Raw genomic sequence first — 57,671 nt, forward strand, 5'->3', positions numbered from 1 at the left:
CTTGACACCCAGTCCAGAACGCTAACTACGCGGCCTTGGGCTTCGCCCAGAGGGCGCTCCACCTTGACCCGCTTCGCTGTGACGGCGGTGGGCGACTGTCGGGAAACGGGGGAGGTGTGGTCGGGTGGTGGACGGGGCCCTTCGGGCCCTGAAAGGGGCCCAAAGGGCCCACCTACCTCGGCCTTCGGCCGGTGCCCTCCCCACCCCGGTGCCCAGCGCTTGAACGTGTCGCGGCCGGTCATTCGTGCCATCGGAAAAGCGGCAGCGAGGGCGGCAGGACCCCAGCCCGGCGCGGACCGGTGCTCGTGTCGCGGCCGGTCATTCCCGGCAACGGAACAGCGGCAGCGAAGGAAGTAGCGCGCCGGGCCGCGTGTCGTGGCGGTGGGGCGGAAGCCGCCCGAGCCCCTGTGGCGGAGCCACCCAGGGCGGTGCTGGCGGGCCCAACGGGGGCACGGGCTGCCTCCCCCGAGTGAGAGCAGGCAGGGTCAGCGGGGCCGGTTTTCAGCGCCGGGGCGTGGCGCCCGAAACCCGCGCCTGGGGCTGTCCGCTGCTTCCGAAACCCCCTCATCCCCGGTGATCTTGCTACCAGGAGCAAGTTCGGCGCTGATTTCGCTTCTGGTAGCAAGATCATCTTCGAACAGAGGGCCGAAACAGGCGTCCGGCCTCAGACAGCACCACTGCCCTCGCGAACGCTGCCCCCGCCACCGCTGTTTGCTTTTGGGCATGCCAAGGCGGGCGGAAACGAAGCTTCCCCCGGTATAAGGAGACACCAGGCCCCGCCCGTGTGGCTACTAGGGGCGGGCGGGGCTGTGGATAACTGCTCGGCCTGGGCTCCGGAACCTCAGGGACCCGAATCTGACCTACGGGCTCAGGGCCCAGAGTTTCCGCTTCGGTCTTCAGCCCTCAGTGCTCAGCCTGGGCATCAGCCTTCAGCCGGCGGCGTGCCCCTGTTCCGGGGGTGCTTCGCCGGGGTAGTAGCCCCAGCCGTAGACGCCGGGGCGGGTGTGCCAGGGGCGGGGACCATCCAGAGGGCGGTACTCGACCCCCGCCGCGTCCAAGCGGCCGAGGTGGTGCTTCAGGCGGGGCTCGAATTCGGTGAAGTCACGCTCGCCCTCGGACCAGACCTTCTCGGCAAAAGCGGTCAGGCGGGGGAAGACCATGTAGTCCAGCTTGCGTTGGGAGTCGATGTGCTCGCTCCACAGGTTGACCTGGGCGCCGAGGACGTGCTGGGACTCCTCCTCAGTGAGGTCGGCGGGGACCGGCTCGCTCTCGTAGACGTCCTCGACCCGCAGCAGAGTACCGACAGGGACCGGTTCGTCCGGGCTGTTGGACTGCTTGTAGTCCAGGTAGGAACTGGCTGTGGGGGCCATGACCACGTCGTGCCCGGCGCGGGCGGCCGCGATGCCGCCCTCCTCGCCGCGCCACGACATCACGGTGGCTCCCGGGGCGAGCCCCCCTTCCAGGATCTCGTCCCAGCCCAGCAGACGGCGGCCGCGCTTGGTGAGGTGGTCGTCCAGCTGTCGGATGAACCAGCTCTGCAGCTCGTCCTCGTCGGCTAGCCCTTCCTCTCTGATTCTTTGTTGGGCGGAGGCGCTGTTCTTCCACTGGGTTTTGGGGCACTCGTCCCCGCCCACGTGGATGTACGTGCTGGGGAACAGCTCGATCAGCTCGTCGAAGACGTTCTTGTAGAACTCCAGGACGTTGTCGGTGACCGCGAGCACCTCGTCGAAGATGCCCCACTGGGTGCCGACCGGGATCTCGCCGACCTCACCCAACTCCGGGTACGCGTGGATGGCCGCCTGCGAGTGGCCGGGAACGTCGATCTCCGGGACCACCGCCACGTGTCGGGCATCCGCGTAGGCCACGATCTCGCGGATGTCGTCCTGGGTGAGGAACCCGCCGTGCGGGCGCCCGTCGAAGGCCGGCGGCTTACTGGTCCCCACCTGGCTCTCGGTGCGCCAGGAGGCGACCTCGGTCAGCTTCGGATAGCGGCGGATCTCGACCCGCCACCCCTGGTCGTCGGTCAGGTGCAGGTGCAGCACGTTGAGCTTGTGCAGCGCGAGCAGGTCGATGAAGCGCAGGATCTCGCGCTTGGGCTGGAAGTGCCGGGCGATGTCCAGCATGGCGCCGCGCCATCGGAAGCGCGGGGCGTCGGTGATGCTCACCGCGGGCAGCCGCCACTGCGCACCGCCCAGGGGGGTACTGCGGTAGGCGTCGGCGGGCAGTAGCTGGCGCAGGGTCTGTACCCCGTAGAACACCCCGGCGGGCTCGTTGCCGACCACGATCGCGCCTGCGGAGTCGATGATCAGGCGGTAGCCCTCCCGGCCGAGTCCGGCCCCGGGGTCGACGCTCAGCCGGATCTGGGCGTCCTCCTCGTCGCCGGTGGCCAGCGGCAGCCCGGTGGCGGCGCCGAGTTCACGCTGGAGCCAGGCGAGGGTGCCCTGCGCCTCGCGGTCGGCGGAGACCCGGGTGGCGGCGGTCAGCGTCAGGCCGCCAGGGCCGTCGGTCGTCACCTCCAAGGGGCGGGGAACCAGGGAGAGGGGGTCGGGGTGGGGTTTCTCAGGCACGGGTAACTGCTCCTATCCGGTCTAGACCAATCTCGGACATAGTGCCATGTCCAGGAACGCCAGGCACAGACCCGAGGAGCAATCGGTCTCACTGTCTCCCCCCATTCAGGGCCACCCGATACTCACTCTTGACCCTGGAAGGCTCTTAGCGCACCGGCTTTCGAAGTAGTCGTAGGAACAGAGGACGGATTCCCAGGGCGCCGAAACCGGGGGTGCACAGCGCCTGCACCGGGTGCGTGCCCAACCTTCGAGGTAGTGGAAGCGCTACGGGTAAGACGGGGGTGGCGTTATCGCCGGAGCCGCACTTCCCGTCCATACTGTTTTGCCCATACCGGTTCCGGAGCGAACGCGGGCGAGGACCGAGTGTCAGGGGAAATGGCGATGCGGGGATCAGAGGAGAGCGCTTCAGCGGTGACGGATCGGGGTCTTTGATGCTGTTGTCCGTGCTCATCGCCGTGGCGGGAGCCTTCACCCTGGCGCTCGGTTCGGCCCTGCAGGAGCGCGACGCGGTACGCGCCCCCGGCCGACAGGTGGCGCGGGCGGGTTTCCTCCTCCACCTGCTGCGGCAGCTCCGGTGGCTGATCGGGAGCGGCGCCGCCGTGCTGGGGCCTGCCTCCACCTGATCGCCCTGAGCGGCGCCCCGCTCACCATCATCCAGCCGATCGGCGTCACCGGGCTGCTGTTCGCGATCGTGCTGTCCGCCGCCTTCAACCGGCAACGGGTCCGTGTCTCGCAGATCCTGGCCGACCGGCTGCTGACCGTGCTGGGTCCGCCGCGGATCCGCGAGCAGCTGGGGCGGGCGAGCCGGGAGATCGCGCTGGAACACGACCACCACCGTTCGCTGGAGCGGTTCGAGGCGGTCTACACCCGGGTCCGGGGGCGAGGCACGGTTCGCCCGGCGGTCGAACGGGTCATGGTCGCTTAGGGACTTGTTGTAAAAAGTCCCTTTTGGCCACTTTCCGTATTCTTTGCGTAGCGATCGGTGATGTTGGGGCGCTTCGGGAAAGACCAGAGACTGTGTGGTTCGAAGGCATCAGCGGACAAGCCGGCGTCGGCCGGATCGCCCGGGGCGGAAACGCCACCGAGGGCCTCACGGATCGGCTGGTCAGTGCCGAACGTGAGGCGGGGTTCCATGAGCGTGACATGTCGTCGTTCGAACGTGAACGCATCGACCTGGAGCACCGGGTGACCCGGATGGAGGCCGAGCTCGAGTCCCTGCGCAAAAGAAGACTGGAAGCCTACGCGCGCTGGTGGAACGCCCGCGACGACCGCGACCGAGCTCGCCATGTCTGTCGCAAGCTCCGCCGCAAGATCGACAAGGTGCGCCGACGGAGAAACGACACGTGACCGGTACCGCCCAAGGCCGCCGGAAACACCCGACCGAACACCCGATGTGGCCCGCTCCGACCGGAGGCGGGCCACAGCTTTTTCCTGCTCTCTCCTTCTCCGGTTCCTCCTGCCCCGCTATCTCGGCCCCTGGACACGCGGAGAAATGGGGCTGAGCTCCTCCTCCACACTGCGCGCGGCGTCGCGCAGGGCCGACAGAGTCACCTGCACAGCCGGGCGCCGTAGTGAGGCCGGGCGCAGTACCGCGTAGATGTGCCGCTCCGGTGAGGAGGGCAGCGGCCGGTACACCAGTCCCGCCGGGGCGCCCACCATGGCCAGGGCCGGGACCGCCGCGATCCCGATGCCCCGGGACACCAGGCTCAGGATCGTGCCCAGACCCTCGAACTCCCACGCGGCTGCGGGCAGCCCGCCCACCTCAGCGAACAGCTTCTCCGTGCCGTAACGCGAGCGCTCGCCCTCCGGCGCCACGATCCACGACTCTCCCAGCAGCTGGTCTAGCACCAGCGGCACGTTCCCGTCGGCCAGCCGGTGCTCCTCCGGAACCGCCAGCACCATGGGGTCCCGCAGCAGGTGCACGTGCCGCAGGCCGCTGTCTGGCCCCCGACCCGGGTGCTGGCCGGTCCAGTCGTCGACCAGCGCGATGTCCACCTCCCGGGAGCGCACCTTCTGGGTGCCGGTCGCCAGCAGAGTCTGCCGCAGTACCAGCTGCATGCCCTCGTGGCTGCGCAGGGGAGGGGCCAGCAGCGGGGCGAAGGCCACCGCCGCCGTGGGGAAGGCCGTGACGGTCACCACGCCCAGGGCGATGTTCGACTGCTCGGCGAGTACCGACTCGGCCGCCTCCACCAGCGCCAGGATCTCCTCGGCCTGGTTCACCAGCAACTGGCCGGCATCGGTCAGCTCGGCCCCCCGCGGTGAGCGGTCCAGGAGCGCGACCCCCGTCTCTCGTTCGAGCGTGGCTAGCTGCTGAGAGACGGCCGAAGGCGTGTAGCCCAGGGCGTTCGCGGTCGCGACGATGGTGCCGCGAGCACTGAACTCACGGAGGAGCTGAAGGCGGCGAAGATCGAGCATAAGGACATCTTATGCTCAGCATCGAAAAGACTCGCTTGTACTGATGGAAGATCATGGGCAGGGTGGTGGGTGAAAGGTCACCAGCTGGACACGACTCCAGCTCAACCGGTGGCCAGCGCCCAACGAAGAGCCGGAGATGAGTCATCCATGACCGTCACTGTGTCCGCCACCCTCGCTGTTAACGAAGCCCTCGAAGCCAAGCGCCGCCAAGGGGTGCGCGTGCTGCCGCTCGGGTTCGGTGAGGCCGGTCTGCCGGTGCACCCGGTCATGCGGGACCAGCTCACGGCGGGCAACGGGGCCAACGCCTACGGGCCCGTCGCCGGTTCGATCGACCTGCGCGAGGCGGCCGCCGGGTACTGGAGCCGACGGGGCCTACCCACCGACCCCGACACGGTCATAGCCGGCCCCGGCAGCAAGCCCCTTCTTTACAGCCTTCTTCTCGAGATCGGCGGCGACACCGCCATTGCCGCGCCCAGCTGGGTCAGCTACGCCGCGCAGAGCCGCCTGGTGGGCCAGCGCCCGGTCATGGTGCCGACCGCCACCGGCCAGGGCGGCGTACCCCAGCCGGACCTGCTGCACGCCGCCGTCACCGCCGCCCGCGAGCAGGGCCGTACCGTCAACGCCGTGGTCGTCACCGTCCCGGACAACCCGACCGGGACCGTCGCCGAAGCCGAGACCGTGCGCCGCCTGGCCGAGGTCGCCCGCGAGCTCGACCTGCTCATCATCTCCGACGAGATCTACCGCGACCTCGTCCACGTGGACGCCCGCGGCGCGGACCGCGCCGTCGTGCACAGCCCCGCCGAGTACGCACCCGAGCGCACCGTCATCTCCACCGGCCTGAGCAAGAACCTCGCCCTGGGCGGCTGGCGGATCGGTGTCCTGCGCCTGCCCGACTCCGAGATCGGCCGGCGCCTGCGCGGCGGTCTGCTCGGCGTGGCCAGCGAGATTTGGTCCAGCCCGGCCGCGCCGGTCCAGCAGGCGGCCGCGCACGCCTTCACCGAACCCGCCGAGCTGCGCGACCACATCGACCGCAGCCGCCGCCTGCACGGCATCGTCGCCTCAGCCGTCGCCGGCGTCTTCTCCCGGGCCGGGGCCGCCGTCGCCGCCCCGAGCGCGGCCTTCTACCTCTACCCGGACTTCGAGCCGGTCCGCGAGCGCCTGGCCGCCCTGCACGGGGTGACCACCGGACCGGAGCTCACCGGGCTCCTACTGGAGCGGTACGGCATGGGTGTGCTGCCCGCCGTGGAGTTCGGCGAGAGCTCCGCCGCCCTGCGCATGCGGGTGGCCACCAGCCTCCTGTACGGGGACACCGAGGACAAGCGGTACGCGGCGCTGTCCGCCGAGGACCCGCTGGCTCTGCCGTGGATCCGCGCTCACCTGGACCGGCTCACCGAGGTTCTGGGATCGCTGCTCTCCGAGGCGCCCAGCACGGTGATCCCAGCCCCGAAGGCGGTCGCCCAGCCGGTGCACTGACCGAGCTACCCCACATACGTGCCCGTCTCTCGAATACGGGGTGAGGCGGTCACCATCGACGGGACCCTCCCTATCTCTCCCAGGGAGGGTCCCGTTATACGTTCCCCACCCGCTCCCGGCGCGCCGCCAGCTCGTGGCTGGGAGCGATCACCGCGCGGTAGTGCTCCACCAGCTCCGAGTTGACCGAGTCCCAGGTCCGGTGCGCCACCGATGACCGGGCCTGACCCGCCATCCGCGCACGCACCTCGCCGTTGTGCGCGAGCCGGCCGACCGCCACCCGCAGCTCCCGGACCGAGTCCGGCGCGTACAGCAGCCCGTTGTGTCCGTCGTTGACCAGGTCCATCGGGCCGCCCGCCGCCGGGGCCACCACGGGCACCCCCGAGGCCAGCGCCTCCTGTACGGCCTGGCAGAAGGTCTCGTCCGCGCCGGTGTGCACGAACACGTCCAGGGCGGCGTACAGGCGCGACAGGTCCGCCCCGGTGCGCTGGCCGGTGAAGACGGCGTCGGGCACCAGTCGGCGCAGCCGGGCCCGGTCCGGACCGTCCCCGACCACCACCAGGCGGATGTTGCGCAGTTTGGCCACCTGGGCGAGCAGGTCCACACGCTTGTCCCGGGACAGGCGGCCCACGTAGCCCACGATCGCCTCACCGTCCGGGGCCAACCTACGGCGCAGCTCCTCGGAACGGTGGTCGGGGGAGAAGCGCACGGTGTCCACGCCGCGCCGCCACAGGTCGAGCCGGGGGAACCCCCGGTCGGATAGGGCCTCCATGGTGGCGGAGGAGGGCACCAGGGTGCGGTCCACGGCAGAGTGGATCCGGTGCAGCAGGGACCAGAGCGCCTCGGAGCCGGGCAGGCCGTAGCGCCCGACGAAGCCCGGCAGGTCGGTCTGGAAGGCCGCCACGGTCGGCAGCGCCCACCTGCGCGCCACGTCCACCGCCGTCGCGCCGAAGAGCGCGGGGGAGGCCAGGTGGAGCACGTCGGGGGCGAAGGCGCGGATCGCCGCGGTCATCGTCCGCCGGGCGGGCAGGCCCATGGCGAAGTCGCGGTAGACGGGCAGGGGGAGTGCGGGCATCCGTAGAACGGGGAAGCCCGCGTACGAGGAAGGGCCGTGACCGGGGGCCAGGACGAGGGCCTGGTGGCCTTTGGCGGCGAGGTGTTCCAGGATTCGGCAAACGGAGTTGGTGACTCCGTTGACCTGAGGGAGGAAGGACTCGGTCACGATCGCCACGCGCAGCGGCGGGCGGTGGAGGGTGAGCGGGGATGCGGGGGACATGCGAGGGCTCCCAACGCCGAGGTCTTGCTGCCTCTGACGCTAGGGTCGGGGAATGAACCCGGATCGCCGTGCGGGAGAACCGCGCCCGAAGGGCTGACGCGGGTTGGTCGATCAGGTGGTGACACCGCCGCACGGCCAACTGACCGCCGGGTGACTCCGGGATGGCTATGATCGCTTTATGTAATCAAATGCGCACCCTAAGGAGTCACCTGGTGACCCTCGTGGAATGGTCCGAGCTGGTCCGCGCCGAGTTGGAGCTCGCCGGAACCGACCCGCTCCAAAAGCCCGACGTCGACCGCATCCTCGATCTGGCCCGCGATGCCGCGCACTCCGTGGCCAGGCCCGCGGCGCCGCTCACCACCTACCTGCTCGGGGTGGCGGTGGGGCAGGGCGCCGACCCGCAGGCCGCCGCCGCGGCGCTCAGCAGACTCGCACTGGCCCAGGGGGAGAAACCGCCCCAGGGGCAGGAGAACTGACCGGTTCAGGGCGCCCTGAAGAAAACATTGCATGACGCAACGTTCATGTGGATCACATGTGATTCATTCGTTACGCACCAGTGTCATTCTTTGCCGATATCGCGCGGCGTTTACCAGTGCCAACGTCATTCCGAGGACGTTGGTTCCCCTGTTTCTCCAACGACTTCCTCGGCCCCACATACTCATCGAAAGGGAGATCCCCTGTGGACCAACTCCTGGAGATGGCTGACATCCTCAACGGAATCATCTGGGGACCCTTCGTCCTCATTCCGTTGCTGCTCGGTGTCGGCGTCTACCTCACCATTCGTCTCAGGCTCCTCCAGCTGTTCCGCCTGCCGCACGCGCTGTGGCTGGCTCTGGTCCGCCGCAAGGAGGACCCGTCCGTCGAGGGCGACATCTCGCACTACCAGGCACTGAGCACCGCACTCGCGGCCACCGTCGGTGTCGGTAACATCGCGGGCGCCGCGCTGGCCATCGGTATCGGCGGCCCCGGTGCGCTGTTCTGGATGTGGGTCATCGGCATCTTCGGCATGGCCACCAAGTACAGCGAGGCCCTGCTGGGCGTGAAGTACCGCCGCACTGACGCCAAGGGCGAGCAGAGCGGCGGTCCGATGTACTACCTGAAGTACGGGATCAAGGGGGGCCTCGGGACCTTCCTCGGTGTCTCCTTCGCGATCTTCGGTGCCATCGCCGCCTTCGGTATCGGCAATGGCACCCAGGCCAACACCGTCGCTCAGCAGGTGAACAGTGTCACCGGCGTCGCCCCGTGGATCATCGGCCTGATCCTGATGGTGCTGGCCGGGGCCGTCATCCTCGGTGGCATCAAGAGCATCGGTCGGGTCACCTCGGCCCTGGTGCCGATCATGATCGTCGGTTACGTCAGCATCTGTCTGATCGTGCTCGCCGCCAACTGGGCCGCGCTGCTTCCCGCCTTCCAGCTGGTCTTCGCGTCCGCCTTCACCGGAACCTCGGCCACCGGCGGTTTCGTGGGCGCGGGTGTCATGCTCGCCATCCAGATGGGCTTCGCCCGAGGTATCTTCTCCAACGAGTCCGGCCTGGGCACCGGCGGTATCGCGGCCGCCGCGGCCAAGACCACCCAGCCGGTCCGTCAGGCCATGGTCTCGATGACCCAGACCTTCATCGACACCATCATCGTGGTCAGCATGACCTGCCTGGTCATCATCACCACCGGGGTGTGGCAGGTGGAGGAACCCGAGGACGGTTCGCTGCTCACCTCGCAGGCCATGACCGAGGGGTTGGGCGCGATCAGCCCCGGGCTCGGTACGGCCGGGGCCTACATCGTGGCGTTGTCCGTTGCGGTGTTCGCCTTCAGCACCCTGCTCGGCTGGGCCTACTACGGCGAGCGGTGTGTGGAGTTCCTGGGCGGCCGCACCTTCGTGCTGCCCTACCGGCTGGTGTTCATCGGCGTCATCTTCGTCGGCTCGGTGGCCACTCTGGACTCGGTCTGGCTGTTCAGCGACATCGCCAACGGTCTGATGGCTCTGCCGAACCTGATCGGCCTGATCCTGCTGGCTCCGATCATCTCCGCCGAGACCCGGAAGTTCTTCGCTCATCCGGACTGGCGGAACCCGGACGTCATGATGGACGACGTACGAGGTTAAGCCACACGTCTGTCCGTTCACGGGGTGGATGAGGAGGGGGACCGGCCGGTCGGGCCGGTCCCCTTTCTCTGCCCCTATCCCCGGTGATCTTGCTACCAGAAGCCCGGAGCCACTGGAACCCAAGGCGCCGAAATCGCCCCTGGTAGCAAGATCACGGCTGAAAGGGGTGTTGCGACAACCAGTTGAATCCGCCTTACCACCAAAGGTGGAAATGGTGAACAGGGCCCTGGCCGCCGCCCGCGTCGATGTCGTCCGCGCGGCGCAGGGCCTCGGTGAGGTAGGCCTTGGCGTCCGCCACCGCGGTGACCGTGTCCGGTCGCTGTGGGAGCAGAGCGGCGATCGATGAGGACAGGGTGCAGCCGGTGCCGTGGGTGTTGCGGGTGTCCACCCGCCCGGCGCGGAACTCCACCGGCTCCGACTCCCCGTCCACCAGCAGGTCCACGCTCTCCTCGCCCGGCAGGTGCCCGCCCTTCAACAGGACCCGGCGCGGGCCCAGTTCCAGGAGGCGTTCGGCCTGGTCGCGCATCTCCTTGAGGCTGGTGGCCTCGGCCGTGCCGAGCAGGTCGGCGGCCTCGGGCAGGTTCGGGGTGATCAGGTCCGCGCGCGGCACCAGCTCGGTGCGCAGGGCCTCAATCGCTGAGCTCTGTAGCAGCCGGTCGCCGCTCTTGGCCACCATCACCGGGTCCACGACCACGTTCGGCAGCTCGTAGCGGTCCACGGCGGCCGCGACCGCCTCGGTGACCTCGGAGGTGGACAGCATCCCCACCTTGACCGCGTGCACGGTCGCGTCGGTGAACAGGGTGTCCATCTGGTCGGTGACGAACGAGGCGGGAACCCCGTGCACCCCGGTGACCCCGCGGGTGGACTGGGCGGTCAACGCCGTCACCACGGTCATCCCGAAGACCCCGTGCGCGGAGAACGACTTCAGGTCGGCCTGGATGCCGGCGCCCCCGCTGGGGTCGCTGCCGGCGATGGACACGACGTTGTACGCGCTCATTGGCGTTCCTTCGCTAGTACGAACTAGGGCAGGTTCGACGGGTGTGCTCTCAGCCGGGAGAACTCTCTCCGGCACCCCGCGCCGCCGGGGCCTCACGGCCCCGGCCTCGGTGTTCGTTTGTGGTGTTTTCGACTGTAACGGACGGTCTTCCGGGTCGCAGCGTCCTCCCTAGACGGAGGTGCTGTGCGGCACGGCCGCGTCCTCGCTCTGGAGCCGCTTGCGTCGCTCCCACACGATCGCGGCGACGACGACGGCGAAGCCGACCACCATCAGGGTCACCGTCACCGGTACGTCGGTGGGCGCGAGGATTTCCCGCTCCTCGTTCTGCCAGGGCCACAGGGCACGCAGGGACCCCGCCATCAGTCCGGTGAGGACCACCAGGGTCATGTGGTGGAAGTTCTCCAGCAGGTACTGGAGGATCTTCACGAAGACGGCCAGGCCCGTGATCATGCCGAGGGCGAAGGTGCCCAGGTAGACGAAGTCCAGGCTCGCTACCGCGTCCTTGGTCGGCGTGTACAGGCCGACGGTCAGCAGGATGAAGGAACCCGACATGCCAGGCAGGACCAGGGCGCAGATGGCCACCGAGGCCACCAGGAAGACCACTGCCGGGTGGGTGGGCAGGTCGGCGCCGGGAAGGCCGGTGAGGAAGAAGGTCAGGGCGGCGAAGGCCAGGGCCAGCAGGTAGTGTCCCGCGCGCCAGGTGCGCCCCGCACCGGTGTAGGGGATCCACAGGCAGGCGAGTACGAGGCCGAAGAAGACGGCGTAGGCGTACTGGGTGTACTCCTCGACCAGCGGAGCGATGAGCAGGAGCGCCATCACCAGGGCCACGGCCATACCGATGAGCGCGGGGACCAGAACCGGCCAGTCCACCTGGCGGAACTGCTCCATGGCCCGGTCCTTGCCGCGACCCCGTGGTACGTCGGTGACGTAGCGCTTGATCCCGCTGACCACGTGGCCCGCGCCGCCGATGAGCTTGTCGTAGAGGCCGACGATCAGAGCGACCGTGCCGCCGCTGATACCGGGCAGCGCCTCGGAGGTGCCGACGGCCCCGCCGCGCACCGCGTTGAAGATGTAGGAGCCTACTGACTTGGCCATGTTGTCGGGCGCGGCCCCGGGGGAGCCCCGGGAGAGGGCGCCGTCCTCCGTCCTGATGGGGCCGCCGGTCCCGTTTCCACGGCTGGCCGGCGGTCAAAGGGGTGCTGTTGTGCGCGGGTCGCCAGGACGACCGTCATCCGGTCCGATGCCCGGGCCCGCGCCGATGTTCGCCGCCCGGGCCGCGTGGAGGGGGAGGAGAGCCGTCAGGCCCCGGGCCGGGCAGCGCCAAGTCTAGCGTCGCTCGACGAAGCTAAACGCGTTTGAGCACCCCAAAAAACAGGGTTTCGGTCAGGTATGGGTGGGTCAGGTCTTTGGTCCGAAAAAGAAACCCGGCCGGAGGCCTCAGCTTCGGACGGAACCGGACAGCGGGGAGGCCGGGGACCCCGGGGTCTCACCGGCCACCGACGCGGCCCACCGGTAGTCCTGTTTGCCCACAGCGGTGCGCCGCACCCGGTCCACGAAGTGCACGGTCCGGGGCACCTTGAACCCGGCCAGGCGGATCCGGCAGTGCGCCCGCAGCGCGTCCTCGTCTGGGGCGGCCTCCGGGGCCAGCGACACCAGCGCCGTCACCCGCTGGCCGAGCGTCTCGTCCGGCGAGGGCACCACGATCACGTCCTCGACCGACGGGTGGGCCTTGAGGACGGCCTCCACCTCCTCGGGGTACACCTTCTCCCCGGCGGTGTTGATCACCACGCTGCCCCGGCCGAGCAGCACGATCGAGCCGTCCGCGGCCCGCGTGCCGTAGTCGCCGGACAGCGCCCAGCGCCGCCCCTCGGGATCGGTGGGGAAGGTGCGCGCGGTGGCGATCGGGTCGTTGTAGTAGCCCAGCGGGATCCGCCCGGTGCGCGCGATCCGGCCGACCTCGGCCGAACCCGGCGGCAGCGGCCGCAGCGAGCCATCGAGCACGGAGATGCTGCCGCCCATGGTGAAGCTGCGCCGGTCGGCGGAGGGGGTGACGGGCTCCTCGGCGGCGCTGTCCTTCGCGTCCGGGGCGGTGGCCGAACCGCACACGCCCGTCTCCGAACCCCCGTAGGCGTCGGCCAGGGCGACGTCCTCGCGCCAGGCCCGCCACAGCCCGCGCACCGCCGGGGTGAGCGGGGTGCCGCCCGAGCGCACTGAGGTGAGTTCGGGGCACAGGTCGGGCTCGGTGAGCAGGTGCCGGGCCAACGGGCGCGCCATCGCATCACCCACCAGCTGCACCGCGTGCACACCCTCCCGGTGCACCAGTTCCAACACCCGGTCCGGGCGGAAACTGCGGTCCGTGGACAGCACGATGCGCTTGCCGCACAGCAGCATGCTCAGCGCGTTCCACTGCCCGGCCGCGTGCATCAGCGGGCCGAGCACCAGCATCCGCTGCGGGAAGCAGGCGGCGGCACGGTCGGCCACCTCCTGCGGGTTCCGGGCGCGCGGGGTGCCCGGGGCACGCCGCTCCACGGCGGCGCGGAAGATGTCCGCCTGACGCCACAGCACACCCTTCGGGTAGCCCGTGGTGCCGCCGGTGTAGAGCAGGTAGTGGTCCTCGCCGCTGGTCTCGGGGAGCCGCACCGGTTCCTCGACTCCGTCGGAGCCCAGACCATCCGTGTCCTGCGCAGCGAGCGCCTCTTCGTAGTCCGCACCGCCGAGCGAGGCGTCGCGCTCCGAACCATCCTCCAACAGCAGCACGTGCCGCAGCCGGGGCAGATCGGGCAGGACCGCCGTCACCGTCGTGGCCAGGGAGTCCTCGGCGATCAGGGCCACCGCGTGCGAGTCCGAGAGCACATGCCGCAGTTCGCCCGCCACGTACCGGTAGTTGACGTTCACCGGTACCGCGCCCGCGCGCAGCACACCCAGGAACGACTCCACCCACTCGGCGCGGTTGAACGACAGGATCGCCACGTTCTCACCGGGGCGCACACCGGCCGAGACCAGGTGCCGGGCCAGCCGGGTAGAACGGTCGTTCAGGGCGCGGTAGGTGAGCCGCCGGGGACCGGCGACCAGCGCGATCCGCTCCGGGACGGCGTCGGTCACCGCCGCCATGAGGTTGGCGAGGGAGAAGGGGGTGTCCGGGGACGCGTGAGGATGCACGTCTGATGACCTCCCTGACGATGGTGAACGGCCGTCCTCGGCGCATCGAGCTCGCGGCGGCTGTAGCTGGTTAGGAGCGAACGTACCCCTCAGGGACGACCTCGATCGCCGCAGGGGCTGTGTACCGCGTCACCTGCGTAACCGTCCCCCGTCACCCCCTGCCGCGGACCGGCCGAACAGTGCCCGCTCAGCGCGGGTGCGGGTCGGGGTGACGCGTGGATTTCGGGCCCGGGCGCCGAGCGGTGATCTCTGCCACCCCTTGTGTGCTCACCGGATCATCTGCTCAACTCTTGGGGATCCCGCCGCGGGGGCTCTACCGGGCTCCACGGTGGGTATCTACTGTCTGACATCGGTCAATGGTGATCGGAGCGGCTAGATGACCACCCAGAATCTGGGACAGCAGGACTCCGTCGGAAACCCCGGCGGACAGGGACTCTCCAGCGCGGACCACATCGAACTCGCACAGTCGAGGTCCGCCCACAACTACTCACCCCTGCCCGTGGTGATTGCCGAGGGCCGTGGCGCCTGGGTGACCGACGTGGAGGGAAAGAAGTACCTCGACTGTCTGGCCGGGTACTCGGCCATGAACTTCGGCCACCACAACCCGGACCTCCTCGCAGCCGCGCACGCCCAGCTCGACCGGGTGACGCTGACCAGCCGGGCCTTCTACAACGACCAGTTCGGCCCGTGGGTGAGCGCCCTCGCCGACATGGTCGGCAAACAGAAGGTCCTGCCGATGAACACCGGCGCCGAGGCGGTGGAGACCGGCATCAAGGTGGCCCGTAAGTGGGGCTACGAGGTCAAGGGCGTCGAGGAGAACCAGGCGACCATCGTCGTGGCCGGGGCCAACTTCCACGGCCGCACCACCACGATCATCTCCTTCTCCTCGGACACCGAGGCGAAGACAGGTTTCGGTCCCTACACGCCAGGCTTCCGCTCGGTGGCCTACGGGGACGCGAAGGCCATCGAGGAGGCCATCGACCACACCACGGTGGCCGTGCTCATCGAACCGGTGCAGGGCGAGGCGGGCGTGATCGTGCCGCCCGAGGACTATCTGCCCCGGGTCCGCGAGATCTGCGACGCCAACCGGGTGCTGTTCATCGCCGACGAGGTGCAGTCGGGCCTGGGACGCACGGGCACGATCCGGGCCTGCGAGCACACCGGTGTCGTTCCGGACGCCTACCTGTTCGGCAAGGCGCTGGGCGGCGGCATCCTGCCGGTCTCGGCGATGGTGGCGGACGAGGACATCCTCGGCGTCATCCAGCCCGGCCAGCACGGCAGCACCTTCGGCGGCAACCCGCTCGCCGGGGCGGTGGGTTCGACGGTCGTCCGGATGCTGACCGAGGGCCCTTACCTGGAGAACGCCCGCAAGCTGGGCGAGGTGCTCCGGCGCAGGCTGGACCAGTTCGTCGGTGACGGGGTGGTGTCGGCGCGCAGCATCGGTCTGTGGGCGGGGGTGGACGTGGACCCCGAACTTGCTTCGGGCAAGGAGCTGTGCAAGCGCCTGGCCGAGCACGGGGTCCTGGTCAAGGACACGCACGGGTCGACCGTGCGGATGTCCCCGCCGCTGGTGATCAGCGAGGAGGACCTCAACTGGGGTCTGGACCGCTTCGCCGAGGTCATCGCCGAGCTCAAGGCTCAGAAACGGTAGAAGGCCCGGTAGCAGTAGTACGTACCGCCGCACACAGGCGGTAGCGGGACGACGCAGGTCCCGCCCGGATCCGATCCGGGCGGGGCCTGCGTTTCAGCCCTGTGTCCCGGACCCGGGTCACTTCCGCCAGAACAGGTGGTGCGCCACACCGCTCGGGCTGGGCACGACCTCCAGGTGGAACCGGTCGAGCAGCTCGTCGGGGGACTCCCAGAGCCGCAGACCGGCTCCGAACCTCACCGGCACGACCGCCACGTGCAGGGTGTCGACGAGGTCGGTTTCGAGGAACCGCCGGACGGTGGTGACCCCGCCGCCGAGCCGGACGTCCTTGCCCCGCGCCGCCTCCCGCGCCTGTTCGAGGACGGCTGCCGGGTCACCTCCGACGAAGTGGAACGTCGTGTCGGAGAGGGTGAACGAAGGGCGCTCGTGGTGGGTCAGGACGAACACCGGGGTGTGGAAGGGGGGTTCATCGCCCCACCAGCCGAGCCACTCGTGGTCGGTCCAGGGCCCGCGCTGGGGGCCGAACTTGTTGCGGCCCATGATCTCGGCGCCGATGTTGTGCGCGAAGTCCCGGGTGAAGTAGTCGTCGAGACCCCGGCTGCCTCCCGAATCGGTGCGGCCCGGCCAGCCCGCCGTGGCCCCGGCCCAGGCGAACAACCGCTCCGGATCGACAGTGTCGCCGAACGGTCTTGCGAGACTCTGGCCCTCGTCCGCGGCGATCCCGTCACTGGAAACGCTGAAGTTCTGGACCCTCAGCAGCTGAGTCATGTGTTCCTCCTGTGCTGTTGACACCAGGACTGACTCTCCGGGCCGGGAGAACTCATCGCCGGGGTGGGGTGTCCACCCTAGGAGTCGGCGCCCTCGTCCTCATCGTCTTCGTCGGCGGGTTCAGCGTCCTCGTCGGCACTGTCCCCATCTGGACTGTCTCCGTCGGATTCGGTGCCGGGCACGACGTTGGCCGGGTCCAGGGGGCCGCCGAGCTCGGTGTACAGCACGTCGGAGTCGACCCTCTCCAGGGTCTCCCTGGAGGTGAACAGCACGCGTTCGGGGCCCTCCTCGATCTGCAGGCGCACGCGCTCGGCGATGGAGCGCTGACCCTGGGCGGTGGGGTGGAAGCTCGCCCGGTCCACCCGCAGGCCCTCACCCAACTGGCCGAGGACGATGCCGTTCAGCCAGGAGTCGTCCTCACTGACTTCGTAACCCTTCAGCGCGGTGAAGACGTTGACGAACTCCACGCTGCCGACCTGGCGGGTGCCGTATATATCGCCGTCCACCTGGTAGACGGTGTCCCGGATACGGTCGTTGAACCGCTGGGCCACGGTGTTCAGCCACAGTTGGTCGCCCTGGGAGAGCGTGTAGTACATGCCGGGCGGTTCCTCGGGGAAGAGCCGGGGGTAGCCCAGCACCAGCACGCGGGCGTCCGGTGCGCGGTCTCGGATGTCGGTGAGCACCTTGGTGAGGGTCTCCTCGAAGGCGTCCATCTTCTCGTCGACCTCGTCCTCCTGGTCCGTGCAGGCGGTCCGCTCCAGGAGCGGCATCCGCACGATGCAGGTGCGCAGGACGGGGATGAAACCGAGGTCGTTGCCGCCGATGCCGACGGTCACCAGCGAGGTGTGCTCGGTGACCCGCTCGAGCTGGGACTCGGGGGTGCCGATCTGGCTGAGCATGTCCGAGCCCTTGTGGCCGCTGCACGCGTAGAAGCCCAGCGAACCCTCGAAGGAGAACTCCTGCTCGATGAGGTTGGCGTAGGCGTGCTCGGAACGCCAGCACTCACCGGGTTCGGCGGTGCCCTCCTCGTAGTCGCCCGCGCCGTCGCCGGAGGAGTAGGAATCGCCCAGGGCCACGTAGTTGCCCCACAGCGCGGCTTCCTCCGGTTCCATCTGGACCCGCCAGTCCTCCTCCTCTTCCTCCGTGATCGGGGGGAGGGGTTCGGCGGGGCACACACCGCCGGTGGTGTCGCACCATAGGCGCAGGAGGGCGTCGCGGCTTGTGGGCACGGCGAGGGTGATCATCAGTGCGAAGACCAGGACGGCCGCGGTGACCAGGGTGACGCGGGCACGGCGGCGGCGCTTGGGGGACTTCTTCTTCCCCTTCTTCCCGATCGCCGTGGCACCGGTTCCGGGGGACGGAGACCCGCCCTCCGAACCCTGCTCCTGGGGGGCCTGAGGGTCTTGGGGCTCGCGGGGGTCACCATCACGCGCTGACACGGTCGCTTACCGCCTCCCAGATCCGCGGGCGTGCGGGGTGTGTTCGTCCGACACACCCTGGTCCACCCGTCAGACTACCCGGGGCGGTTTGTCGTGATGACGTCGAGAACGCGGCGGATATCGGTGTTGTCCAGCGTGGCGCGGGCGGTCAGGCGCAGCCGGGAACGGCCGTCCGGGACCGACGGCGGACGGAAGCAGCCCACCCGGACCCCGTCCTTCCCACAAGCCGCGCGCCAGGCCAGCGCTTCTTCAGGCGAGGGCGCCAGCACCGACACCACCGCGGCGTCCGGATCGCTGGCATCCAGCCCCCGCTCGCGAAGCCCTTCGGACAGCTCGCGGGCCCGGGACCGCACCGCCTCGGCCCGCTCGGGTTCGGCGCGCAGCACCCGCAGGGCCGCCAGCGCCGCCCCCGCTGCCGCCGGGGCCAGTCCGGTGTCGAAGACGAACGTGCGCGCCGTCTCCACCAGGTGCCGGATCACCCGCCGCGAACCCAGGACCGCGCCGCCCTGGGAACCGAGCGACTTGGACAGGGTCACCGACACCACCACGTCGTCGGCGCCGCCCAGCGGGGTACCGCCCACGGCGCCGCGCCCGCCCGGGCCCACCACCCCGAGCCCGTGGGCGTCGTCCAGCAGCAGCGCCGCGCGGTGGGTGCGCGCGACCCCGGCCAGGGAGCGGATGTCGGTGAGGTCGCCGTCCACCGAGAACACGGTGTCGCTGAGCAGCAGCCGCCGCCCCGGGCCCCCGCGCAGGAGTTCGGCGGCGTGCTCGGCGTCGCCGTGGCGGAACACCGCGACCCGGGCACCGGCGGCCTTGGCCAGCCGGGTGGCGTCGATCAGGGAGGCGTGGTTGTACTGGTCGCACACCACCAGGGGCGGTTCGACATCCTCGGCGGCCGGGGTGGCCAGCGCCGTCACCATCGCCAGGTTGGCTGTGTACCCGGAGGAGAACACCAGGGCGGCCTCCGAGCCGTGGAACTCGGCCAGTTCGTGCTCCAGCTCACCGTGCAGCTCGGTGTCCCCGGTGACCAGCCGCGAACCCCCGGCGCCCGTGCCCCAGGTGTGGGCGGCCTCGGCGGCGGCCGCCACCACGGCGGGGTGGCGCATGAGTCCCAGATAGTCGTTTCCGGCCAGGTCCAGGAGGTCGTCGGAGGGGGAGCGGGGCACGGTGCGGCGGGTCAGTCCGGCGCGGGCCCGGCCCTCGGCGGCCCGGTCCAGCCAGTCCAGGGGGTGGCCCTCGGGCAGCGGCTCCAGCTCGGGGCGGGTGGCGCGCAGGGTCCAGGGACGGTGTGCGGTGCGGGTACCGGTGTCGAGGCGTTCCATGCGGATGAGAGCTCCTCGGAAAGTTCGGTGGCGCGTCTCCGGGCGGTCGGGGTGACCCGGTCCCGGGGCCAGACGAGTTCAAGGGAGATACGGCAGAAAACTTGTGCGCAAGGTAAAGGTACCGGGTGCTGGTGCTGGCTCACCGGGGAGAGAACCCCCTGGCGGGTCGACCCAGCAGCGGCCAAGCCCGCTGGGGCGACCCGTCCCTTGTTGTGCCAGGGAGGCATATACGACTCTGCCGGTCCGTGAGCGCGCAGTCACCAGTGGAAGCCCACAAAGATTGGGCGGGGATTCCTGGCTCACTCGTAGGGGGCGCCAGAGCTCGCGCGCGAGGAAGAATGGGGGACCATGTCGCGAACCAGCACCGAGACGGCCCATCCCGCACAGGTTCGAGCCGCCGACAGCGCGCACCTGTGGCACCCCTACACGACCGTTCCCGCAGCGGAGACCCCCTACGTGGTGACCGGGGCCGAAGGTGTCCACCTGGACCTGTGGTCGGACGGCGAGCACCACCGCGTGATCGACGGTATGTCCTCCTGGTGGTCGGCGATCCACGGCTACCGCCACCCCCGCCTGGACGCGGCCGTGCACGCTCAGGTGGACCGGTTCAGCCACGTGATGTTCGGCGGGCTCACCCACGCGCCCGCCGCCGCGCTGGCCGAGGCCCTCGTGGAGATCACCCCCGACGGTCTCGAACACGTCTTCCTCGCCGACTCGGGGTCGGTGTCGGTGGAGGTGGCCATGAAGATGTGCCTTCAGTACCACCGCTCCACCGGCAACCCGGGCCGCCGCCGCTTCCTCACCTGGCGGGGCGGCTACCACGGCGACACCTTCCACGCGATGAGCGTGTGCGACCCTGACGGCGGCATGCACTCGCTGTGGGGCGACGTCCTGCCCGGCCAGGTGTACGCACCCGCACCGCCCGCCGGGTTCGACGACGCGCCCGACCCCGCCTACCTGGCGGAGTTCGCGGAGCTGGCCCGTGAACACGCCGGGGAACTGGCCGGGATCATCGTCGAACCCGTCGTCCAGGGTGCGGGCGGTATGCGCTTCCACCACCCCGGCTACCTGCGGGAGCTGCGCCGGATCGCGGACGAGCACGGGATCCTGCTGGTCTTCGACGAGATCGCTACCGGGTTCGGCCGCACCGGCGAGATGTTCGCCGCCGACCACGCCGGGGTCGTCCCCGACGTGCTGTGCGTGGGCAAGGCGCTCACCGGCGGGTACATGACCCTGGCCGCTACCCTGTGCACCGCGCGGGTGGCCCGGGGGATCGCGGAGGGGGAGGTCCCGGTCCTCGCGCACGGGCCCACGTTCATGGGAAACCCGCTGGCCTGTGCCACAGCCCTGGCCTCGGTGGAACTGCTCACCGAGGGCGACTGGCGGGGGGACGTGGCCCGGATCGAGGCGGGGCTGCGCAAGGGCCTGGCCCCGGCGCAGCAGCTGCCGGGCGTGCGGGAGGTGCGGGTGCTCGGAGCCATCGGGGTGATCGAACTGGACCGGCCGGTGCGTATGCGCGCGGCCACCCGCGCGGCGATCGGAGCGGGGGTGTGGCTGCGGCCGTTCCGGGAACACGTGTACGCGATGCCGCCCTACGTGTGTTCCGAGACGGAGGTCGCCAGGATCGCCGAGGGGATGCTGGCGGCCACCGAGGCGACTCTGGCCGAGGAGCCGGGGCTGGAAGGGGCGCTGTGACGGACGTGCTCGTGGTGACCGGTACCGGCACCGAGGTGGGCAAGACCGTGGCCACGGCCGCCGTCGCCGCGCTGGCCGCGGCCCGGGGGCGGCGGGTGGCGGTGCTCAAGGCTGCCCAGACCGGGGTGGGCCCGGGGGAGGAGGGCGACGCACAGGCCGTCGCCCGCCTGGTCCCGAGCGCGACCACCGCCGAGACCGTCCGTTACCCCGATCCCCTCGCCCCGGCACGGGCCGCAGCCCGGGTCGGCGGTGAGGGACCGGCGGCCTGGGAGATCACCGACCGCGCCCTCGACCTGGCCCGCGAACACGACTTGGTGCTGGTGGAGGGCGCCGGAGGGCTGCTGGTCCGGCTGAACGCGGCCGGGGAGACCCTCGCCGACGTCGCGGAACTGCTGTCCGCGCCGGTGCTGGTGGTCGCCGACCCCCGGCTGGGCACCCTCAACGCGACCGCCCTGACCGCTGAAGCCCTGCATTCGCGCGGGTTGGTCCCCGCCGGGGTCGTGGTGGGCTCCTGGCCGCGCGACCCTGGGGAAGCGGACCTGGCGATGCGCTGCAACCTCCTCGACCTGCCCGACATGGGTGCCGGACCGCTCGCGGGCGTCCTGGCCGAGGGGATGGGTGAGCTGGAGCCGCCGGCCTTCACCGAAGCGGCCCGCCGCTCCCTGGGTGCGGGGCTCGGCGGCACGTGGGAGCCCTCCGACGGAGTCTGAGCACGGAGCGGGCCGGGACCCCATCGCGTCCCGGCCCGTTTTTCCCGGAAACCGGTGGGAACCTTCTCCTGCTGGCGGACCTCTTCAAAGCACATGCTGAATTCTTTGTGCCGTTCCACGGCAGACGGACCCCGCCCGGCGCCGATACGTTGCCACTGCCAGCTCGAACACCGCCCACCAGGGGAACCCCTTGAACCTGCTCATCACCGGCATCACCACACAGTCCTCCATCGCCTACGCGATCGCGGAGGAGGCCATGAACCAGGGACACGAGGTGATCCTGACCAACCCGCCCGGCCGCGCCTTCTCCATCTGCGAGCGCATCGCCAAGCGGCTGCCCAAGGAGCCGGTCGCCGTCCTGCCCATGGACGTCACTGACCCGGAACAGATCGCTGCCACGGCCAAGGAGATCAGCGAGCACTGGGACCACGTGGACGGCCTGCTGCACGCCATCGCCTACGCCCCGGAGTCGGCCCTGGGCGGCAACTTCCTCAACACCGAGTGGGAGGACGTGGCCAAGGCGATCCACATCTCCGGCTACTCGCTGGCCGCCCTGACCGTGGGCATGCGCGACCTGCTCGCCAAGGCCCCCGAGGGCGCGGGCGTGGTCTCCCTGACCTTCGACGCCAGCGTCGCCTGGCCGGTCTACGACTGGATGGGCTCGGCCAAGGCCGTCCTGGAGAACTCCGCCCGCTACCTCGCCCGCGACCTGGGCCCGGACGGCATCCGGGTGAACACCATCTCCGCGGGCCCGATCAAGTCCCTCGCGGGCGGCTCCATCCCGGGTTTCTCCCAGATCGCCGACTCCTGGGCTGACAACTCCCCGCTGGGCTGGGACACCAAGGACACCACCGTGGTGGCGGGCCCGGCCCTCTTCCTGATGTCGCCCGCCGCCCGCGCCGTCACCGGCACGGTCATGCACGTGGACGGCGGCTACCACGCCATGGGCGCCCCGCTGGCCCCCACCCCGGGCCCGGTCTCCGCCTGAGGTGAGCTGTCAGCAGGCACTTCTCCCGCCTGAAGCAATTGGCTTCCAGGGGAAGACCGTACCCCGACGGTCGGCTAGGGGGTCAGATTGCTGACGGGGTGTCCCCAGCCCACAGGGGACACCCATCGGGGCCGAACAGGCGCTGTATAAGCTGAGTGGCCGGTGCCGGGATTCGAGAAGTGTGAGCGTGGCGTCATGCGGTTGACCCTGTCCAACGGTAGGGAGATCGAGCTGTCACGGGCCATGGTGAGTGCCATGGGCAACACCCTGACCGCAACGGGTGACCGTGCTTGGAGTTGCCTGGACATCGATGTCGCGCTGGAGACGGCCCAAGCGCTTGAACGACGGGGCCTGGTGACCCTCTCACCCCAGGGCCCGTGGTTCGTGACAGCTGGGGGCCTGGAGGTGATGGACGCTCTGGAGCTCGACACGAAAAAGGGGGATTCAGAGGTTCCTCCCACGGTGGACCTGGCCGAGGCCTCCTCCGACGAGATCGAGAAGAAACCCGAGATCCGGCCTCACAATGGTGTGCCGCCCCGGCGTGTGACCGTGCATCCTGATGTCCCCACAAATCAGGTGCAACGCCTCCAGTGGGCGATCAGGCAGGGGGAACAGAAACACCTGGTCCCCACCCGGTTGCCCAAGGAGTACTTCGGCAGCCCGAAAATGCAGCTGGCAATCGGAGTGGGTGTGGTCGTTGTCGTCCTTGGCTTTCTGGCGTGGGACATCATGTTGGGGATCGTCGCTGGCATTTTTTGTTGGGTCGCTGTGGGACAGCGGTACCTGTGGTATCGGCGTGAACTCGGTATAGCTGTGACACAGCTGAGAAACAACCCCTTCCACGTCATCGAGGACCACAAAGGGCTGTATACCACCGGTGAGATGCTCGATCGGGAAGCCGAGGGCATGCTCGGCCGGGCCCAGGCGGCGGTTGACACGGTGCTGGACTCTTCACTTCACCGCGAGGGCTTGTTGCTGGACGAGATCCGTAACCGGGTGGTCCTGGCCGACACGGAGTGGTGGATCGCCCGGGACCTGTACGAGCAGGCGCAGATCCGGCAGCGGATCGACAGTGCCCCGGCGGTCGGTGAACGCAGTCGGCAGGCGGCCGAGCGTGCTCGGGCCGCTCTGGCCAAGGAAGCGGCTCGGGTGGAGTCGAAGATCCGAACCCTGGAGTCCTACGCTGACCGGGTGCGCGCGGCTGAACTTGAGGTGCGTGACCGGGAGTTGGCGGCCGAGCTCGACGCGATCGCCGATCAGGCCGAGCAGGTCGGGGCGGTCCGGCCGCAGAACGATGAGTCGCTGTCCGCATTGATTCAGGCCCAGGAGCTGGCTTTGGAGATCGCGGCCTTCAGTGACGACCGGGATGCCGACGGGATCGTTCGCCAGGGTGGCGAATCGTGACGAATCCTCCCGGTGGCCACGCCGAAGCCGCTCTGTCCCGGGAGACCCCGCATCCTGAGGGGCGGGGCATGCTCGGGCGGGTGCAGCGGGCGGTGGACGCCGTGCTCGGGTCCTCCCTCCAGGAACAGGGGCTGCTGCTGGACGGGCCCCGCAACCGGGTGGTTCTGGCGGACGCGGAGTGGGCGCTGGCCCAGAGCATCCTGCACCAGGCCCGGTCGCGGCACACCCTGGACACCACCCCGGCGGTGGGGGAGCGCAGTGAGCGGGCCGCCGAGCGGGCTCGGGCCGCGCTGGAGGCGAAGGCGGCCGACCGCGCCAGGACGCCTCACTTTCGGCGCTGCTCCAGGCTCGGGAACTGGCTCGGGAGGTCGCCGCCCTTGCGCCCGGGCTCGGCTCTGACGAGCGCTGAACTCTCAGCCGACCGGAGCCGGGACCGGGGAGGCCAGGGTGAAGGCGCGGGGGCCGGGGCCGCGGGTGCGCAGGAGCTCGGCGCGCTCCTCGGCCTCGGCCGCGCTCACCTCGGTTGCGGCGGTGGACCACCATAGGGTCCGCTCCACCGTGGGGAAACGACCGGCTTCCGCGCGATAGACGAGGAGCTCCCGGTGGGATCGCTCCACGAAGGAACGCAGGTCGGCGGGGGAACGCCACCGGCTCACCAAACGGATCCGGTCGCCCTCATCGATGAAGTGGACCTCGCCCAGGTGGCCCAAGTGGTCCTCGGCCTGTGCGCGGAGCGCCGCGACCAGGGGTCGCAGGTGCTCGCGGTCTCCGGTGATCGTTCGGGCCTCGACCAGGGTCGTCCAGTGCGCGGCGCGGGCCGGTTCCGAAACGGTGCAGCGGCTCCGCATCGCCTTCATGCGCGTGTTGACGTGGTGGTCGGTGCGGCGGGGAAGGAGGGAACGCATGGGAACTCCCGATGTGATTGGACCTTGGCAAAGAGTCCACTTTGGCTCTGGCGGTCTGGTTTGCCTAGTGCCAGTATCGGAGTCCAAGGCGGCGGTGAGTAGATCCAATGGAGCCTCAAATGGACCCTGTTCGACGTACTGACGAGCTCGTGGACGTACTCGGGGCCTGGTCCACCGGCAGCGGGGCCCTCTACCGGCGGCTGGCTGCCTCCCTGCGCGGGCTGGTCGACCAGGGCACCCTGGTCCCCGGGGAACGCCTGCCCTCCGAGCGCAACCTCGCGGTCGCCTTGCGGATCAGCCGCACCACCGTGGTCTCCGCCTACGATCACCTGCGCGACGAAGGCATCCTGGAGAGCCGTCAGGGCAGCGGAACCCGGGTGTGCAGCACCAGGGCCCCGGTCCGCTCGGACGGGTGGAGCGCCAACGGCAACGGCAACCCCATGTACCGCAACCTCCTCCATACGGACGACAGCGTCATCTCCACCGCCTGCCTGCGCACCCCCGCCCTGTCCGGGGTCGAGCAGGCCATCCGGGAGGTCGTGGCCGAGGACCTGCCAGCCCTGATGGCCGAGGGCACCTACCACCCGCGCGGTCTGCCCGCTCTGCGCGAGGCGATCACGCACTTCTACGAACGTCAGGGGCTGCCCACCCACCCGGACCAGATCGTGGTCACCACCGGCGCCCACCAGGCGGTCGCCCTGGTCGCCCAGCTCTACCTGCGCCCGGGCTCTCCCGTGGTGGCCGAGGATCCGAGCTTCGCCGGCTGCCTGGACCTGTTCCGCGACCGCGGCGCCGAGATCCATCCGGTTCCGTTGGACGCGCAGGGCATCGACGCCAACGGGGTCCGCCGCGCTATCACCGAGCTCCACCCGCACCTGATCTACGTGATGCCCTCGTACCACAACCCGACCGGCACGCTGATGTCCGCGGCCCGGCGCCGGGAGCTGGGCGAGTTGTCGGCCCGACACGGGGTGCCGGTCCTGGAGGACAGTGCCTACACGGGCATCCGGGCTGACGAGGAGCCCTCGCCGCTGGCCGCGCACGCCCCGCGCGGTGCCGAGGTCATCACCGTCGACTCGCTGTCCAAGGTCGGCTGGGCGGGACTGCGCCTGGGTTGGCTGCGCGCCCCCACGGAGATGGCGCTCCGGCTCAGCCGCCGCAAGGTCCTCGCCGATCTGGCCAGCCCTCTGCTGGACCAGGCGGTCGCCGTGCGCCTGCTCAACGGCTACGACCAGCTCGCCCGGCATCGTTCGGCGGAGCTGCGGGAGGCGCTGGAGCACATGGAGCAGTTGCTGCGCAGGGACCTGCCCTACTGGGAGTGGCGGACTCCCGAGGGCGGCGCGGCCCTGTGGATCCGCCTGCCCGGGGCCAGCGCCCGCGCTTTCGCGCAGGTCGCACTCTGTCACGATGTGGAACTGGTGCCCGGATCCGCGATGTCGGCCACCACCGACGGCAGCCACGGCGAGTACTTTCGGCTGCCGTTCGCCTTCGACCGCGCCACCCGTGAGGAGCTGGTCTGGCGGCTGGCCAGGGCCTGGCGCGAACTGGACCGGCACGGCCCGGTGGAGAGCCACCCGGACGTCCTGGTCGTCTGATCCCCAGGGGAAGGGCGGGAGACGAGAGGAGGGCGGCGCCACGTGACGTGGTGCCGCCCTCCGCCGTTCCCGGTGCTCGGCCGGGTGGGTACTACTAGCCGATCTTGACCTTCTGGGCCTCGGCGAAACGCTGCTGGACGTCGGCCCAGTTGACCACGTTCCAGAACGCCTTGACGTACTCGCCCTTGACGTTCTTGTACTGGAGGTAGAAGGCGTGCTCCCACATGTCCAGCATCAGCAGCGGCTGCGTGCCGATGGCGATGTTGGCCTGCTGGTCGTACAGCTGCTCGATGATCAGGCGCTGACCCAGGGCGTCCCAGGCCAGGATCGCCCAGCCCGAACCCTGCAGGCTGGTGGCCGCGGCGTTGAAGTGCGCGCGGAAGGCATCGAACGAACCGAACTGGTCGTCGATGGCGGCCGCGAGCTCGCCCTCGGGCTTGTCGCCACCCTCCGGGGAGAGGTTCTTCCAGAAGACGGAGTGGTTGACGTGGCCGCCGAGGTGGAACGCGAGGTTCTTCTCGAGCATCGTGATGGTGCTGAAGTCGTCGGCCTCGCGGGCGGCGGCCAGCTTCTCCAGCGCACCGTTGGCCCCGGCGACGTAGGCGGCGTGGTGCTTGTCGTGGTGCAGCTCCATGATCTGACCGGAGATCCACGGCTCAAGGGCCGCGTAGTCGTAGGGCAGCTCGGGAAGCGAATACGGCGCAGACATCTCTGACGCACCTTTCCAATGACTAGGTTCGTCGGGCTTACAGCGATGGGATCGCTCTAGGCAGAAAGCTATCAGCCAGGTGGGGATCGGCCCGATGTCAGGCCGCTGACACCCGTTCCCGGGAATAAACGGCCGATGGGGCGCCAACGGACCCTGGCCCTGTGTCACGGGCCGGGGACCCTCGGGTCCGTGGCCCGTGGGGCCGACGTGCCCCCTGGGCTCTCTGACCTCTTCCCACCCTTCCCGGACTCCGCCACGCTAATCCTCACCCTTTGTCATGAAACTCCCGAAGGCCCGCCGGTCACCCGTCTCCCGCCACCTTCGGTCCTAGCCTGGCCGGACCGAACGGCGGGCCCTGAATGATCGCCCGGCGTGCTAGAGAACGTTGTTCCGACGTTGGTTCGCAATTCACCGGTTGGGCATCAGCGGTGGCGATAATGCATCGCCGAATTCGAGTGACGGAACCCGTTCAGACGCCTCATTCGGTAAAAAGTCTCCCCAACTCTCCGAGGCCGCCGCCGCTCATGCACAACTCCACTCCGAAGACCCTCGACGACCGGTCGCCCACCGTTCCGTCCGTCCCCGACAGCGTGCGCGTCCGGGGCGGCGGAGGCCAGTTCCGGCCCGAGATCGAAGGGCTGCGCGCCGTCGCCGTCCTGCTCGTGGCCGTTTACCACATCTGGTTCGGCCGGGTCTCCGGCGGTGTCGACGTCTTCCTCATGCTCACCGGCTTCCTGATCACCGGATCCCTGGTCCGGAGCGTGGAACGCGATGGCCGGATCCGCTTCGTCGCCTTCTGGACCCGGCTGGCCCGGCGGCTCGTGCCCGCCGTGGCGGTGGTTCTGACGGCGACGATGGCCGCCATGTACCTGTGGCTGCCCCGCTCACGCTGGCCGGACATCCTGGGCGAGGTGCGTGCCGCCGCGCTCTACTACGAGAACTGGGTCCTGGCCGACAACGCGGTGGACTACCTGGCCAGGGAGGCCGCCGCCAGCCCGGTTCAGCACTTCTGGTCACTGTCCATCCAGGGGCAGTTCTACCTGCTGTGGCCCGTCCTGATCGCCCTGGCGGCGCTGGTGGCCACCCGTGTCCGGCTTCCCCTGCGGGTGACGGTCCTGGCCGCGGTCACCGCCGTGTTCGCCCTCTCCCTGAGCTACTCGGTGTTCATCACCGCCTGGGACCAGGCCTGGGCCTACTTCGACACCGGCGCCCGCCTGTGGGAGCTGGCGCTGGGCGCGATCCTGGCCCTGGTCATCCACCGGGTGCACCTGCCGGTGCGGCTGCGGGTCTTCCTGGGCTGGTTCGGACTGGCCGCCCTGGTCTCGTGTGGGGTGCTGCTCTCGGTCTCCACGCTCTTCCCCGGCTACATCGCGCTGTGGCCGACCGGCGCCGCCGTCCTGGTAATCCTGGCCGGGACCACCGGCAGCCGCTACGGCGCGGACCGCCTGCTCACCTGGAAGCCCCTCGCCGGCATCGGCAAGCTGTCCTACGCCCTCTACCTGTGGCACTGGCCGATCCTGGTCGTCTACCTGGAGATCACCGGCCGGACCCTGGCCAGTCCGCTCGGCGGCCTGGGAGTGCTGGGGCTGTCCCTGGGCCTGGCCTGGCTCACCCACCGCCTGATGGAGGGCGGCCTGGACCGCTTCACCGAACCGGCCCGCCGCCGCAGCCCCGGCTGGGCGCTGGGCATCGCCGCCTCGCTGATCGTCCCGGTCCTGGCCGCCTCGCTGCTGTGGAACGACCGTCTGGAGCAGCAGCGGGCTGAGCGCTCCCTGGAGCTGGCCGCGCCCGAGAGTTACCCGGGGGCCCAGGTGCTTTCCGACCCCGACCTGTTCGCGGCGCTGCCCGACGTTCCGGTCCGCCCGGACCCGGCCGATGCCAAGCAGGACCTGTCCTGGCACCACCAGGAGGGCTGCCACGTCAACCTCGCCTCGGAGGAACTGGTCGTGTGCGACGTCGGCCCCGCCGATGCCGAGCACACGCTCGCCCTGGTCGGGGCCTCGCGTGCGGCCCACTGGTATCCGGCCGTGGCGGCCGCGGCCCAGGCCCAGGGGTGGCGGCTGGTCTCCTTCACCAAGAGCGGCTGCCAGTTCAGCACCGAAACCGCCTACCGCGACGGCGCGGTCTTCGACGAGTGCGAGGTGTGGAAGGCCAAGGCGCTGGCCGAGGTGGAGGATCTGCGCCCCGACGCGGTCCTGACCTCCTCCACCCGCTCCACCCTCAACGGGGAGACCGTCCACGACGGCTTCCTGGACGTCTGGGAGCGGCTCGACGGGCTGGACATCGAGGTGATCGGCCTGCGCGACCTGCCCCGGCTGCCCTACAAGGGGGCCGAATGCCTGGAGGCGGGCCTGATCGACCAGTGCGTGTCCGCGGTCTCGGCCAGCCAGGAGGACGTGGACCCGGCCACGCAGATCGACCTGCCGCCCAACGTCACCCTCATGGACCTCACCGAACACGTGTGCCCCGGCGGTGCCTGCAACGCGGTGGTCGGCAACATCCTCGTCTACTGGGATCACTCGCACGTCACCGCGACCTACGCGAGCACTCTCGGCCCGGTGATGGAGGAAGCGCTGGTGGCGGCCACCGGATGGTGAGCCAGCGGAGGTCTGCTGAATTCTCCGGTCACCGAAATACCGACTGGTGAATGACGTCCCGGTGAACGCCGGGGGAATTGACCACCACGCGGGTTTCGATTTCGACAGTGAAAGGCTTCGCGGGCGCTTTGAGGAGTTAGGGTCGAAAGCACCCGGGAGTTTCTCGCATAATCTCCGGGCCTACCCCCTCGAACGCACTGCCCCCCGAACCCGCTGCCACGCAACCCCGTGGAGGTCCCCCTTGCCCTCTCTCCGCCGCAGAGCCAAACCTCTCCTGGCCGTCGGTGCGGTCCTCGGCCTGGCCGTCCTCGCCGTCCCGACGGTGTTGGGTGTCCTGGCCGTGCTGAGCTGGGCAGAGGCCGTGATCGCCACCGCCGTGCTGCTGCTCGGCGGGCTGGTGTGCGCGCTCGGCGCCGGGCTGTGGCTGCTCCGCCGCTCGGTGAGTGCCCTGGCCACCAGTGTCAACGGCCACACCCGGAGGGTGACCGAGGTGCTTGGTCAGGACCGGTTGGAGATCACCGGTTCCCTGGACGAGGTGGGCGAGCGCATCACCCGTCTTCAGGACCACGCCCTGCCCAGGGCCAGCCGGGAGATCCAGCGGACCGTCACCGTGCAGGGCCGCCACGACTACGAGCAGCAGGTGGCCTGGGCCGAACTGCGCGAGTACCTGGACGTGGCCCCGTTCATGCCGCCGCTGCGCGGTTGGGCCGCATCCCCGGACGTGCTGCGCCTGCTCGTGAAACTGATCGACCGCCACTGCCCCGAGCTGGTGGTGGAGTGCGGCAGCGGCGCCTCCAGCGTGTGGATCGGCTATGCGTTGCGCCGTGCGGGCACCGGCCGACTCGTCGCGATCGAGCACGAGGCTCGCTACGCCGAACTCAGCCGCGACCTGATCGCCGCGCACGGGCTCGACGACGTCGTCGAGGTTCGGCACGCCCCGCTCACCGAGGTCAAGTCCGAGCTGGCCGGTACCGAAGCGGAGGGGCCGGTGGGATCCGCCCCGCTCTGGTACGACCTCTCCCGCTTGGGCGACCTGAAGCGCATCGGCCTGCTGTTCGTCGACGGCCCGCCGCAGGCCACCGGTGCGCAGGCCAGGTACCCGGCGGTCCCCGCCCTCCTGCCGCACTGCACCGACGACGCCGTGATCGTCCTGGACGACGCGGACCGGCCCGATGAGCGCGCCCTCGGCGACCGCTGGATCGCCGAACACCGCCTGCACCGCACCGAGGAACAGGCGGAGAAGGGCGCCCACGTGTTCACCCGTCCGACTGCCTGACCCACTGCTCGCCCGAACCCGTCCCCGGCCCACCACCGAGTCCCGACCCCGAACCGAGTCCCGGCAGCCCGCCCCCAGCCGCCGCCCGAGATCGAAGGCCACACGATGATCACCACCGTCCTTCGGCAGGCCCTACGTGCCCGCGGCAGGGAACCGGCCGTGCTCTGCCACACCGGCGCCGACACCCGGGCTGACCTGGCCGGGCTGCCCACGGCCCCGGGCGACGTCCTGCTGGACCTGGACGCTCAGCCCCTGGGCCGGCCGACCCTGGACGGGACCGCGGAGGACCCGGTCGCCGGGCTGGTGGCGGTGGTCGCGGCCACCACCACCGACCTCCACCGGGTCCTCACCTCGGCCGTCCACCTGCCCCGGGCCGTGCACGTCGTGGTCGCCCTGGTCGCCACCCCCGGTCACCAGGAGCCCCCGCTTCCGGTGGGCCCCGGCATGGGCCAGTGGCGCGACCTCCAGGAACTGCGTCTGCGCCGGGTGGACAACCGCGGCTGGATCTGTGAGCTCTTCTTCCCCAACGCCATCGAGTCCGCCTCGGTGCTGGACGCGGTCTTCCAGGGCACCCGCGGCCGCCGCCGCGGACCGGCCGTGGCACCCCTGGTTGCCCTCAATGGACACGAGGCAGCCCTGTGGCGCCCCGGTGACACCGGCGCCCACGGGGTGGCTGATGAGGGGCCGGTCCCGCTGCGCCGGGTCACCCCGGTGGCCGACCTCGCCCTGCGGGTACACGACAGCGAACGGCTGCCCGCCTGGACCGACGAGGCCGTACCCGCCCTGGACCGGACCACCACCCGCACCGACTCCTGGGACGAGCTCACCGGCCCGACCGGCTACGCCCGCGCCGCCGACCGGCCGGTCGACCCGGTCCAACGGATCGCCCCCGTCGACGAGACCACCGTCAACCCCACCGGCTTCGGCAAGGCCGAGAACGGCCCGCTCGGCCACCTCACCCTGCACGGCGACCGCGCGGTGATCAGGGAGGGGAAGAAGGACCTGGTGACCGTCGCCCCGGACGGCACGATCACGGACGTGGACCTGTCCCGCCTGCGCCGACTGCGCGGGATCCGGGTGGACTGGTCCGGACACACCGGCCCGCACGCCGCCGTGCGCGCCGTGGCCGGTCTGGCCGCCGGGGGCGTCCCCCTGGTCAGCGACTCCGTCCCCGCCTGGGCCGCCGGACTGGGCACCGACCTCACACGGTTGCTCACCGCCGCCACCGAAGCCGACCTGTCCGACCGCCTGTCCCGAGAGGAGCACAGCGTCCTGCTGCGCCGTGCCGCCCTGTACACGCACGGCCTGCGTTCGCGCTGGCGCGCCCTGGCCGCCGAGGCCGGGGTGCCGGTCCCGCCCGCCCCCCGGGTCTCGGTCATCCTGTGCACCCGCCGCCCCGACATGGTGGGGTTCGCGCTCGCCCAGATCGCCCGCCAGCGCGGCGTGGAACCGGAGACCGTCCTCACCCTGCACGGCTTCCCCGCCGTCCTGCCCGAGGTGCGATCAGCGATCGACGCCTACCGCGCCACCGGCCTGCCGTTGATCGTGCACGAGGCGCCCGCCGATCGCATCTTCGGCGCGGTGCTCAACGACTCCGTGGCCCGCGCCTCCGGTGACCTCATCGCCAAGTGGGACGACGACGACTGGTACGGCCCCGAGCACCTGGCCGACCTGGTCCTGGCCCGCACCTATTCCGGCGCCGAGCTGGTCGGCACCGGCCAGGACTTCGTCTTCCTCCAGGAGATCGACCTCATGGTCTGGCGCAGCCGGGAGTCGGAGACCTCCACCCGGTTCATCGCCGGGGGCACCATCCTTACCGACCGCGTGGTGCTGGAGGAGACCGGGGGCTTCCGCCCGCTGCCGCGCGCTATCGACACCCAACTGCTCATCGCCGTCACCCGGGGCGGTGGCCGCGTCCACCGCACCCACGGGCTGGGCTACGTGCTGCGCCGCACCGGCGGCGGCCACACCTGGTCCGAGGACATGGCCTACTTCCTGCACAACTACGCCCGACAGTGGTCCGGTTGGCGGCCCAGCTCCCTCCTGGAGGGCGAACCCGCCCCGCTGGGGAGCTGGGCCGACCCCGGGCAGCCGGTCGGGGCCGCACAGCACACGGGGGGACACCCTTGACCAGTACCGAAGAGCACACCGCGACCGCCGTACCGGCCGTGGCTCCGGCGCCCGACCGCGCACCGGTGCCCGTACCGGGGGAGCCCCTGCCCCGGGGCGAGGTGGACTTCGGCGCCCAGCCCCGGCTGCGCCGCAACGACTACGCTCCAATCACCCTGCCGCCGCTGGGCGAGTGGACGCCGACGCTGTCGGTGAGCGTGGTGATCCCGGCCCACGGCCACCAGGACAAGCTGGACCTGGTGCTGGCCTCGTTGGCGGCGCAGAGCTATCCGGCGCACCTCATGGAGGTGATCGTGGTGGACGACGGCTCACCCGAACCCCTCACCCTGCCCGAAGTCCGCCCGGGCAACACCCGCCTGCTCACCTCCGCCCACGGCGGCTGGGGCTCGGCGCACGCGGTCAACACCGGGGTCGCCGCCTCCTCCGGCCAGGTCATCCTGCGCCTGGACGCCGACATGCTGGTCTACCGCGAGCACGTGGAGTCCCAGATGCGCTGGCACCACCAGGTGGACTACGGGGTCGCCCTCGGCCACAAGATGTTCGTGGACTTCGACCCGGCCGCCATGACCCCCGAGCACGTGCGCGACGAGGTCGCGGCCGGCCGCGCGGAGAAGCTCTTCGACCTCGGGAGCGCCGACCCGCACTGGGTGGAACGCCTGATCAACAAGAACGACCGGCTGCGCACCGCCGGACGCCTGTCCTACAAGGTGTTCATCGGCGCCACCGGCTCCCTGCACCGGACCCTCTTCGACGCCGCGGGCGGGCTGGACGCCGCCCTCATCCTGGGCGGCGACACCGAGTTCGCCTACCGGGTCGCCCAGCAGGGCGCGGTGTTCGTGCCCGACCTGGACACCAGCAGCTGGCATCTGGGCCGCTCCCAGATGCAGACCCGCCGCGATGCCGGGACCCGCTACCGGATGCCGTACGTGTCCAACCGCGTCCCCGACTTCCATCTGCGCCGCAAGCGCCCCGAGCTCCAGTGGGAGGTTCCGCTGGCGGACGTGCTCCTGACCGTCGGAGGGCACACCCTGGAGGACGTCGACACCACCGCTTCGGCACTGCTGTCCGGGACCACCCCGGACCTGCGTCTGTGGCTGGTCGGTCCGTGGGGCGAGCTGCACGAGGACCGCCGCTCCCCGCTGGACGAGGACCTCCTGGACCTGCGGCTGATCCACGAGACCTTCCGCGGCGACCCGCGGGTGCGGTTGGTCGAGAGCGAGCCCGACCGCGACCCGCGCGTGCCCTTCCGGCTCACCGTCGCCGCGGGCGCGGTCCCTGACGCCGAGGCCCTGCACGACCTGATCAAGGAGATCGACCGCGAGGGCGCCGGGCTGCTGTGCGCACCGCTGCCTGGGGCGACCAGGGGCGACGGGGTGCTGCGCCTGGAGCGCACCACGGCCTACGCCCGCGCGCTGCACCTGGAGCCGCGGGCCCAGGGCCGGGAGTTGGACCGGGTGGTGGAGGAGACCGCGGGGACCCACTGGATCCCCGGGGAGGCCTTCGTGAAGGGCGCCGAGGAGGAGCCTGGGGTCAAGACCAAGCCCGAGGTGTTGCAGAAGCGCCTGGACAAGGCCCTGGCCGAGGCTGACCGGCTGCGGGCCCGGGCCGAGCGGGCCGAGCGCAAGCTGCGCTGGTTCACCCCCGGTCTGGCCCGCAGGGTGCTGCGCAAGCTGGCGCGCTGAAGCTTGCCCGGACCGGCTCCGGGAGCGGAGCGGGTGGTTGCACACCCGGTCGCACACCGCGTGAAACAGACACGCCGCAACGGTGAGTAACTGTGTGTAACCGGATTGGCTAGGGTGGCCGGTGTGACCGATCAGGATCGGTTCTCACCTGCGCCTTCGCCCGCTCCGAAACCGGGGTCGCCCGATGATCCACTCAGTCCTACGCCAGGCGTTGCACACACGCGGCGACGAACCAGCGATCCTCTGCCACACCGGATCCCACGAGTCGACCCGTAAGGAGCTCACCCGCCTGCGGCTGCGCCGCGACGACCTGCTGGTCGACCTGGACGCCCACACCCTGGGTGAGCCGTTCGAGGTCGCTTCGGTGGGCGGAGAGGGCCAGCCCGAGGCGGTCGGCGTGGTCGCGGTGGTCGCGGCCAGCCTCACCGACCTGCGGCGCAGCCTGATCACCGCCAACGCCCTGCCGCCCACCGTCCACCTGGTCGTGGTGGTCGCGGACACCCCGGGCCACCACGGTCCCCTCGTCCCCAGCCCGCCGGGGATCGCGGAGTGGAACGACCTGCTCGAGATGCGCGTGCGCCGCCTGGGCAAACGCGGGTGGATCTGCGAGCTGTACTTCCCCGACTCCATCGAGACCGGCCAGGCACTCGACTGCGTCCTGCACGGGACCAACGGCGGACGGCGCGGACCGCGCCCCGTCCCGCTGGCCGGGGTGCACGGGCGGGGCGGGGCGCTGTGGCGGTCCGGCGACGTCGCCGCCACTGGAGTGAGCGCGACCGGACCGGTGCCGCTGCGCCGGGTCTCGCCGGTGGCCGACCTCGTGGTCCGGACCGACGACGGAGGCCTCCCGCTCTGGGAGGACGGGGTCGTACCGCACCTGGACGTGCCCGGTCCGCAGGCACCCGGCCGGAACGTGCCCCAGTCCCGAACAGCCCAGTCCCCAACAGCCCAGTCCCGAACGCCAGAGTCCGGGGCCCAGGTCACCGATCCCGACCCGGTGTACTCCCTCGCACCCGTCGACGAGCACACCGTCAACCCGATCGGCTTCACCAAGAAGGCTGGCGGCCCCATGGGGGACCTGTCCACTCGGGACGGGCGCACTGTCCTGCGTGAGGGGACAAAGGTCCTCTGCGTGGTCCCCGAGGACGGCACGGTCACCGACCTGGACATCGGGCGGGCGCGCTACCTGCGCGGGGTCCGGGTGGATTGGTCCGGGCCCGCCGCGCCGGTCACCGTGGTCCGCGCGGTGACCGCCCTGGCCGCCGGAGGAGTTCCCGTGATCAGCGGGCCGGTCCCCGACTGGGCTGCCGGTCTGGGGACCGCGCTCACCGAAACCCTCACCGGGCCGGCGGAGAGCGAACTCGCCGACCCCCTGCGCCGGGAGGAGCACAGCGTCCGACTGCGGCGCGCCTCGCTGCGCGTGCACGGCCAGCTGGCCCGCTGGCGCACCCTGGCCGCGCGGTCGGGCGTGCCGATACCGCCTGACCCCCTGGTGTCGGTGATGCTGTGCACCCGGCGGCCCGAGCTGGTGGGCTTCGCCCTGGCCCAGGTCGCCCGCCAGCGCGGGGTGCGGTTCGAGCTGGTCCTGGCCCTGCACGGGTTCTCCGCCGACCTGCCCGAGGTCCGCGCGGCCGTGGCGGACTTCGCCGCGACCGGTATCCCGGTCACGGTGCACGAGGCCCCCGCCGACCAGGTGTTCGGCGCGGTCCTCAACGACGCCGTGGACCGTACGTCTGGCAGCGTCGTCGCCAAGTGGGACGACGACGACTGGTACGGCCCCGAGCACCTGGCCGACCTGCTGATGGCCCGGGCCTACTCCTGCGCCGACCTGGTCGGGGTCACCCAGGACCTCGTCTACCTGGAGGAGCTCGACCTCACCGTGTGGCGGAGCTACCAGACGGAGAAGCCCTCCCCGGACGTGGTGGGCAGCACGATCGTGGTCGACCGCTCCGTGCTGCGCGACGTCGGAGGCTTCCGTCCGCTGCCGCGGGCGATCGACAGTCAGCTGCTCCTGGCGGTCCGCCGCGACAGCGGCCGGATCTACCGCACTCACGGCCTCGGCTACCTGCTGCGCCGCGCCGGACAGGGACACACCTGGGGGGCGGACATGGGCTACTTCCTGCGCAGGAGTACCAGGCAGTGGTCCGGCTGGCGGCCGAGCTCCCTGCTGGAGGGCGAGCCCGCCCCGCTGGGCCGGCCGAACCCGTTGGGGCAGCCCGGCCCACAGGCGGGACGGGCGCTGCTGCGGACCACCGAGTACCAGGGAGGACAGTCGTGACCAGTGCGGACAACGTCTCAGAGCGCGGTCAGGGATCGCGCCCGGATACCCGGGTGCGGGTCGGGACGGTTCCGGCCCAGGCCGGGAGCCCGGACCGGCGGGACCAACCGGGCCAGCCCCGGGTGTTCCGCAACGACTACGCGCGGTTGGACCTGCCCCGGCTGGGGGAGTGGACGCCGACGCTGTCGGTGAGCGTGGTGATCCCGGCCCACGGCCACCAGGACAAGCTGGACCTGGTGTTGGCCGCACTGGCGGCGCAGAGCTACCCCGCCGAGCTCACCGAGGTGGTCGTGGTGGACGACGGTTCACCCGAACCCCTCGCCCTGCCCCGGGTCCGGCCGGGGAACACGCTGCTGGTGCCCTCCGCCCCGGGTGGCTGGGGTTCAGCGCACGCGGTCAACACCGGGGTGGCGGCCTCCTCCGGGCAGGTGGTGCTGCGCCTGGACGCCGACATGCTGGTCTACCGCGAGCACGTGGAGTCCCAGATGCGCTGGCACCACCAGGTGGACTACGCCGTGGTCATGGGCCACAAGATGTTCGTGGACTTCGACCCGGCCGCCATGGCCCCGGAGTACGTGTACGAGGAAGTCGCGGCGGGGCGGGCCGAAACGCTCTTCGACCTCAGGAGCGCCGACTCGCACTGGGTGGAGCGGTTCATCGACAGGAACGACCGGCTGCGCTCGGCCCACCACGAAGCCTTCAAGGTGTTCGTGGGCGCGACCGGCTCCCTGCACCGGAGCCTTTTCGACGCCACCGGCGGGTTGGACCCGTCCCTGATCCTGGGCGGTGACAGTGAGTTCGGCCACCGGGTGGCGCAGCAAGGTGCGGTGTTCGTGCCGGACCTGGACACCAGTAGCTGGCACCTGGGCCGTTCCCAGATGCAGGAGCAGCGTGACGCCGGGACCCGTTACCGGATGCCGTATGTGTCCAACCGGGTGCCCGACTTCCATCTGCGCCGCAAGCGCCCCGAGCGGCAGTGGGAGGTGCCACTGGTCGACGTGGTGCTGGACGTGGCCGGGCACACCCTGGAGGAGATCGACACCACCGCCTCGGCGCTGCTGTCCGGGACCACCCCGGACCTGCGCCTGTGGCTGGTCGGTCCGTGGGGCGAGCTGCACGGGGGCCGTCGCTCGCCGCTGGAGGAGGACGTCCTGGACCTGCGGCTGGCGCACGAGACGTTCCGCGGCGACCCGCGGGTGCGGTTCGTCGAGACCGAGCCGGGCACCGACCCGCGCGTGCCCTTCCGGCTGTATCTGGACGCCGGACCCGAGCCCTACCCCCAGACCCTGGCCGAGCTGGTCCGCACCTGCGACTCCACCGCGGCGGGGCTGCTGAGCGCACCCATGCCGGGCGCGCTCACGGCCGAGGAAGGGATGCTGCGCCTGGAGCGCACCGCCGCCTTCAGCCGGGCACGCCACCTCGCCCCCGAGGCCCAGGGCCGGGAACTGGACCGGGTGGTGGAGGAGGTCCACGGTATCCACTGGATGCCCGCGACGGACCTCATCCACGTTATCGGCCAGAAGGAAGACCGGTTGGAGGCCACGACAGCGCAAGCCGGGTCGGCGGGGGCGGCGCCCCGAGCGGACGGCACGGAGGAGGGTTCGGCGGAGGCGGTCCGGCTGCGCGCCGAGCTGGAGCAGGCCAAAGCCAGGGGCGACCGCCTGCGCCGCCGTGCGGAGCGGGCCGAGCGCAAGCTGCGCTGGTTCACCCCGGGCCTGGTCCGCCGCGTCCTGCGCCGGGTCGTCCGCTGAGAGTTTCGGGGGCGGGTCCCTGTCACCATGGATCCGCCCCCGAACCCCGACCGCTTATGGAACCTGCTTGCTATGGAACCCAGAGGCCAAGGCTCTCGGCGACCAGGGCGGGGCGCTCCTGACCCTCGATCTCCACGGTGTGGGTGGTGCTGACCAGGTAGCCCTTGGGGGTCTCCTTCACCCCGCTGAGTTCCACCGCGTCGCGCACCCGCGAGCCCACCGTGACCGGCTGGAGGAAGCGCACCTTGTTCAGGCCGTAGTTGATGGACATCTGCGGCTTCTTCGTCAGCGAGAAGATGCTTTGGGAGAAGTGCGCCAGCAGCGACAGGGACAGGAACCCGTGCGCGATGGTGGCGCCGAAGGGGCCTTCGGCGGCCCGCTCCGCGTCCAGGTGGATCCATTGGTGGTCTTCTGTTGCATCGGCGAACTTGTCGATGCGGTCCTGGGTGATCGTCAGCCAGTCGGTGTGACCCAGGTGTTCACCCTGGGCGTCGACGACCTCTTGGATGTCGGCGAATACGCGCACCACGCCTCCACGTTTGTTAGGGATCCGGCGCACTCCGGGGGAAGCCGGACAGTGATGCGCGCCACTCTACCTAACGGTGTTCGGTTAAGTGGCGGCGGCACCCGGGTCCTTCGCCGCGGGCGCGCCCAGCAGCAGGGTCCGGGAGGTGAAACCCGGAAGCGAAGCCTCGTCCACGTCATGGCCCAGCCCGCTCTCGGCCAACGGCACCGGCACCACGCCGTCGTGCGCGCGCACCGGCGGAACCACCAGGTCACGACTGCGACCACCGGCCCCCGGCATCTCCACCGGCAGGGTCGCCCCGGACAGGGAAGCCAGCGCGACCGTCGCCGCCCGGCCGACCCCGGTCACCGCCGAGGAACCACACCACACCTGCCATCCCGCGTCCACCGCCCGGTCCACCGCGCGCCGGGCCGCGGTCAGCCCGCCCAGCCGTGCCGGGTCCACGTTCACGGCGCTCCCGGCCTCTGCCAGGACCGCCTCGCGCAGGTCCTCCACCGAGGACAGCGACCGGTGCAGCGCCACCGGGGTGCGTAGCTCAGCCGACAGCCGGGCGTGCGCGCCCAGGTCGTCGGAGGCGAAGGGGTCCTCGATCGCCAGCAGCCCCAGGGCGTCCAGCGAACGCAGGGCGTCCAGGTCCGCGGTGGACTCGGTGTAGCGCCCGCCCGCGTCCACCTGTAGCACCAGGAACGGGAAACTGGTCTGCACGGCCCGGACCACATCGGTGTCCCAGCCCGGCTCGACCTCCAGTCTGATCCGCCGGAAACCCGCGCCGACCTGGCGGTTCACCTCGGTGACCACCGAATCCAGGGTCACCTGCCGGGGCAGGGTCACCCCTGCGGTGAGTGCGGTGCGCTCCCCGCCCAGGGCATGTGAGAGCGGGGTGGCGCGCTGACGGCTCCACAGATCCCAGCAAGCGGTGTCGAGCACGCCCACCAGCGCCGGGTCCCAGGGCAGGTCCGCGAAGGCGTCGGCCACCTCGGTCGGGCGGCGCCAGCCGTGCTCCAGGAGGGCGGGGGCGAAGTCCCGGGAGAGCGCCTCCCACTGCTCGGCGGTGGCCCGGGACACCTCGCCCCAGCCGCTCACCTGCCCGTCGCTCACCCGGACCAGCACCGGAACGGCTCCGTCGGCACCCCGACCGGCCAGTGACGGCCGCAGCCGCACCAGCTCGAGCTCGACGATCCGGGTCACCGTTACCGCGCCGGTGTGTGTCACTACTGTCCCACCTCATGTGTCGGGGCCCCGGTCACAGGCCCCACGGTCGGAAGGGCCCACCCTTCGACGGTACCCCCGCCCGGCCGGCCCGACCACCCCGTCCACAAGGGCTGATTCGGCTAGGGGTCCCAGGTCGGGCGGGCTTTGGTCGGATGGGTGACGGTTCGTCGGGGCCTCCCCGTGGGGTCTCTCACTCCGGGAGGCGGCGGGGCGGGTGAAGCCTGCACGACGCCAACACCCGCGGCTGACACGGAAGAACGGCAGAGGGGCCGTCCCCCGGACGGCCCCTCACGCTCATCTTCGGTTGTTCTAGGAGGCGAGCACCTCGGAGAGCTCACGGTGCTTCATCCCGTGCGCCTCGGCCACCGGCGCGTAGACCAGGTCGCCGTCGAAGGTGTTCAGGCCGTCGGCCAGCGAGGCGTCGTCGCGCAGGGCCTGCTTCCAGCCCTTGTCCGCCAGCGCCACCGTGTACCGCAGGGTGTCCTTGGTGAGGGCGTGCGTGGAGGTGTTGGGCACCGCGCCGGGCATGTTCGCCACGCAGTAGAAGACCGTGTCGTGCACGGTGAAGGTGGGGTCGTCGTGCGTGGTGGGACGCGAGTCCTCGAAGCAGCCGCCCTGGTCGATCGCGATGTCGACCAGCACCGCGCCCGGGCGCATACGGGAGACGAGCTCGTTCGAGATGAGCTTGGGGGCCTTGGCTCCGGGCACCAGGACCGCGCCGATCACCATGTCCGACTCCAGCACCGACAGCTCCAGCTCGAAGGAGTTGGAGACCACCGTCTTGACCTGGCCGCGGTACAGGGAGTCGACGTGGCGCAGCTTGTTGACGTTCAGGTCGAGCACGGTCACGTCCGCGCCCATGCCCACCGCGATCTGGGTGGCGCTCAGGCCGGACACACCCGCGCCGATGACGGTGACGCGGGCCGGGCGCACACCCGGGACCCCGCCCATCAGGACGCCGCGGCCGCCGTTGGGGCGCTGCAGCGTCACCGAACCCACCTGCGGGGCGAGCCGGCCGGCCACCTCCGACATCGGGGCGAGCAGCGGCAGGGAGCCGTCGGGCAGCTGCACCGTCTCGTAGGCGATGCCGGTGACCCTGTGCTCCAGCAGCGCGTCCGTGCACTCGCGGGAGGCCGCCAGGTGCAGGTACGTGAACAGGGTCTGGCCCTCACACATGCGGTGGTACTCGGCGGGGATGGGCTCCTTGACCTTGAGGATCAGGTCGCCCGCGGCCCACACCTCGTCCGCGGTGGGCAGGATGCTGGCGCCCGCCGCCACGTACTCCTCGTTCGTGATGGAGGAGCCGACGCCGGCGTCGTGTTCGACGAAGACCTCATGACCCCGGCGGGTCAGCTCGTGGACACCCGCAGGGGTGATCGCCACCCGGTACTCGTGGTTCTTGATCTCACGGGGCACGCCGATGCGCACGGTTCCTCCAACTGGTATCGCCATCGATACCTCCCACTGTGACCTGCGAAGGCGCGTCCACGCTATCGCCAATGTGCATAGCTTTACGCTGCCATGTTGACAGTCTGTAAGCCGACTGTGTGCGGTGTGACACGGGTTAAGGGCGGGTTCCGAGGCTCCCCGTGCCGAGAAGTTCCCTCCGGGCCGGGCGTCCGGATACCCACACCCGGTCCACCCGCCCGGTCAGCCGCATCCCGGCGTAGGGGCTGGGATCCGTTTCCGGGACCGCCAGCGCCTCGGAGTCGGCGAAGGCCACGAGGTCGGCGTCGAACCCCTCCTGGATCCGGCCCCGCCCGCCCAGCCCCAGCAGTTCCGCCGGTGCCAGAGAGGTCCACCGCGCCAGGTCCGCCAGGGACAGCCCGCGTTTGCGCGCCGCCGTCCACAGCGCCGACAGACTCCACTCCAGGGTGTGCAGGCCGATCGCGGGCAGGTGCCCCGAACCGACCGTCAGGATCGGGGAGTCCGGTTCCAGCAGCGCGCTCCACAGCGCCTTGCGGTTGGCGTCCGAACGCAGCGGCGGGCGGCAGGCGCGCGCCGGGGAGTCCGGGCGCGGGAACTCCGAGGGCAGACACAGGTAGTGCGGACAGGTGTGCGCGGTCATCTCCACCCCCACCGCACCGGCCGCGGCCAGCAGGGCCGCGCACTCGGCGGCGGTGAAGGGTGCGACGTGGGTGCGTGCGCCCACCACCCGGGCCGCCGCGATCACCCGTTCCAGCCCTCGCCGTTCGGCCCGGGGTGGCCGCTGCTCCGCCGATACCGCGGGGCGGCCCAGCTCGCGGGCGTCCTCGGCGTGCACCAGCAGCAGGGAGTCCAGCGTGGCGATCTCGGCCATGGCCTTGCGCAGCTGCGCGTCGCCCAGCGCCGCCATGTCCGGCGCGCCTCCGTCCGACAGCGATCCCTGGAAGGCCACCACCCCGCCGGCGTGCAGGTCGGCCAGGTCCAGGGGGCCCGTCCCCCGGGTCACCCCGCCGAGGAAGAGCACCGAGGCCGCTGCCCCCGCCGCGGCCCGCTGGTGCACCTGGAGGGAGTCGGCGCAGGTGATCGCGGGCCGACCGGGCGCGGGGGAGGCCACCACACAGGTGACCCCGCCGCGCAGGGCGGCCTCGCCCACCGCCTGATAGGAATCGGCCAGTTCCTGGCCGGGGGCGTGCACACCGGTGCCCAGGTCGATCGCGCCGGGCAGCAGGGCCGTGTCCCCGAGGTCGACGACCTCGCGCGCGGACATCTCGGCCGCGTAGGTGCCGACCGCCTCGATCCGGCCGTCCCGGATCCCCACACTGGCGGGAACGGCCCCCGCGGGGACCACCGTCCGCCTGGAACGGATGACACTGTCGAACTCGGGCATCGCCCTCCCCCTTCGTACGCTTCGTCGCGTTCGTGGTGCTGTGCGGCCGCGTTGAGGGACACGGCGGTGAGGGGTGACGGGCACGAGGGGCGCGGGTCCGTGGCCTCGAGCGGGGACGTCGAGCGTATCGCGAAGGCCCCGCCGAGAAGGGGGAAACGTCACTTCTCGCGGTCGGCTTTCCAGCTCCGCCCCGGCAGATGAGGGGTTGGTGGACGGGCGCGCGGGCCCAAGTCCGACACTGTGTAGTAAACGGTCTAACCTTGACGGAAGGTGTTCCTCCGTGCACGGCCCCTGCCGGACCCCGACTCGCGGCAGTAGCCAGGTGGCCACCACGGCCAGGGGTGCTGACCTGCCAGTTGACCGAACACGACGACGGAGTGGCGCGTGGCTCCTCCCGCACAGAACGACACATCCCCCAAGGAACACCAGGACCTGGATCCGGCCCCCGGCACCGCCAACGTGCCTCTGTACGCCCTGGCCGCGGCACTCGTGTGCACGATCGCCCTGGGCGCCACCCTCATTCTGGGCGGTTCGGTCTTCGCGCAGGTCATCCCCGGCCTGCCCGACGCCGGCGAGGCCGTCCGCTGGGGCATGCCCATCGCCAAGACGGTCATGGACACCGCCGCGGTCCTGACCATCGGGCTCCTGCTCATGGCGGTCGTCCTGCTCGCCTCCAAGAAGGGGCGGCTCTCCCCGCAGGCCACCGGCTACGTGCGCGGCGCCACCTGGGCCGCCCTGGCCTGGACGCTGTCCGCCGTGGCCACGCTGTACTTCCAGGCCTCGGAGTTCCTCGCCAAGCCCATGGGACAGGTGAGCATCGACGAGGTCACCGCCTACGCGGGGTCGGTGTCCGCGGGCATCTCCCTGATGTTCGTCATCCTCATCACCACCGGCATCGCGCTGTTCGGCCGCACGGCCACCACCGCGACCGGCGGCCTGTGGCTGTTGGTCGCCGCCCTGGTCGCGGTCACCCCGCCCGCTCTGACCGGCCACTCCGCCTCCTCGGGCGCCCACGAACTGGCCGTCACCGGGCTGGCCCTGCACCTGATCTCGATCTGCGTGTGGGTGGGCGGTCTGGCCGTGGTCACCTACCACGCCATGCGCCGCGACGGCCAGGAACCGGCCGTGGCCGCGCACCGCTTCAGCCGCCTGGCCCTGTGGGCCTACGTCGGTGTGGCGATCAGCGGCGCCGCCAGCGCGCTGGCTCGCCTGTACTCGCTGGACGACCTGTTCGGCACCGAGTACGGCCTGATCATCGTGGTGAAGGTCGTCCTCTTCGCGGTCCTCGGTGTCTTCGGTTACCTGCACCGCTCCCGGGTGCTGGTCCGGATCGACGCCGCACCCGCTGGAAAGCACGGGTACACCTTCCGCCGCAACGCCTTCCTGTGGCTGGCCGGGGTCGAGATCCTCATCATGGCCGCCGTCATCGGCGTGTCCGTGGGCCTGGGCCGCACCGCACCGCCCCCGCCGCTGGAGAGCACCGTCGATCCGGCCGCCGCCATCTTGGGCTTCCCGATTCCGCCCGCGATGAGCCTGGAGAACGTCCTCACCCTGTGGCGCCCTGACCTGTTCTTCATCATGTTCGTCGTGGTCGCCGGGTTCCTGTACCTGGCCGGCGTGCGGCGCCTGGTCCAGCGGGGCGACAAGTGGCCGATCGGCCGCACCGTCGCCTTCGTCCTGGGCCTGCTGACCATCGTCGCGGTCCAGCTCAGCGGGTTCGCGACCTACGCCATGATCATGTTCTCCATGCACATGATCCAGCACATGGTGCTGGCCATGGTCACGCCGATCCTGCTGGTGCTGGGTGCCCCGGTCACCCTGGCCCTGCGCGCCCTGAGGCCCGCCGAACAGCGCGGCGACCGGGGACCCCGCGAGTGGCTCAACGCGTTCCTGAACAGCCGGTTCTCGCAGGTCGTGACCCACCCGGCGGTGGCCGCCCCGATCTTCGTGTTCAGCCCGTACGCGCTGTACTTCACGCCGCTCTTCCCCACGCTGATGAACGACCACCTCGGTCACTTGTTCATGGGCGTGCACTTCCTCGTCTCGGGCTTCCTCTTCTACTGGGTGATCGTGGGGATCGACCCGGCGCCGCGGAAGCTCCCCTTCCTGCTGCGCATCCTGCTGCTGCTGGTGGTGATGGGCTTCCACGCGTTCTTCGGCATCGCGATCATGGAGCAGGCCACGCCGATGGCCATGCAGTACTACGGTCAGTTCGACATCCCCTGGATGACCGACCAGGCCGCCGACCAGTACGCGGGCGGCGGTATCGCCTGGGCGCTGGGCGAGATCCCGACCGTCATGGTGATGCTGGCGCTGGTCGTGCAGTGGTCGCGTGACGATGAGCGCCAGGAGCGCAGGCGTGAGCGGCACAGCCGCCGCGGCGGTTCCGACGACGCCGACATGGACGACTACAACGCCTACCTGGCCGAGCTCGACCGCCGCTCGCGGGCGGCCGCCGGTGAAACCGTGGCAGAGCCCAAGGAAGAACCCAAGAAGGACTGACGGGTTTTGAACTGAACAGGGGGCGTGCCCGAACGGGTACGCCCCCTGTTTCGGACGGCCGAGGATCAGAGTTCGGGTGAGTTGGCGATGACCGTGCGCGCGATCTTGACGGCGGTGTCACAGGCGTCGTCCGCGCTGACCTGGACGAACAGCTCGTGCTCGTCGGATGTGGCCACGGTGAGGTTGCACGAGTCCGGGAAGGCGGTGGTGAAGCCGGGGTAGCCCCCGACACTGGCGAACTCCTGGCCGTCGGCTCCGGAGAAGGCGGCCGAGACGGTGGTGGCCACGGCGGACTCCGTGGCAAGGTCCTCGTCGAAGAGGTCCACACGCACGTCCACGCTGGCGTCGACGCGGTTGGTGAAGTAGCAGTTGCCGTCCGACTGCGCGCTGCCGCTGCCGTCCTCGTGCAGGATGCCCAGTTCCACAGCGGTGGCATCCGGGAGCAGGTCACAGGGGTGTTCGGCGTTGAGGTCCAGCGCGGGGACATCGAACTGGTCGATGGAGTCGCGGTCGGCCAGCTCGATCTCGCCCGAGCAACCGATGACCAGTGCCACCGCCGCCGCCGTGGCGACCCGTCCCCGTCCGCGCATCCGTCGCTCCACCCGTCGAGTGCGGTCAGTGCCCGGGGTTCCCTACCACTGGGTAGGCAGGGAGCCCCGGCACGAAACTACAGAGCGTCGTTGCGTGTGCGGAACTTGTGGCCGGAAGCGGTCACGAGGGTAGACAGCGATCTCAGACGATGAAGGCCGTCACACCCGTCACCAGCAGGCCCACGCCCAGGCAGACGACCAGACCGCTGAGCAGAACCGAGGCCGAGGGCCGGAGCTCACCCAGCGCGGGGCGCCCGCTCACCAGGGCCTGGCGGCGGGCCAGGAACGGCAGCAGGGCGACGTTGACCGCGTACATCACGGCGGCCACCGTGCTCGCGCTGACGAAGCCCACCCAGAAGCCGCCGCCACCGGACATCACGTTCAGCGCGGCCAGGGAAGGGAGCACCACCAACAGCACCACCGAAGCGGCCCCGAAGACGGTGAGCAGCCGGGGCGAGGCCCCACTAGCGCTCCCGGAGACCACAAGGAGCAGACCGATCAGGGCCGCCACCATGATGGCGCCCCCGATTCCGAACACGGCGATGTTGACCAGCGAATTCACGCTGGTCATTCTCGCACCGCCGCGGCGGCGCCCCAACTCAGGGTGACCTTGGGGTGGGTCACACCGAGGAGAGGGGCGGGGCAGACCTCGCCGACGGGGCTCAGCCGTGGTGCTCCACCTGGGTTCGAGCCGGCTTCACAGGTCCCGAACTACACGGGCTCTACCCTGGGTGCGGAAACCCAGATCGTGACGGTAGATTTCGGGCATGCGGTAGCGGCCATCGTTGTCTCTGGCCAAGGCTCCCCACTGTTCCAGTGCCTCGATGTCCTCAGCTGACAGATCCAGGTCCTTCGAGTCGAAGGGCATCATGACGGAATCAGCGAAGGTGGACATGCGTCGCAGAAGGTTTCCCAATGGTGGGTTCTCCTGCTGGATTTCCTGTACTTTCTCCTGACTGCAGACATTCAGGGCTCGGCGCATCGCAGCAGGGGCCAGTACTCGGTCATCCCACCGGGAATCTCCTACTGAGGCTTCCGCGGCCTCACGCAGGAAACGAACGATGTCGCGGGCCTGGATCTGCTCGTTGAAGTCCGAGAGAGCGGCAGGGACCCACCGGTCGCTCCACGCCTCGCGCGATTTCTCTGCCCCGAGTTTCGCCCCCCACAGGGGGAGCAACGCATCAACAATATCGTCGTAGCCCATGTCAGCGATGGGTTGCTGAGGGGGCGAGAGCGCCTCGGCCTTGGTCGCGACCCAAAGAGAGAGCCGAAGTGCGTCCTCGGTTCCCCAACGAAGTTCGTAAGGGGCGTAACGATCGAGGAACTGGCCCAGATTCTGCCGGATCGCGGATCGAACCAGGTCCTGCCGCACGAAGACCACGAGTCCGAGTGAACGGTTGCGCAGCCGACGAAACCAGGCCGGCACTTCGATCAGTAGAGTTCGCAGTGCGATGCGTTTGGGCTCTGGGCCGAGGGTCTCCAGCCAGTCCTCCAAACCATCGATGACAAAGAGGAGGGGTATGTCTTCACCGAGGGTTCGCTCCAGAAGGTAGTCCTCTGCGGGCGCCTTCGGGTCGGCTCCCGCTACCCGGGCCAGACATCTCAGCCAGAGCGTTCGCCAGAATTCCGTATCGGTGTTCTTCTGATCGTCCTGGAGACCGGAGTTGAGATAGCTCTTGACTTCTTCAGCCGTGATTCCCTGGCCACCCGCGACACGGTCTCTCAGGTCCTGTGGAGAAGCTGCCGTCTCACCGGATTCGGTGATATTCACGGGGTCCAGAACCGGAACCACCATCGCGTCCCGTTCGACGGCCTGCTCGTTCTCGACAGCAAACCGTTCCCAGGAACCCTGGGCGCACATTCGGGCGAAAGTGAAGGTTTTACCTGAGCCCTTTGCCCCGACCATCACAGCCACGGGAAGGTCGGTGCTGTGGTCGGAGATCAGTCTCCGTACCGGTTCGGTGGTGAGGAACCCGAGTCCGTAGTCCATGCCCCGACGTTCCGCGAAAACCAGCTGGCCCGCGTACTTCGCAAGAGAACTCCGACGCTGGTCCAGCGTGGCCGACTCCTGCTGCGGGGCTGATGGTATCGGAGTGAGGTTGGCGCTGAACTCGTCGAGCAGCCCGGGTAGGGCGCATCGCCGGATCACTTCGACCACCGCGTCCCAGTTGCGAGGGAGCGCGAGCAGCTCTTCTCGGAAGGCGCTGAGCAGAGGTTCTGTGAGTACCTGTTCGTCCACTGTCAGGTCTTCCGACGAAGAGGTCGTGGACAAGTCGATCATGGACGACAGGGCGTCGGAAAGCGTCCTGCGAGCCTGCTCGGCATGGGAATCATGGACATCCAGGCGGTACTGGGTCACGATCGCGCTGGGTGCGGGGTCGGTCCCGGCGACTGCCGGGGCCTGGACGCCGAGTTGCCGGATCATGGTCTCGGTGCCCTGGAGTGACTGGTCGCTGATCGTTGTGACGAATACCCGCGTTATACGGGGGTCCAGCAGAATAGGCGCTGACAGTTCCGAGGCCCCCGCACGCAGATCGAGAATAATGGTGTCCACCTCCGCGGCGATGGCCAACGCGGCTAGGGACTCGCTGAGAAAGTACGGAGAGCGATCCTCGGTCAGGAGGTCGGACGGACTGATTTGAGGAGGGCCGAGCCGGCTACGTCGGCTGGCAGGCAGAACGGTCACACGTCCCGTCCCCGAATACCGCGAAACCCCTTGGTTGGGTAGGTAAGCAGAGGCGATTTTCACCGCATTCGTGGGGTCGCCCTGCTTCGAGGAGTGCAGGAGTGCCAGGAGATCCTCGTATGCGATGTCGCAGCGTCCGCCCTGTGCCTGGTACATCCAAGTGATGCCGGGGGCTTCCAGGTCCGCGTCGATGAGAAGCACGTGTTGCCCCTGTGAGGCGAGTAGATCCGCCAGCGCCACCGCGTGCAGAGTGCGACCCACGCCACCCTTGAAAGAATGGAACGCGGTGATCTGTTTTTCGCCGCTGAACTGTGTGTTCTCAGGCCTGGGCAGGGCCTGACTCAGGGCTGAGGTGATACGACGCTCTTTGAGTCGGGGACGTCGTGGGGGTGCTTCGAGAGCGCGTGCCTCGACCAGACGCACCGGGAGGGACTCAGAAGGCTGGTTGGCGGGGCGGTCCAGGGTGAGCATCACACCTGTCTCGTCTTGTTTGGTGGAGCCGAGACCGAACTGTCGATCCAACCACGCGCGGACCGCGGTAATGTCTGTCCCCGCGTCCACAGTGAGTTCCAACCCGTCCCACCAGGCATCGACTTCGAGCAGCCATGCGGGCCATCCGCCCGATACAGCCTCCTCCGCAAGTTGCGAGTCGATGTCAACCCATGTGAAGAGTTTGCCGACCATTGGCGCTCAGGTTCCTTTCCTGGTTTCACGCACCAGAGACTTCAGCGCTTCCACTGCGGACTTCTGATCTTTCACGCGCAGTTCCGCGCCGTAACGCCATGCTTGGTGTAGTTCGTGGCTCTCGATCCAAGTATTCCCTTTGAGTCGGTGACAGCGCAGAGGATCGGGGCCAGGGCCCGGGTCTTGGAGGTTGAGTTCCTTGGCCAATCGGCGCAAGTTGTGGTTGCGCAAGTGGTCTGGGAGAGCGGAAGTATCGTCGCGCTGCAGGATCCAGCGCAGCAGTTCAGCTTTTAACCCGCACTCTGCTGCGTAGAAGTACAGCAGACCACCCACGGCGTATGCTCCTGCTCGTTCGGCCTCATCCGCTTGCGAAGTGAGCCGGTCCCGGCTCCGACGCAGCTCACTCACTCCCACATCCACCATCGCGCCAGAATACTGGTCGCTGTATGGGATTCTCCTCGGTTTCGGGAACTGCTCTGGACAGGTCCAGTTCTCGCCTGCTCAACTCGCCTTCGCTGTTCGATGGCTCCTTGCGCCAGTCGCCTAAGCCAGGTGCTCCACCCGGGATCCGCCCGCGGACTTGTGCACGCGCAGCCGGGTGGTCACGCGTTGGCGCAGGTCCGCGACGTGGCTGACCACACCGACCGCGCGACCGCCGTCGCGGAGGCGGTCCAGGACGTCCAGGACTTCCTCCAGGGTGTCCTCGTCCAGTGTGCCGAAGCCCTCGTCCACGAAGAGCGTGTCGATCTCGGTACCGCCCGCCTCGGCCGTGGCCACGTCGCCCAGGCCCAGCGCCAGGGCCAGCGAGCTGAAGAAGGTCTCCCCGCCGGACAGGGTCGCCGGGTCGCGCTCCACCCCGGTCCAGGCGTCGATCACGCGCATGCCCAGCCCGCCGGCGGAGCGGGCCCGGCCGTCCCCGGCGGCCTTGTCCACGGTGTAGCGCAGCTCGTAGCGGCCGTCCGACATCGTCAGCAGCCGGTGGTTGGCGGCCTCCACCACCTGCTCCAACCGGGCCGCCAGCACGTAGGCGGACAGCCGCACGCTGTCGGTGTTGTCCGGAGAGGTCCCGGCCGTCAGGGTGCTCAGCCCCTGGGCCACCGCGTAGCGGCGCAGCACCGGCTCCGAACCGGACAGCCGCTCGCCCAGCTCGGCGCGCAGGGAGACCAGACGGCGGGCCCGTTCGGCGAGCATCCCCTGCCAGGCCAACGCCCGGTCCGCGGCCTCGGCCGCCGCTTCCGCCCCGGCCTCCAATTCCGCCAGATCCGGGGCGCCGGTCCGCTCAGCGTTCACCAGCTCGGGATCGGCCAGCTGTGCCTCGACCGCCGCCCACTGGTCGTCGAACTCCCGTGCCCGGGAACGCAGATCGTTGCGGCCGTGCTCGTCCAGGGCGGCCTCGATCACCGCGGCCTCGTCGGCGAAGCGGGCGTCGGCCCGGGAGCGCTCGGCCTCGGCGGTGGCGGTGCGCAGCTCCTCGGCGGCGCGGCCGCGCAGCTCGACGGCGTCCGCTGCCCCGCGCAGCAGCTCGGCCTCACCGCGCAGGCGGGCGATTCGCTCGGCCAGCCCGGCGTCCGCGCCCCGGGCCCGGTCCAGCACCACGGTCAGCCGCTCGTGTTCCTTGGCGCCCTCCTCGCGGCGGGCCACCAGCTCGCTCTCCTCGCGGACCAGCTCGCCCTCCCGCTGGCGGGCCCGGTCCAGGTCCGCGGCGGCCTGGGCCAGCTCCTCCTCCAGACGGTGCACCTCGCGGGCGGCCGCCCTGGCCTCGGCCAGCTCCCTTTTACGGGCGCCGACCTCCTCGGCCGCGACCGCCACGGTGCGGCCCTCGGCGCGCTCGGCGGCGGCGGTGTGCCGTTCCCGCAGCGCCACCAAGGAGTTCTCCGCCTCGGTGCGCCGGGCGGCGGCGGTGTCCGCGGCAGCCTGGGCGGACCGCTCCTCCTCGGCGGACACCAGACCCTGCTCGCTCGGTCGGGCGGGGGAGGGGTGGTCGGTGGCCCCGCAGACCGCGCAAGGGGCGCCGTCGGACAGGTTCGCGGCCAGTTCGGCAGCCATGTGCGCGATTCGCCGTTCCCGCAGGTCCTGGGCCCGGTCCCGGGCGGCCTGGGCGGCGTCGACCGCGCTGCGGCGCAGTTCTTCGGCCCGCTCGGCCTCGGCGCCGAGCCGCTGCTGCTCCACGGCCGCGGTGTGCCGACGCTCGGCCAGCTCCAGGGCGGCCTTGGCGGGGTCGGTCAGCCCGGACTGCTCCCGGGCCCGGTTCAGCTCCTTGGTGACCGTCTCCACCCGGGCGGGCAGTGCCTTGACGTGTTCGCGGGCCTGTCCGGACTCGGTGCGCACGGCGGTGATCCGCCGGTCCAGCCCGGTGAGTTCGCGGTGCAGGTCGCGGCGGCGCTCGGCGTCCCCGCGCAGCAGGTCCAGCCGGGCGAGTTCATCGTGGCGGGACCGCTCGGCCGCCCTCAGCGCCTTGGGCGTGTCGGGGACAGCAGGGGAGTCAGGGCCGGTCAGCGCCTCGGCGTCGATGTCGGGCAGCCCGCCGACCAGCGCCAGCCGGTCGGTGACGGCCAGCTCGGCCTTGTCCAGTACGGTGCGACGCTGGTCGCGGGCGTTCAGGTACGGCAGTACCGAGTCCGCGCGCTCGGCGGCGGCCAGGCGGGCCTCGATCCCGGACCGCCACTCACGCCGCTCGGCCAGCTGGGCGCGGCGTTCGCGGGCCCCGGCCAGGCGCGCGTGCCGGGCCACCAGCTCCCGCCCGGCGGTCAGGGCCTCCCGGGAGCGGGCCCGGGCCTCGGTGAAGTCGGCGGTGACGGCCTCGGCGTCACGTGCGGTGGCGGTCTGCACCGAGGCCAGTTCGGCGGCCCAGGCGGTGAGCTCCTCGGGGGCCTCCGGCGCGGTGGAGCGGCCGACCTCGGCGATGCGCCCGGAGACCGCGCGCACCTGCTCGTCGGCGGCGCGCACCTCGCGCTCCAGCTTCCTGGCGTGCCCGCCGAACCACTCCTCCACGTCCCGGAACACCCGGGTGTTGAAGATCCGCTCCAGGGACTTGCGCCGGTCGTCGGACTTGGCCCGCAGGAAGCGGGCGAAGTCGCCCTGGGGCAGCATGACGATCTGGCAGAACTGGGTGAGGGTGAGCCCCACCAGGTCACCGACGAACTGCCCGGCCTCGTCCGGGCGGGTGGTGACCCCCTCCCAGCGGTCGCCCTGCCAGTCGAGGACCCGCACCTTCTGGTTCTCGGCGACGGTGCCCTTCCCGCGCTTCTTGGGGCGCTCCCACCGCGGGTTGCGCTCGATCCGCACCCGGCGGCCCTGGACGGTGAACTCCAGGGTCACCTCCGGTTTGAGCTCGGGCGGGGCGTGGTCGCTCTTGGGAGAGCGGTTGTTGCCGCGGGCCCCGGGCACGTCGCCGTAGAGCGCGAAACAGACCGCGTCCAGCACGGAGGTCTTGCCCGCGCCGGTGGGGCCGTGGATCAGGAACAGCCCGCCCTCGCCGAGGCGGTCGAAGTCGACCGTCTCGGTTCCGGCGAAGGGCCCGAAGGCGGTCATGGTGAGGGTGTGCAGCCGCATCAGCGCGTCCCTTCCTGGAGGCGGACCTCTTCCACCGCGCGGTCCACGAGCGCGCGCTCCTCGGGGCCGGCGGCGCTGCCCCTGGCCCACTCGACGAAGTCGGCGACCACTTCGCGCTCGGGGCGTTCGGCCACCGCGCCGGTGACCGGCCGCCGTTCCACGGGGCCGCCCTCGGGATCGAACTCCAGCATCAGGGTGTGTGGGAAGCGTTCGCGCAGCCGGTCCATGGGCTGGGCCGGGCGGCGCGGGTCGGTGAGGGTGACCTGCAGCCAGTGGCCGGTGTACCGCTCCCACTTCTGGTCGCTGAGCAGGTCGTCCAGGCGGCCTCTGATCCGGGCCAGCGGGCGGGGGACAGGCGCGTCGGCGAACTCCGCCCCGGCGAAGCCGTCGGCGTTCAGATCCACCAGCCAGTAGCCCTTGCGGTGGTGCTCCTCGGAGAAGGAGTAGGCCAGTGGACTGCCCGGATAGCGCACGGTGGGCGTGATGGTCTGGCGCCCGTGCAGGTGGCCCAGGGCTACATAGTCTGCGCCATCGTAGACACAGGCGGGCACGTGGGAGGCGCCGCCCACAGAGATGTCGCGTTCGCTGTCGGAAGGCTCGCCGCCGGTGACGAAGGCGTGCGAGAGGACCACCGAGCGGGTGCCCGGCCGCTGCGCGAGGTCGGCCCGGACCAGGTCCATGGCGTGCCCGATCGCCGCCGGATGGCCGCGTTCGGGCAGATCCCAGTGGTGGCGGGCGATCTCCGGCTCCAGGTAGGGGATGCCGTAGAAGGCCACCGGACCGTGCTCGTCCTCGATGATCACCGGGGTGCCGATCCCGTCCAGGGAGCTGCGCAGGTGCACCCCGGAGGCGTCGATCAGGTCCGTGGCGAAGGACATCCGGGCCATGGAGTCGTGGTTGCCGCTGATCAGCACCGCCCGGGCACCGGTGGCCCGGATCCGGCCGAGCGCCCGGTCGAACAGGCGCACCGCGTCCACCGGCGGCAGGGCGCGGTCGTACAGGTCACCGGAGACCACCACCACGTCGATCCGTTCGGTGTGGATGGTGTCGACAAGGTGGTCGAGGAACTCGGCCTGGGCTTCGATGAGGTTCTCCCGGTGGAAGGAACGACCCAGGTGCCAGTCCGATGTGTGCAGCAGGCGCATGGAACTGGACATTACCCAAGTTCGCCGGGTTCCCGCCGGGAGAACCGTGGCCCCGGTGGATAACTCGGGGTTGCAGAGCTAGGGCGTGTTCCGCGGACACATACCCTGCTGCGCGTCGCCCCAGCGGCACCGTCGCTGCGCATCTCTCAGTCGACAGCCAAACCCGGGCGGGCCCCCGCTGTGCGACGCTGCGGAGCTCGCGTAGCAGGGCACAGTAGGGGCACTCCTTCTTCGGCCTTGCGCCAGCACCACTGGCCCACCCGTCGCCCGCCACCACCCGCAACGGACGCCTCCGGCGCAGTCCTCTTTCCGCTCGCTACGGGCAGCATCCACGGAACACGCCCTAGGCGCTCACAGCTTGCGGGCCAGGGTCAGGCCGTCGCCGATCGGCAGCAGGACCTGCTCGACCCGGTCGTCGTTCACCAGGTGGTCGTTGAAGTCCCGGATGCCCTGGACGTGCGCGGAGGTCTCCTCGGGGTCGACCACCCGACCGTGGGACAGGGTGTTGTCGGCCAGCAGCAGCCCGCCGGCCCGCATACGGGGGACCAGCTCCTCCCAGTAGCCGACGTAGCCCTCCTTGTCCGCGTCCAGGAAGGCGAGGTCGAACTGCGGCTCCTCGGGCAGGGCGCGCAGCGATTCCAGGGCCGGGCCGATCTGCAGCGTGATCTTGTCCGCGACCCCCGCCCGCTCCCAGTACTTCCTGGCCACCGAGGTCCACTCCTCGCTGATGTCCAGCGCCAGGAGTGTGCCGTCCTCAGGCAGACCGCGGGCGAAGCAGATGGAGGAGTACCCGGTGAACGTCCCGATCTCCACCGCGTTCCGGGTCCCGGACAGCTGGGTGAGCAGGGTGGTGAACGCACCCTGCTCCGGGCCGATCTGCATCCCCTTGAAGTCGGGGAACAGCCGAGCGGTCTCCTCGGCCAGTTCGGCCAGGACCGGGTCCACCGGCTGGCTGTGGTCGACGATGTAGGCGTGTAGTGCGGGGCTGACGCCCTCTGAGCTTCGAGTCACGCGCCCCAGCCTAGAAGGCATCGCCCAACCGGGCTAGCGCTCTCCCCCTGAATCAGGTTCATTGCAACAGATACTAGAAACCACCGCGCCGAACTTGCTTCTGGTAGCAAGATCACCGGGGGTCTTCAGTGGTCCGGGAGGATGTTGGGCCAGTCGAAGAGGTAGATCGAGCCGATGATGACGCCGATGGTGAGCAGCGGGGTGACCACCTTCTGCTCGACCGGGCCGTTGGTGGCGAAACCCTGCCCCTGGCCGATGCGCTTCTTCCAGAACGGCCAGAAGATCGGGACGCCCATCTTGGTGATCATGTCGCCGAAGAAGTGCAGGACGATGCCGAAGGCGACCGCTAGGCCCAGCCAGGTGTAGTTCACGCCGACGGAGTACAGGGTCAGGGTGATCGCCGCCGTCGCCAACGCGTTGATCACCCCCGAGGCCGTCCGGTTCTTGTCCATGCCAAAACCCAGACCCTGGAGCGCGATACCGATCAGCAGGAACACGAAGATCTGCACGGCCAGTTCCGACCACAGGGCCAGCGCCTGGACTATGACACCCATGAGAACGGCGAAGAAGAAGGAGTGGGTGCCCATCCGGTGGCCGCCGAAGGCCCAGCTGAGGATGTCGCTGAGGATCTCGGTGGCCTTGCCGTAGGTCTTGGTCACCGTCGCGCTCTTGTGGTCCACGTCGGGCAGCAGAGCCGCGCCCGCGCAGACCAGAGAACCGGCGATGATCTCACCGGGGCCCAGGTGAAAGCTGAGTCCAAGGAATTCCGTGCCCTGGACGAGCGGTACGACCGCCATCCAGCCAACCACGCCACTGAGTGCGTGCGAGTGCCCCATCATGGCGGGAACCGTAGCGGAGTCCGTCATTCGCCGCGAATCAGCGTCCGGTTTCGGTCGGGGAACAAACGCCCCCTTAACTCCCATAAAGCACAGTACCCCCATGAAACGCCTGTGTTCCCAGGGCAGGAGTCGAATGTGTTGCGATGTCACGCCTCGCTACGAAGAACATTGACGCTCATCGCGGCGAGTTGGTAGACAACCAACCAACCCCCGGGTGGCCCAGGTCACCAACCCCACGAAACCGACAGGGGCCGTTATGAAAACCCAACATCCTCCCTCCGGCACCCTTCTCCGGCGGGCGGCGGCGTCCGGTAGCGCGCTCCTCCTGCTCGGAGGCCTCACGGCGGTCCCCGCGGCTGCGGACGAGGCGAGCGGTAACACGCTGACTGTCGCCATCGCCCAGCAGGTGGACTCCTTCAACCCCTTCACCGCTCAGCTCGCGGTCACCACCAACATCCTCCGGCACGTCTACGACAGCCTCACCACGGTGGACCCAGAGACCGGTGAACCCGAGGCCTCGCTCGCGGAGACCTGGGAGGCCTCCGAGGACGGCCTCACCTGGACGTTCAACATCCGTGACGACGCCTACTTCACCGACGGCGAGCAGCTCACCGCCGACGACGTGGCGTGGACGTTCAACACGATCATGGAGAACGACGCCGCCGCGATCGCCTCCGGCAACTACGTCGCCGGGTTCGAGAGCGTCACGGCCGAGGACCCCACGACCCTCGTCATCGAACTGGACGAACCCCAGGCCACGATGGAGTCGCTGCGGGTGCCGATCGTCCCCCAGCACGTCTGGGAGCCGATCATCGAAGAGGAGGGCGACGCCTTCTCCGATTACACCGCCGACGAGTTCCCCACCGTGGGCAGCGGCCCCTTCGTCCTCACCGAGCACTCCCGCGGTGAGCACATCCGCCTGGAGGCCAACCCCGACCACTGGCGGGGCGCACCCGGTTTCGACGAGCTCTACTTCCGCTACTACTCGGAGAAGGACGCCGCCGTCGAGGCGCTGCGCAGCGGTGAGGTCTCCTTCGTCTACGAGCTCACCGACGCCCAGATCACGTCACTGGAGACGCTCGACGACGTCGCCGTGAACATCGCCGACGGCAAGCGGTTCCAGGCCTTCACCATCAACCCGGGCGCCCAGACCCAGGACGGCGAGGAGTTCGGCAACGGGCACCCCGCGCTGAGCGACCTGACCCTGCGCCAGGCCATCGTCATGGGCATCGA

General features: G+C 70.2%; 41 protein-coding genes, 1 pseudogene and 1 riboswitch (1 of these 43 running past the window's edge). Of the genes and pseudogenes, 19 read left to right on the top strand and 23 right to left on the bottom strand.

What is annotated here, in order from left to right; genetic code table 11:
* Nucleotides 1-929: 929 nt before the first annotated feature.
* Nucleotides 930-2,567 (bottom strand): beta-N-acetylhexosaminidase, encoded by a 1,638-nt coding sequence (locus D457_RS0104700; RefSeq protein ID WP_017579491.1) that lies wholly within the window; start codon nt 2,565-2,567, stop codon nt 930-932.
* 431 nt (nt 2,568-2,998) lie between these two features.
* Here D457_RS0104700 and D457_RS36625 point away from each other — a divergent pair.
* Nucleotides 2,999-3,312, top strand: a pseudogene (locus D457_RS36625) (DMT family transporter); the annotation flags it as partial.
* Between the two features lie 272 nt (nt 3,313-3,584).
* A complete protein-coding gene (locus D457_RS0104715) occupies nt 3,585-3,914 on the top strand; it encodes a hypothetical protein (RefSeq protein WP_017579492.1) in 330 nt (109 codons plus the stop codon).
* A gap of 117 nt (nt 3,915-4,031) precedes the next feature.
* On the opposite strand, the gene D457_RS0104720 is transcribed toward D457_RS0104715, so the two are convergent.
* Nucleotides 4,032-4,982: a LysR family transcriptional regulator gene (locus D457_RS0104720; RefSeq protein ID WP_017579493.1), complete on the bottom strand. Its 951-nt coding sequence runs from the start codon at nt 4,980-4,982 to the stop codon at nt 4,032-4,034.
* A 147-nt stretch (nt 4,983-5,129) separates the two neighbouring features.
* Here D457_RS0104720 and D457_RS0104725 point away from each other — a divergent pair, with 147 nt between their 5' ends.
* Entirely contained in the window at nt 5,130-6,455 is a 1,326-nt protein-coding gene (locus tag D457_RS0104725) for a pyridoxal phosphate-dependent aminotransferase (RefSeq protein ID WP_017579494.1), read from the top strand.
* 94 nt (nt 6,456-6,549) lie between these two features.
* Here the strand turns inward: D457_RS0104725 and D457_RS0104730 are convergent, their stop codons facing one another.
* Nucleotides 6,550-7,728: a glycosyltransferase family 4 protein gene (locus tag D457_RS0104730; RefSeq protein WP_017579495.1), complete on the bottom strand. Its 1,179-nt coding sequence runs from the start codon at nt 7,726-7,728 to the stop codon at nt 6,550-6,552.
* 212 nt (nt 7,729-7,940) lie between these two features.
* Here D457_RS0104730 and D457_RS0104735 point away from each other — a divergent pair, with 212 nt between their 5' ends.
* Together D457_RS0104735 and D457_RS0104740 are read left to right on the top strand one after the other, a co-directional pair.
* On the top strand, nt 7,941-8,204 hold the full coding sequence (locus tag D457_RS0104735; protein ID WP_017579496.1) for a DUF6457 domain-containing protein: 264 nt from the start codon (nt 7,941-7,943) through the stop codon (nt 8,202-8,204).
* Between the two features lie 203 nt (nt 8,205-8,407).
* A complete protein-coding gene (locus D457_RS0104740; protein ID WP_017579497.1) occupies nt 8,408-9,826 on the top strand; it encodes an alanine/glycine:cation symporter family protein in 1,419 nt (472 codons plus the stop codon).
* Between the two features lie 193 nt (nt 9,827-10,019).
* Here the strand turns inward: D457_RS0104740 and thiD are convergent, their stop codons facing one another.
* From thiD to D457_RS0104755, 3 genes are all read right to left on the bottom strand, one after another.
* Nucleotides 10,020-10,823: a bifunctional hydroxymethylpyrimidine kinase/phosphomethylpyrimidine kinase gene (gene thiD, locus D457_RS0104745; RefSeq protein ID WP_017579498.1), complete on the bottom strand. Its 804-nt coding sequence runs from the start codon at nt 10,821-10,823 to the stop codon at nt 10,020-10,022.
* Nucleotides 10,812-10,912, bottom strand: a riboswitch (TPP riboswitch). It overlaps the preceding gene by 12 nt.
* Before the next feature lie 79 nt (nt 10,913-10,991).
* Entirely contained in the window at nt 10,992-11,918 is a 927-nt protein-coding gene (locus D457_RS0104750) for a DUF368 domain-containing protein (RefSeq protein WP_017579499.1), read from the bottom strand.
* Nucleotides 11,919-12,260: 342 nt separating this feature from the next.
* Nucleotides 12,261-13,982, bottom strand: coding sequence for an acyl-CoA synthetase (locus tag D457_RS0104755; protein ID WP_017579500.1), 1,722 nt, complete (start codon nt 13,980-13,982; stop codon nt 12,261-12,263).
* Between the two features lie 376 nt (nt 13,983-14,358).
* Here D457_RS0104755 and rocD point away from each other — a divergent pair, with 376 nt between their 5' ends.
* Entirely contained in the window at nt 14,359-15,633 is a 1,275-nt protein-coding gene (gene rocD, locus D457_RS0104760) for an ornithine--oxo-acid transaminase (protein WP_017579501.1), read from the top strand.
* Between the two features lie 117 nt (nt 15,634-15,750).
* On the opposite strand, the gene D457_RS0104765 is transcribed toward rocD, so the two are convergent.
* From D457_RS0104765 to D457_RS0104775, 3 genes are all read right to left on the bottom strand, one after another.
* Nucleotides 15,751-16,398, bottom strand: coding sequence for a dihydrofolate reductase family protein (locus tag D457_RS0104765; protein WP_017579502.1), 648 nt, complete (start codon nt 16,396-16,398; stop codon nt 15,751-15,753).
* Nucleotides 16,399-16,475: 77 nt separating this feature from the next.
* Nucleotides 16,476-17,837 carry an SGNH/GDSL hydrolase family protein gene (locus D457_RS0104770; protein ID WP_017579503.1) on the bottom strand — a complete coding sequence of 454 codons (1,362 nt, stop codon included), beginning with the start codon at nt 17,835-17,837 and terminating at the stop codon, nt 16,476-16,478.
* Nucleotides 17,838-17,911: 74 nt separating this feature from the next.
* A complete protein-coding gene (locus D457_RS0104775) occupies nt 17,912-19,159 on the bottom strand; it encodes an 8-amino-7-oxononanoate synthase (RefSeq protein WP_017579504.1) in 1,248 nt (415 codons plus the stop codon).
* Nucleotides 19,160-19,507: 348 nt separating this feature from the next.
* On the opposite strand from D457_RS0104775, the gene D457_RS0104780 reads away from it, so the two are divergent.
* The 4 genes from D457_RS0104780 to D457_RS33985 all read left to right on the top strand — a co-directional run bounded on the left by D457_RS0104780 (nt 19,508) and on the right by D457_RS33985 (nt 23,956).
* Nucleotides 19,508-20,854: an adenosylmethionine--8-amino-7-oxononanoate transaminase gene (locus tag D457_RS0104780; protein WP_017579505.1), complete on the top strand. Its 1,347-nt coding sequence runs from the start codon at nt 19,508-19,510 to the stop codon at nt 20,852-20,854.
* Entirely contained in the window at nt 20,851-21,564 is a 714-nt protein-coding gene (bioD, locus tag D457_RS0104785; RefSeq protein ID WP_017579506.1) for a dethiobiotin synthase, read from the top strand. Before D457_RS0104780 ends, bioD begins: the two co-directional genes overlap by 4 nt.
* Before the next feature lie 190 nt (nt 21,565-21,754).
* Nucleotides 21,755-22,552: an enoyl-ACP reductase FabI gene (gene fabI / locus D457_RS0104790; protein ID WP_017579507.1), complete on the top strand. Its 798-nt coding sequence runs from the start codon at nt 21,755-21,757 to the stop codon at nt 22,550-22,552.
* Nucleotides 22,553-23,014: 462 nt separating this feature from the next.
* Nucleotides 23,015-23,956 carry a hypothetical protein gene (locus D457_RS33985; protein WP_152514144.1) on the top strand — a complete coding sequence of 314 codons (942 nt, stop codon included), beginning with the start codon at nt 23,015-23,017 and terminating at the stop codon, nt 23,954-23,956.
* Between the two features lie 413 nt (nt 23,957-24,369).
* On the opposite strand, the gene D457_RS0104800 is transcribed toward D457_RS33985, so the two are convergent.
* Nucleotides 24,370-24,861, bottom strand: a complete 492-nt coding sequence (locus D457_RS0104800; protein ID WP_017579509.1) for a DUF3291 domain-containing protein — start codon at nt 24,859-24,861, stop codon at nt 24,370-24,372.
* A 119-nt stretch (nt 24,862-24,980) separates the two neighbouring features.
* Between D457_RS0104800 and D457_RS0104805 the strand changes: the two genes are divergently transcribed.
* A complete protein-coding gene (locus D457_RS0104805; RefSeq protein ID WP_026116335.1) occupies nt 24,981-26,456 on the top strand; it encodes an aminotransferase-like domain-containing protein in 1,476 nt (491 codons plus the stop codon).
* Between the two features lie 94 nt (nt 26,457-26,550).
* Here the strand turns inward: D457_RS0104805 and D457_RS0104810 are convergent, their stop codons facing one another.
* Entirely contained in the window at nt 26,551-27,165 is a 615-nt protein-coding gene (locus tag D457_RS0104810; protein ID WP_017579511.1) for a superoxide dismutase, read from the bottom strand.
* 524 nt (nt 27,166-27,689) lie between these two features.
* Here D457_RS0104810 and D457_RS0104815 point away from each other — a divergent pair.
* The 6 genes from D457_RS0104815 (at nt 27,690) to D457_RS0104840 (ending at nt 38,879) form a co-directional block, all read left to right on the top strand.
* Nucleotides 27,690-29,762 carry an acyltransferase family protein gene (locus D457_RS0104815; protein WP_017579512.1) on the top strand — a complete coding sequence of 691 codons (2,073 nt, stop codon included), beginning with the start codon at nt 27,690-27,692 and terminating at the stop codon, nt 29,760-29,762.
* A gap of 241 nt (nt 29,763-30,003) precedes the next feature.
* A complete protein-coding gene (locus D457_RS0104820) occupies nt 30,004-31,038 on the top strand; it encodes a class I SAM-dependent methyltransferase (RefSeq protein WP_017579513.1) in 1,035 nt (344 codons plus the stop codon).
* Nucleotides 31,039-31,143: 105 nt separating this feature from the next.
* Complete coding sequence (locus D457_RS0104825) at nt 31,144-33,168, top strand: glycosyltransferase (protein WP_017579514.1); 2,025 nt, start codon at nt 31,144-31,146, stop codon at nt 33,166-33,168.
* A complete protein-coding gene (locus D457_RS0104830; RefSeq protein WP_017579515.1) occupies nt 33,165-34,850 on the top strand; it encodes a glycosyltransferase in 1,686 nt (561 codons plus the stop codon). Before D457_RS0104825 ends, D457_RS0104830 begins: the two co-directional genes overlap by 4 nt.
* Before the next feature lie 184 nt (nt 34,851-35,034).
* The gene (locus tag D457_RS31900) at nt 35,035-37,128 is read left to right on the top strand and encodes a glycosyltransferase (RefSeq protein ID WP_051072868.1); all 2,094 of its coding nucleotides are present in this window, start codon (nt 35,035-35,037) and stop codon (nt 37,126-37,128) included.
* Nucleotides 37,125-38,879: a glycosyltransferase gene (locus tag D457_RS0104840; RefSeq protein WP_017579516.1), complete on the top strand. Its 1,755-nt coding sequence runs from the start codon at nt 37,125-37,127 to the stop codon at nt 38,877-38,879. The genes D457_RS31900 and D457_RS0104840 overlap by 4 nt, the downstream gene beginning before the upstream one ends.
* Nucleotides 38,880-38,949: 70 nt before the next feature.
* Here D457_RS0104840 and D457_RS0104845 read toward each other — a convergent pair whose 3' ends face one another.
* The 4 genes from D457_RS0104845 to D457_RS0104860 all read right to left on the bottom strand — a co-directional run bounded on the left by D457_RS0104845 (nt 38,950) and on the right by D457_RS0104860 (nt 43,429).
* The gene (locus D457_RS0104845) at nt 38,950-39,405 is read right to left on the bottom strand and encodes a MaoC family dehydratase (RefSeq protein ID WP_017579517.1); all 456 of its coding nucleotides are present in this window, start codon (nt 39,403-39,405) and stop codon (nt 38,950-38,952) included.
* Between the two features lie 84 nt (nt 39,406-39,489).
* The gene (locus D457_RS0104850; RefSeq protein ID WP_026116336.1) at nt 39,490-40,617 is read right to left on the bottom strand and encodes an enolase C-terminal domain-like protein; all 1,128 of its coding nucleotides are present in this window, start codon (nt 40,615-40,617) and stop codon (nt 39,490-39,492) included.
* Nucleotides 40,618-40,926: 309 nt separating this feature from the next.
* Nucleotides 40,927-42,045: an alanine dehydrogenase gene (gene ald / locus D457_RS0104855; protein WP_017579519.1), complete on the bottom strand. Its 1,119-nt coding sequence runs from the start codon at nt 42,043-42,045 to the stop codon at nt 40,927-40,929.
* 136 nt (nt 42,046-42,181) lie between these two features.
* Nucleotides 42,182-43,429 (bottom strand): dihydroorotase, encoded by a 1,248-nt coding sequence (locus tag D457_RS0104860; protein WP_017579520.1) that lies wholly within the window; start codon nt 43,427-43,429, stop codon nt 42,182-42,184.
* A 384-nt stretch (nt 43,430-43,813) separates the two neighbouring features.
* Between D457_RS0104860 and D457_RS31905 the strand changes: the two genes are divergently transcribed.
* Entirely contained in the window at nt 43,814-45,931 is a 2,118-nt protein-coding gene (locus D457_RS31905; RefSeq protein ID WP_017579521.1) for a cytochrome c oxidase assembly protein, read from the top strand.
* A 65-nt stretch (nt 45,932-45,996) separates the two neighbouring features.
* Here the strand turns inward: D457_RS31905 and D457_RS0104870 are convergent, their stop codons facing one another.
* The 8 genes from D457_RS0104870 to D457_RS0104905 form a co-directional block, all read right to left on the bottom strand.
* The gene (locus D457_RS0104870) at nt 45,997-46,521 is read right to left on the bottom strand and encodes a DUF3558 family protein (RefSeq protein ID WP_017579522.1); all 525 of its coding nucleotides are present in this window, start codon (nt 46,519-46,521) and stop codon (nt 45,997-45,999) included.
* 142 nt (nt 46,522-46,663) lie between these two features.
* A complete protein-coding gene (locus D457_RS0104875) occupies nt 46,664-47,092 on the bottom strand; it encodes a hypothetical protein (protein ID WP_026116337.1) in 429 nt (142 codons plus the stop codon).
* Nucleotides 47,093-47,218: 126 nt separating this feature from the next.
* The gene (locus D457_RS0104880; RefSeq protein ID WP_017579524.1) at nt 47,219-49,891 is read right to left on the bottom strand and encodes a KGGVGR-motif variant AAA ATPase; all 2,673 of its coding nucleotides are present in this window, start codon (nt 49,889-49,891) and stop codon (nt 47,219-47,221) included.
* Between the two features lie 6 nt (nt 49,892-49,897).
* Nucleotides 49,898-50,224: a hypothetical protein gene (locus D457_RS35600; RefSeq protein ID WP_152514145.1), complete on the bottom strand. Its 327-nt coding sequence runs from the start codon at nt 50,222-50,224 to the stop codon at nt 49,898-49,900.
* A gap of 210 nt (nt 50,225-50,434) precedes the next feature.
* The gene (locus D457_RS0104890; RefSeq protein ID WP_017579526.1) at nt 50,435-53,443 is read right to left on the bottom strand and encodes an AAA family ATPase; all 3,009 of its coding nucleotides are present in this window, start codon (nt 53,441-53,443) and stop codon (nt 50,435-50,437) included.
* Nucleotides 53,443-54,600 (bottom strand): exonuclease SbcCD subunit D, encoded by a 1,158-nt coding sequence (locus tag D457_RS0104895; protein WP_017579527.1) that lies wholly within the window; start codon nt 54,598-54,600, stop codon nt 53,443-53,445. The genes D457_RS0104890 and D457_RS0104895 overlap by 1 nt, the downstream gene beginning before the upstream one ends.
* A gap of 339 nt (nt 54,601-54,939) precedes the next feature.
* Nucleotides 54,940-55,599, bottom strand: a complete 660-nt coding sequence (locus D457_RS0104900; protein WP_026116338.1) for an O-methyltransferase — start codon at nt 55,597-55,599, stop codon at nt 54,940-54,942.
* A gap of 125 nt (nt 55,600-55,724) precedes the next feature.
* A complete protein-coding gene (locus D457_RS0104905; protein ID WP_083926685.1) occupies nt 55,725-56,438 on the bottom strand; it encodes a metal-dependent hydrolase in 714 nt (237 codons plus the stop codon).
* 256 nt (nt 56,439-56,694) lie between these two features.
* On the opposite strand from D457_RS0104905, the gene D457_RS0104910 reads away from it, so the two are divergent.
* Nucleotides 56,695-57,671: the 5' portion of an ABC transporter substrate-binding protein gene (locus tag D457_RS0104910; RefSeq protein WP_017579530.1), read on the top strand. 871 nt of this gene lie beyond the right edge of the window; only the first 977 of its 1,848 coding nucleotides appear in the window; its start codon is at nt 56,695-56,697; its stop codon lies beyond the right edge, outside the window.

Source organism: Nocardiopsis valliformis DSM 45023 (assembly GCF_000340985.1).
Taxonomy (GTDB): domain Bacteria; phylum Actinomycetota; class Actinomycetes; order Streptosporangiales; family Streptosporangiaceae; genus Nocardiopsis; species Nocardiopsis exhalans.

Bases quoted from the DNA above. Each gene is read 5' to 3' on its own strand.
- D457_RS0104860 (WP_017579520.1), bottom strand. From the start codon at position 43,429: ATGCCCGAGTTCGACAGTGTCATCCGTTCCAGGCGGACGGTGGTCCCC.
- D457_RS0104905 (WP_083926685.1), bottom strand. From the start codon at position 56,438: ATGATGGGGCACTCGCACGCACTCAGTGGCGTGGTTGGCTGGATGGCG.
- D457_RS0104780 (WP_017579505.1), top strand. From the start codon at position 19,508: ATGTCGCGAACCAGCACCGAGACGGCCCATCCCGCACAGGTTCGAGCC.
- D457_RS0104810 (WP_017579511.1), bottom strand. From the start codon at position 27,165: ATGTCTGCGCCGTATTCGCTTCCCGAGCTGCCCTACGACTACGCGGCC.
- D457_RS0104870 (WP_017579522.1), bottom strand. From the start codon at position 46,521: ATGCGCGGACGGGGACGGGTCGCCACGGCGGCGGCGGTGGCACTGGTC.
- D457_RS0104725 (WP_017579494.1), top strand. From the start codon at position 5,130: ATGACCGTCACTGTGTCCGCCACCCTCGCTGTTAACGAAGCCCTCGAA.
- D457_RS0104880 (WP_017579524.1), bottom strand. From the start codon at position 49,891: ATGGTCGGCAAACTCTTCACATGGGTTGACATCGACTCGCAACTTGCG.
- rocD (WP_017579501.1), top strand. From the start codon at position 14,359: ATGACCACCCAGAATCTGGGACAGCAGGACTCCGTCGGAAACCCCGGC.
- D457_RS0104890 (WP_017579526.1), bottom strand. From the start codon at position 53,443: ATGCGGCTGCACACCCTCACCATGACCGCCTTCGGGCCCTTCGCCGGA.
- D457_RS0104875 (WP_026116337.1), bottom strand. From the start codon at position 47,092: ATGACCAGCGTGAATTCGCTGGTCAACATCGCCGTGTTCGGAATCGGG.
- D457_RS31900 (WP_051072868.1), top strand. From the start codon at position 35,035: ATGATCCACTCAGTCCTACGCCAGGCGTTGCACACACGCGGCGACGAA.
- D457_RS0104895 (WP_017579527.1), bottom strand. From the start codon at position 54,600: ATGTCCAGTTCCATGCGCCTGCTGCACACATCGGACTGGCACCTGGGT.
- D457_RS0104730 (WP_017579495.1), bottom strand. From the start codon at position 7,728: ATGTCCCCCGCATCCCCGCTCACCCTCCACCGCCCGCCGCTGCGCGTG.
- D457_RS0104825 (WP_017579514.1), top strand. From the start codon at position 31,144: ATGATCACCACCGTCCTTCGGCAGGCCCTACGTGCCCGCGGCAGGGAA.
- D457_RS0104775 (WP_017579504.1), bottom strand. From the start codon at position 19,159: ATGGAACGCCTCGACACCGGTACCCGCACCGCACACCGTCCCTGGACC.
- D457_RS0104750 (WP_017579499.1), bottom strand. From the start codon at position 11,918: ATGGCCAAGTCAGTAGGCTCCTACATCTTCAACGCGGTGCGCGGCGGG.
- D457_RS0104815 (WP_017579512.1), top strand. From the start codon at position 27,690: ATGCACAACTCCACTCCGAAGACCCTCGACGACCGGTCGCCCACCGTT.
- D457_RS0104720 (WP_017579493.1), bottom strand. From the start codon at position 4,982: ATGCTCGATCTTCGCCGCCTTCAGCTCCTCCGTGAGTTCAGTGCTCGC.
- D457_RS0104805 (WP_026116335.1), top strand. From the start codon at position 24,981: ATGGACCCTGTTCGACGTACTGACGAGCTCGTGGACGTACTCGGGGCC.
- D457_RS0104765 (WP_017579502.1), bottom strand. From the start codon at position 16,398: ATGACTCAGCTGCTGAGGGTCCAGAACTTCAGCGTTTCCAGTGACGGG.
- thiD (WP_017579498.1), bottom strand. From the start codon at position 10,823: ATGAGCGCGTACAACGTCGTGTCCATCGCCGGCAGCGACCCCAGCGGG.
- D457_RS0104800 (WP_017579509.1), bottom strand. From the start codon at position 24,861: ATGCGTTCCCTCCTTCCCCGCCGCACCGACCACCACGTCAACACGCGC.